Source organism: Cryobacterium sp. W22_MBD10_FK3, from assembly GCF_052113745.1.
Lineage (GTDB): Bacteria > Actinomycetota > Actinomycetes > Actinomycetales > Microbacteriaceae > Cryobacterium.
Window position 1 is genome coordinate 56,994 of the sequence record NZ_JBGQOH010000010.1, and the last position, 56,881, is coordinate 113,874.

The window sequence follows — 56,881 nt, forward strand, 5'->3', positions numbered from 1 at the left end:
GCTCGTGACCCTGGAGAACGACCCGGTGTCGGCGAACTCGCTGGTGCCGTACTCGGAGTCGTCATCGCTGTTGCGGCCCGCTGATCCGGTGGCCCGGGTGCGGGGAGTGTCCTTGAGCATCGACTCGACATCGGAGACGCTGAGGATCGGCCCGGTATCGGGGGAGAGCGAGTTCATGGTGTGGCTGTGCACATTGTCGACGAGGCCGTCGAGCATCGACACGGCGTCCTCGACGATGGCCTCGTCGTGGGTGTCAACACCGTGCAGCAGCCAACGGGCCAGTTCCAGCTCGGCGTAGAGCATCGCCCGCTGGGTGATCAGCGGGTCGTTGCCCTGCCGGGCGGCGGTGTAGGTGGCCACCGCGGTCTCGGCGGCGTCACCGCGGGCGGCGAGCAGCCAGTTGAGGTCGCGGGCGGGATCGCCGACGCTCAGGGCCGACCAGCCGAGCACGGCGCACACGGCGTCGTCGCTGATCAGAAAGGACTCCGCCGCGAGCGAGCCGTGGATCACGGTCGGCGCGAACTGCCAGAGCGAATCGTCGTCGGTGGCCAATTCCCAGCGGCGCAGCAGCGCCGCGGGCAGCTTGCCCGTGTTCGCGGCCCGGTCGATCAGGTCGATGGTGGACGTGCGGCAGTCCTGCGCGCTCTGCTGCACCAGGCCGGCGTCGCCGATGAACGCCGACGGCAGGCCGTGGATGGCGGCGATGGCGCGGCCGATCGAGCCGGACACGCCCTCGTGGCCGGTCAGCGCATCCGCATCGTAGGAGGCGCCGGGCAGGCGCTCGTAGACCACGGCCCTGGTGCCCTCGAACGGAGCCTGGCCCACAAAAACCGGCACGTCGAACGGCAGCCGGCTGCGGTTTCCGGTGGTGAGGGCGCGGAGCGCGACGAGGTCGGCGGACTGCTCGGTCTCGGCCGCCTGCGACGTGGGAACCCGGATGATCAGCTCCTTCTCATCGCGGGTGACCAGCAGTGCGGAGTCGAACGACCCGTTGCCGGCGAGACTGTGATTTCGGGCGTGGGCGACGTCGAGCTCTGGAACTGCATTGGTGGCCAACGCGGCTAGAGTGAGGTGGGATCTGGCCATGCCTTCTAGGTTAGGTCGAGTTCCTCCCGGCGGGGCCATTCGCCACGCCTGCAGTCAACTTCGGCACGTGTTGCCCGATCTTTGAGGGGTTTCATGTCGTTCAGCTTCACGGCCACACTGCCGCTTTCCCGGCACGCCGTTGATCGCGACAACGACGCCCGCGCCGAACCTGACCTGTTCGAACGGCTGTGGGCGGATGCCGGCACCCGCGCCCTGCCGCTCTGGCACGGCAAGGTGCTGCTCGCCGAGCCCTCCGACGGCACTCCCCGGCTGCGGCTGCTCGCTCCGGGCGACCTGCCCACCGCCGTGGCGTCCGCCGTGCGGGTGTACCTGGGTCGCTCGCTCGACACCGCCGCCGCCGAGCCCGTGGGCACCCCGCTCGTGGCCGTGCCGCTCAGCGACGAGCAGGCCACCCTGCTCGAACCTGACGAATCACAATGGGTCGGGCTCCGCGACTACGCCACCGTGCTCTCCGACCGGGACACCGGCATCCTCACCGAATCCCTCGGCATCCTGCACTGGCATGACTCGCACCCGCACTGCCCGCGCTGCGGCGCCGCGACGAACGTCACCACCGGCGGCTGGGTGCGCCACTGCCCCGTCGACGGCAGCCAAGTGTTCCCGCGCACCGACGCGGCCGTGATCGTGCTGATCACCGACGACCGCGACAGGGTGCTGCTCGGCTCCAACGCCATGTGGGAGGCCAACCGGTATTCGCTGTTGGCCGGGTTCGTCGAACCCGGCGAATCGTTCGAATCGGCCGTGGTGCGGGAGGTGTTCGAAGAGTCCGGCATGCGAGTCGCCGACCCGGTTTACCGGGGGTCGCAGCCGTGGCCGTTCCCGGCGTCGATCATGGTCGGCTTCACCGCCCGCCTGGCCGACGGTCAGCTCTCCGATGGTCTGGTGCCCGACGGCACCGAGATCCTCGACCTGCGCTGGTTCAGCCGGGCGGAACTCGCCGACCCCGACAACGGCATCATGCTGCCGGGGCCCTCCTCGATCGCCCGCGCCCTGATCGACGACTGGTTGGCCCGGCCGGAGCTGCCGGGTGTCTGACCGGCTGGCCCCCACCGCCGAGTCGCTGCTCACCGGACTCGACGAGCAGCAGCGCGTCGCCGCCGAAGCCCTGATCGGCCCGGTCTGCATGCTGGCCGGCGCCGGCACGGGCAAGACCAGGGCCATCACCCACCGCATCGCGTACGGCGTGATGAGCGGCGCCTACTCGCCGAACCGGGTGATGGCGCTCACCTTCACCGCCCGGTCCGCCGCCGAGCTGCGCGGGCGTCTGCGGCAGCTCGGCGCCGGCGGGGTCGCCGCGCGCACCTTCCACGCGGCGGCGCTGAGCCAGCTCAACTATTTCTGGCCGCACGTCGTCGGCGGCCAGGCGCCGCGCATCCTCGAGGGCAAGGGCCGGCTGCTCGGCCACGCCGCCGAGGTGCTCAAGCTCAAGCTCGACACGGCCACCCTGCGTGACCTGGCCGGGGAAATCGAATGGCGCAAGACCTCCGGGCTCAGCCTCGACCAGTACGCCACCGCCGGACGGGCGCTGCCGGGCCGGCTCGACATCGACCAGACCCTGGACATGCAGGCCGGCTACGAGCGGCTGAAAGACGACCGCAAGCAGATCGACTTCGAAGACGTGCTGCTGGCCATGGCCGGCATGATCGAGGCCGAACCGTCCGTGGCGCTGCAGGTGCGCGAGCAGTACAGGTTCTTCGTCGTCGACGAGTTCCAGGACGTCTCCCCGCTGCAGTACGACCTGCTCAAGCTGTGGCTCGGCGACCGGCGGGACCTCTGCGTGGTCGGCGATGCCAGCCAGACCATCTACTCGTTCGCGGGCGCCCGCAGTGACTACCTGCTCGACTTTCCCAAACACTACGAGGACGCCACCGTGGTGCGCCTGGAACAGAACTACAGGTCCACCGCCGCGATCGTCGCCACTGCCAACCAGCTGATGCGCGGCCGGCCCGGTGCGCTGTCGTTGCACGCCGCCGTCGCCGAGACCGGGGTGGAGCCCGCCGTGCGGGAGTACCCCAATGACATGGCCGAGGCCCGCGGGGTGGCGCAGAGCATCTTCGAGCTCATCGAATCCGGCATGGCCCCGGAGAACATCGCGGTGCTGTACCGGGTGAACGTGCAGGCCGCGCTGCTCGAGACCGCGCTCGGGGATGCCGGGGTGAGCTTCCAGATCCGCGGCTCCAAGCGGTTCTTCGACCTGCCCGAGGTGAAGCAGGCGGTGATGTCGCTGCGCGCGGCATCCGTCTCGATCATGGGCGAGCCGCTGTTCAAATCGGTCAGCGACGTGCTGCGGGGCCTGGGCTGGAGCCAGACCGCTCCGGACACCCGCGGGGCCGTGCGGGACCGGTGGGAGGCGCTCAACGCGATCATGGGCCTCGTCGACCAGGCGGCGCCCGGCACCACCTTCCGCCAGTTCACCGATGAACTCATGGAACGCCAGGCCGGCCAGCACGAACCCACCGTCGCGGCAGTGACCCTGGCCACACTGCACTCGGCCAAGGGCCTGGAATGGGACGCCGTGTTCGTGGTGGGCCTGTCCGAGGGGCTCGTGCCGATCAGCTACGCCGGAACCTTCGAGCAGGTCGACGAGGAACGCCGGCTGCTCTACGTTGGCGTCACCCGCGCCCGCAAACGGCTGGCGCTCAGCTGGTCCGCGGCCGGAAACCAGCAACGTTCCCCGCGCGAACGATCACGCTTTCTGGCAGAAATCGGCATCCGCACCGCTCGTGCGGCCGGTGCGCGCGGCGCCTGAGCGTCACAGACTTAGCGTCGATCGCCAGCGACACGGCCGCGTATTCGTGCGAGGCCGCGAACACCCGTTCGTGCGCGATGCCGGCCGCCGTGGCGGCCACCGCGATGCCCAGCCGGGGTGTTTCGGTGGGTGCCGTGCGGTGCAGCAGCTGGCTGGCGATCGCGGGCCAGGCCGGGTCAGCGTCGACGTGGTCGAGTTCCAGGCAGGTCAGGCACGGGCCGGCGCCGGGCTCGACGAGCGGACCGAGACGCGCCTCGGTGTCGCTGAACAATACCGGCAGGTGCGGCACATCACGCCGCAACCAGCGGCCGTGCCGTTGGGGCGCGAGCACGAAGTGGTCCACGATCACGGCCAGATCGGGCAGCTGGGACGCCCCGGGCGCGCGGTCCTCCGGCGTCAGCACGGTGAGTTCCAGTTCGGCGAGCAGGCCCCGGATGCGGTCGGCCGTGGGCCCGTGACCGTCAACACAGACGACGGGGCGCTCCACGGGGTGGTCAACGGGGTGCACCGGGGCTGCCGATCTGCCGGCGAACGGGAGGACCGCGCGAGGCTCTGTGCCGGGTGGCGTCTGCTCGGGGTCGAGGCCGACCAGCGCGGGGCCCAGCGCGTCGAGCAAGGCGATGGTCGCCGCATCCGTGGCACCGGACTGCCGCCCGAGCATCAACGCACCCGACCTGGGGACCCCCACCCGGAGCGCCGCGATCACGTTCTCCAGCGGCGCCGTCACACCCGGCACTATCGCCAGCGGTCGGTCGATGCCGAGCTGGATGGTGTCGGGAGTGCGCCAGACGAGGGGATAACGAGGGTCGAGTCGTAGGATCATCCGGCGATCTTCCCCCAGGTTGAGCGGCGCCGCCGGATTCATCCACAGGCAGAGGGCGGTCGCGCATGCGGCCGGCGGTGAATCCGCAGGTCCAGCCCAGACTCCGGCCCTAGGCTGACGCAATGATTGAGAAGACAGCACGTCGCGTCCTGGTCACCGGAGCCACCGGCTACATCGGAGGCCGACTGGTTCCCAAGCTCCTCGAGGCCGGCCACACGGTGCGGGTGCTGGTGCGTTCGCCCCAGAAACTCACCGACGTCCCGTGGGCCGATGACGTGGAGATCGTCGAGGGCGACCTCGGCGACCGGGCATCTGTGGCCAGGGCGAGTGCCGACATCGACGTGTTCTACTACCTGGTGCACTCGATGGGAGCCAAGGGCGACTTCGAGCAGACCGAACGGGTGGCGGCGGGCAACGTCGCCGCGGCCGCGGCCGACGCACGGGTCTCGCGCATCGTCTACCTGGGCGGTCTGCACCCCGACAGTGACACCCTCTCGCCGCACCTGCGGTCCCGCGCCGAGGTCGGGCGCATCCTGCTCGATTCCGGGGTGCCGACGGTGGCCTTCCAGGCCGGGGTGGTGATCGGGTCGGGTTCCACGTCGTTCGAGATGATCCGGCACCTGACCGACGTGTTGCCGTACATGCCCGCGCCCCGGTGGGTGCGCAACTTCATCCAGCCGATCGCGGTGCGCGACGTGCTCTACTACCTCGTGGCGGCCGCGGACGTGCCGGCGGAGGTCAACCGCACCTTCGACATCGGCGGCCCGGATGTGCTGCGCTACGGCCAGATGATGAACGGCTACGCCGTCGAAGCGGGCCTGCACCAGCGCCCGATCGCGCCACTGCCGGTGCTCACCCCGTGGCTGGCCTCGCAGTGGGTCAACCTGGTCACGCCCATTCCGCGCAGCCTCGCGGTGCCGATCATCGCCTCGCTGCAGTACGACTGCGTCATGCACGAGCACGACATCGATGCCGTGATCCCACCGCCGGTGGGCGGACTCACCACCTACCGCCGCGCCGTGCGCCTGGCGCTGGGCCGGATGCGCGACGGCGACGTCGAGACCAGCTGGCAGAACGCCGCCACCGAGGGGGCGTCGAGCAACCCGTTGCCCAGCGACCCCGACTGGGCGGGCCACCTCGTGTACACCGACCTCAAGGAGAAGCGCACCGCGGCCAAGCCGGCCGACCTGTGGCGGGTCATCGAGAGCATCGGCGGCGAGAACGGCTGGTATTCGTTCCCGTTGGCCTGGGCCGTGCGCGGCTGGATGGACAAGATCGTCGGCGGAGTGGGCCTGCGCCGCGGGCGCCGGCATCCGGACCGGCTGCAGACCGGCGACGTGCTCGACTTCTGGCGCGTCGAACGCATCGACAGGGGCAGTTTCCTGCGGTTGCGTGCCGAGATGCGGGTGCCAGGGCGGGCCTGGCTCGAAATGCGGGCCGAACCCACGGATGACGGTGGCTCGGTTTACCGGCAGCGCGCGGTGTTCTTTCCACGCGGGTTGGGCGGCCGGCTGTACTGGTTCTCGATCCTGCCGTTCCACGGTGTGATCTTCAGCGGGATGGCCAACCGCATCACCGCCGCCGCCGAGTCCGAGGCCGCCGTGCTGGACGCCGTTGCCGAGACCCCTGCCGACACCCCTGCGGACACTCCTGTCGCCGCCCCCGAGACACCCGAGACCGAGAACGCCACCGTCGCCTGACCATCCGCCCTGGCCCGACACCGGGGCCAGCTGACGGGAGCTTGCCAGCTTCGACCCTAGCCAGAGCCCCCCGAGCGGCGCATTATGGTTAGCGAGCGTTGAGGAGTCGAGATGTCCCAGTTAGTGGTGTTCGTCGGCGATGGCCTCAGCGCCGGAGCACGCTGGGAAGAACGGTTTCCCGAGCTGGAGGTGCAGAACCTCGGTGTGAACGGAGACACGACCGACGAGGTGATCGGCCGGCTCGACCAGGTCGTCCACGCCGACCCCGACGCCATCGTGCTGCAGGTAGGCACAAACGATGTGGGCTGGAACCGGTCGGACGAATACATCGTGCGCAACATCGAAACCATCCTCTGCACCCTGCGCAAACGGCTTCCCGGCGCCCGGTTGCTCGTGCAGTCGGTGCCACCGCGGGAGAGAGACTTCGTGCACGTGATCCGCTCCGTGAACAGGCACCTGAGGCAGTTCGCACCGACAGTCAAGGCTCGCTACCTGGATCTGTGGCCCGCGTTGGCCGACAGCGAGGGCATGCTCAGCACCGAATGGTCCACCGACCGCCTGCACCTCTCCGAGGCCGGTTACGTGGTGTGGCTCTCCGAGCTTCGCCCCGCGATCACCGACCTGCTCGAACAGCCGTTGGAAACCACATCCATCAGCAGAACCCCCGCCTGATTGACGCTGATGCCGCGCGGAGCGGCACTGGATCCCGCTCGTTTCACTGGGCGTGGCTACCATGAGAGCATGCGCCGATCGTTACGTTCCCTGTCCTGCCTGGCGTTCGCAGCGGCTGTGTTCGTCGGCCTGTCGGGATTGGCCGCCACCTCGGCGCTTGCGGCGACCCCCGAGGCTGCGGGCGGAACCGCCCACGCCGCGGTTCAGCCGGCGACCGAGTCGCTCCGGCACGGGGTCGACGACTTCAGCTTCGCGTCCATGCACGCCGACTATCAGCTCGGCCGCGATGACGAGGGCCACTCCACCCTGACCACCGCTGAGACCCTCGTGGCGCGGTTTCCCGAGACCGACCAGAACCACGGCATCCGCCGGTACCTGCCCACCCACTATCGCGGCCAGCCCACCGGCGTGTCCATCGTCAGCGTCACCGACGAAACCGGCGCCGACCGGGACTACGAGACCGAGGACTTCTCCGACGACGACGACGCGGACTTCCTCGAGGTGACCATCGCCGACGACGACTTCGTGCACGGCGAGCAGACCTACGTCATCACCTACGAGCAGACCCACGTCATCCTCTTTCCTGATGACACCAGCGATCAGGAGTTCTACTGGGAAGTGAACGGAACCGGCTGGGCGCAGCCGTTCGACACCGTCAGCGCAACAGTGCACGTGGCGCCGGAGCTGGTATCCGATCTGACCGGCCGCACCGCCTGCTACCAGGGCGGGTCCGCCTCCGGCGCGGCCTGCGACTCGCTCGACGAAGCGGCAGACGGCGACGGATGGGTCGTCGAAGCCACTGCCAACGATCTGGGCAGAGGGGAGGGACTGACCCTCGCCGTGGGCTTCGCCGATGGCACCTTCGTGCCCAGGGACGACTCGTTCACCGCCAACCCGTTCCCCACCATCGCCCTGCTCGCGGCGCTGGCCGCGCTGGTGGCCGGTCTCGTGGCGGTCTTCGCGCGCGCGACCCGGTGGCGGGACCAGCCCGGCCGACCCACCATCATCGCCGAGTACCTGCCGCCGGAGGGCGTCAACCTGCTGCAGGCCGGCGGTGTGCTCGGCGGCAAGGCCGCCGGCAAGGCCCTCACCGCCCAGTTCCTGCAGTTCGCGGTGCGCGGCAACGTGCGTGTGCTCGAGGGCGACGGCAAGAACCACTACCTGCTCGAACTACGCACCCGCGCGGGCCTCGACCCCACCGAACGGGCGGTCCTCGACGCGTTGTTCCCGGCAAGCAAGAAGATCGGCACGGTGCGGGACTTCACGAAGAAGAGCACCAAGCTGGGGCCCGCCCTGCAGAAGGTGGTCGCCGCGTCCCGCAAGGAGCTGCTCACCGACGGCCTCCGCGAGAAGAAAGGCGGCTCGCTGCGCCGCTGGCTCCTCGGTGCGGCCCTCTTCGCCGGCATCTTCGCTCTCGTGGCGAGCATCATCGCCTTGGCGACGGAGGTGGCCGGCGCGTGGCCGGCGCTGTTCCTCGTCGTGGGTCTGGCCGCCGCGATCCTTACGATCGTGGTGACAGCCGATGTGCGGCCGCTCACCGCTCGCGGCGCCGAACTCCGCGACTACCTGAAGGGTGTCACCGTGTACATCTCGCTGGCCGAAGCCGACAGACTGCGCGTGCTGCAGAGCCCCCAGGGCGCGCTGCGCACGCCGTACCGGCCCGACTCCGCCGGCGGAACGGTGACAACCGAACCCGTGCAGGTGCTGAAACTCTATGAACGGCTCCTGCCGATCGCGGTGCTCACCGGCCAGGAGAAGGAGTGGTCCAGAGTGCTCGGAGACTACTACGCCAGCGCCCACGAGCAGCCCGACTGGTTCGTCGGCACCGCGCCGTTCAACGCCGCGTACTTCGCCACCGGCGTCGCCGCGTTCAGCACGGCCGCGGCCTCGGGCGTCGCAGCGAGCTCGGCCAGCTCAGGGTCCAGCGGCGGTGGCTCCGTCGGCGGCGGAGGCGGCGGCGGCGGGGGAGGGGGCGTCTGATGGGCACCCCGGCCGAACCCACGTACACCCGCTCCGCGCTGGCTCCGGGCCTGCTCGGAGCCATCGCCCTGCTCGCCGGGCTGGCGCTGCTCGATGTCGGCAGCTTCGTCATCATTCGCTACATCGTCAGCATCCTGGCCCTGATCATCTGCGTCTTCGTCATCCAGGCGAAGGCATGGTGGTGGCTGATCGCCCTGGTGCCCATCGCCGTGCTCTGGAACCCGATCGTGGTCATCGAATTGCACGGCCAGGGTTGGGTGTCGGCGCAGTTCATCGCGGCCCTGGTTTTCATCGTCGTCGGGATCCGGACGAAGGTCCCGGTGCCGATGCACCGCTGAATCCGGGGGCGGGCATAGACTAAGGGTGCGTCTGGAGCCGGTCTCGACCGTGGCCCCGCAGCCATCAGTGCAGTCGGGGCTGAGGAAGCGGCGCCTCGCCCCTCGATCATGGGGTTCGACGTATCGATCGCACAGGCATCCTGCGGATGCGCAACACGACGAGCGCGCATTGAGTGCTGCGCTGGTGTGAAGTGGAGAAAAATGGCACACACCCGCCCCAACCCAGCGGGCCGCGCTGGGGCCGGCAGCGGTCGGACACGTCAACGCCCGCGCTCGCGCGACGACGACGCTCCGATCATTCCGATCCTGGCCCGCAAGGTGCGCGAGGTCGAAGCCAAGGCCCAGAGCGGCACCAAGCTCGGGCCCACCAACCGCACCAAGTACCAGGTCATCGCGCTGCTGATGCGCGAAGAACGCGCTCGCGTGAAGACCGACCACGAACTGACCGACGCCAACCGCGCCGAACTCCTCAAACGTCTCGACGGCATCGCCCAGATCCTCGCGAAGACCGCCGCCCGCGACACCAGCCTGATCACCCTGCTCGAACCGGATGCCGGCGTCTCCACCGTCGCGCAGCGCTTCCGCCGCGACTGGCTGCTCGAATCCGGCGCGGAACTCAGCCCGGACGAGCTCATCATCACCCGCGAACCCGAGGTCAAGCCCGAGGTGCCGCAGAATCAGGTCGTTCCGCAGTCTGTGCGGGCCCGCCAGCTGGCCAACCCGTTCCTGGCCCCCGACTTCAGTGCCGTGCAGGCCGCGCCGGTGTCGTCCGCCCGTCGCCTGGCCAACTGGGAACTGCTCGGCCCGCTCTTCAAAGCGTTCGAATACGGCTCAGGCGGCCAGGCAGCCAGCATGGACCTGCCCGAGGCCCCCAATGTCGACAGGTTCTCCCCGCGCGGCATGGAGCTCATGCGGCACCAGGCCCGCTTCATCGAGAGCGCCCGCCTCGGCCACCGCAGCTACCTCCTCGCCGACGAACCTGGCCTCGGCAAGACGGCCCAGAGCCTGCTCGCCGCCTCCGTCGCCGGTGCCTACCCGCTGCTGGCGATCGTGCCCAACGTCGTGAAGATGAACTGGGTGCGCGAGGTCGAACTGTGGACGCCGCACCGCCGCGCCACGGTCATCCACGGCGACGGCGACACCCTCGACGCCTTCGCCGACGTCGTCGTGGTCAACTACGACGTGCTCGACCGCCACCTGGCCTGGCTCGGCACCCTGGGCTTCAAGGGCATGGTCGTCGACGAGGCCCACTTCATCAAGAACCTGCAGTCACAGCGGTCCAAGCACGTGCTCAGCCTCGCCGAGCAGATCCGCCGCCGCACCCCGGGCAACAACCCGTTGCTGATGGCGCTCACCGGCACCCCGCTGATCAACGATGTCGACGACTTCCGCGCCATCTGGCAGTTCCTCGGCTGGATCGACGGCGACAAGCCCACCGCCAAGCTGATGGCCCGCCTGGAAGAGACCGGGCTCACCCCCGCGGACGCCGGCTTCTACACCGCCGCGCGTGCCGCTGTCATCGACATGGGCATCGTGCGCCGCCGCAAGGTCGACGTCGCCGCCGACCTGCCCGCCAAGCGCATCGCCGACCTCCCGGTGGAGCTGGACAGCGAACTCGGCCGGTCCATCCAGAAGGCCGAACGCGAGCTCGGTGCCCGCCTGGTCAAGCGCTACAACGCCCTCGTGGCCGCGCGCCACCCCGGCGTCAAGGCTCCGGCCCTCACCGACGAGGAACGCGCCGCGTACATTCGCGCCGTCGCCCACGCCGACCTCGAGGAGTCGAAGGGCACGAGCACCGGTGAGAACGTGTTCACCATGGTGCGCAAGATCGGCCAGGCCAAGGCCGGGCTCGCCGCGGACTACGCGGCCCAGCTGGCCCACTCGGTGGGCAAGGTGGTGTTCTTCGCCAAGCACATCGATGTGATGGATGCCGCGGAGGAGATCTTCGCCAAGCGGGGCCTGCGCACGGTCTCTTTGCGGGGAGACCAGAGCGCCCTGGCCCGCCAGGCCGCGATCGACTCCTTCAACACCGACCCAGAGGTCGCCATCGTGGTGTGTTCGCTCACCGCGGCCGGCGTCGGCGTGAACCTGCAGGCGGCATCCAACGTGGTGCTGGCCGAACTGAGTTGGACGGCGGCGGAGCAGACCCAGGCCATCGACCGGGTGCACCGGATCGGCCAGGCCGAACCGGTCACCGCGTGGCGGATCATCGCCGCACACACAATTGACGCGCGCATCGCCGAGCTCATCGGCAGCAAGCAGGGCCTCGCGGCGCGCGCGCTCGACGGGGCAGACGAAGACGTCTCACCGGCAGATTCCGTGCAGGCCAGTGCGTTGGTCTACGTGCTCACGCAGGCGCTTGACGGAGAGCTGTAACACCGGGCCGGAAGTCCCTACCCCAGAGCAGCGCCGCCGGTGTTGACTTGATCCAGGCCAGAACCCGCCACCATGATGGTGGACGGGCAATCTGCCGAAATACAACATGCATGTAATAAGGAGTAGCCAGATATGAAGATCGGTATCCTCACCAGCGGTGGAGACTGCCCAGGCCTCAACGCAGTGATTCGGGGTGCTGTCCTCAAGGGAGGTCGCGCGTACGACTCCGAATTCGTGGGCATCCGCAACGGCTGGCGCGGGCTGGTTCAGGGCGAGTTCATGAAGCTCGACCGGCACAGCGTCCGTGGCCTCTCCCGCCAGGGCGGCACCATCCTCGGCAGCTCGCGGACCAACCCGTTCGAAGGCGAGAACGCAGGACCCGAGAACATTCAGAAGACCATGGATGCCGAGGGCATCGACGCGATCATCGCGATCGGCGGCGAGGGCACCCTCACCGCTGCCCGCCGCCTCACCGACGCCGGCATCAAGATCGTCGGCGTGCCGAAGACCATCGACAACGACCTCGCCGCCACCGACTACTCCTTCGGCTTCAACACCGCCGTCGAGATCGCCACCGAAGCGATCGACCGGCTCCGCACCACGGCCGACTCGCACGGCCGCTGCATGATCGTCGAGGTCATGGGCCGCCACGTGGGCTGGATCGCCCTGCACTCCGGCATGGCCGGCGGCGCACACGCCATCCTGATCCCCGAACAGCCCCAGACCATCGAGCAGATCTGCGCCTGGGTCGAGAGCGTCCGCGACCGCGGCCGCGCACCGGTCCTCGTCGTCTCCGAGGGCTTCCAGCTCGCCGAGATGGGCGAAGCCCACTCGCACAAGGGCCTGGACGCGTTCAACCGTCCCCGCCTCGGCGGCATCAGCGAGATCATCGCCCCGATGGTCGAAGAGCGCACCGGCATCGAGTCCCGCGCGACAGTTCTCGGCCACACCCAGCGCGGTGGCGCCCCGTCGGCCTACGACCGGGTGCTGGCCACCCGCCTCGGCATGGCAGCGGTCGACGCCGTCATGGAAGGCAAGTGGGGTTCGATGGTCTCCCTCAAGGGCACCGACATCGCCAACGTCAGCATCGCCGACGCCACCATGGACCTCAACCGGGTCACCCAGGCGCGCTACGACGAAGCGGCGGTGCTCTTCGGCTAAACCCGAATCCTGGCACTGACAAGCCCGGGCGGCTCAGGCCGCCCGGGCATTGTGCTGCGGGATGTGCGGTGGGAAAGCCGGAGAGTGGCGTCAGGCCGCGGGAGCGAGCTTGGCCTGCACCTGGGCGAGCGACGGATTGGTCGCTGCCGAGCCATCCGGGAACAGCACGGTGGGAACCGTCTGGTTGCCGCCGTTCAGGCTCATGACGAGCTCAGGGGTACCCTCGACCTCTTCGATGTTCACCTCGGTGTAACCGATGCCGTTCTTGTCGAGCTGCGTCTTCAGACGCGAGCAGTAGCCGCACCACGTGGTGGTGAACATCGTGATAGTTCCGGTCTCAGGCACAAAATTCATGCATCCAGCGTAACCGAGATTCCCGTGAAATCGCTTGCAGTCACGGCGTCCGGCCGCTCGCTACGATTGTCACCATGACCGACCTGCCCCAGGTGTGCGTGTGCTACCTCACCCGCTTCTCCGACGCCGGCGAGCCGCAGGTGCTGCTCGGCCGTAAGAAGAAGGGGCTGGGCCTGGGCAACATCGTCGGGCTCGGCGGCAAGCTCGAGCCAGGGGAGTCCGCGCTTGATGCCGCCGTGCGCGAGGTCGAGGAGGAGTCCGGTCTCACCGTCACGGCCGGCGCTCTCATCCCGATGGGCGTGCTCACCTACCTCTTTCCGCACAGGCCGGCCTGGAGCCAGCAGTCGAGCGTTTTTGTCACCGACAGGTTCAGCGGCATCCCCAGGGAGTCGGACGAGCTGAACCCGCAGTGGTTCACCATCGCCGACCTGCCCGTGGATGAGATGTGGGACGACGCCAGGCAGTGGTTGCCCGGAGTGCTGGCCGGCCGACCGGTTGAGGCCACGTTCACCTTCGGTGCGGATCTCGCGACCGTCGTGGCTCGCGACTGACCTGGCCGCGACCTGAACGCCCGGTAAACGGCGGATGTACGCCTCCTGAATTGACCTGCCCGCCTGAGGCTGTCAGGATCAACGAGGCCCGGTTTCGAGCCAGCCATCTCTGTTGCGTGCCCGGGTCTGTGCCCGAACCGCGCCACGGTGTGAAACACAAGGAAAGACGCCGGTGGATTTCACCCTTATCGTCGCGCTGGTCATTGCACTGGCACTCATCTTCGACTTCACCAACGGATTCCACGACACGGCCAACGCCATGGCCACGCCGATCGCCACCGGGGCCATGAAGCCCAAGGTCGCCGTCGGCGTCGCTGCGGTGCTCAACCTCGTGGGTGCGTTCCTCTCCACGGAGGTCGCCAAGACGGTCTCCGGCGGCATCATCAAGGAGGGCGACGGCGGCATCCAGATCAGCCCTGAGATGATCTTCGCCGGCCTGATCGGTGCGATCGTCTGGAACCTGATCACCTGGCTGCGGGGGCTCCCGTCCAGCTCCAGCCACGCCCTCTTCGGCGGCCTGATCGGTGCCACCATCATCGGTGTGGGTGCGCAGGCGGTGGCGTTCGATGTGGTCCTGGCCAAGGTGATCCTGCCGGCGCTGATCGCACCGATCACGGTGGGCATCGTCGCGTTCCTCGCCACCCGCCTCGCCTACGCCATCACCCGACGCGATCCGGGCAAGCCGGATGGCCGCGGCGGCTTCCGCTACGCGCAGATCTTCTCCTCGTCGCTGGTGGCCCTCTCGCACGGTACCAACGATGCACAGAAGACCATGGGCGTGATCACGCTCACCCTGATCGCCGGCGGCTATCAGGCTGTGGGCTCCGGGCCCCAGTTCTGGGTCATCGCCTGCTGCGCCCTGGCCATCGCGATCGGCACCTACACCGGTGGCTGGCGCATCATCCTCACCATGGGCCGTGGGCTGACCGAGATCAAGCCGGCCCAGGGCTTCGCCGCCGAGACCAGCACGGCCGCCACGATCCTCGCGTCCAGTCACCTGGGCTTCGCCCTCTCCACCACCCAGGTCGCCTCCGGATCGGTCATCGGCTCCGGCCTCGGCCGCCGTGGCTCCACCGTGCGGTGGGGCATGGCCGGCCAGATCGCGCTCGGTTGGCTGCTCACCCTGCCGGCCTCGGCCATCATGGGCGCGTTCGCCGCCGGCCTGGCCCTGCTCGGACCCATCGGCATCCTGCTCGACATCGTCATCGGCACTGTCGTCGTCTACGTGCTCTTCCAGTGGTCCAAGCGCGACCGGGTCTCGCACGACAACCTGCACGACATCGACGATGCCGGCCACGTTGTGAAGATCAAGAAAACGCCCCGCAAACCGTCCCGCAAAGACCGACAGAAGGTTGCACTGTGATCGACTGGTCCGCATTCTTCGTTGTCGCCGCCGCGGCGCTGGTCTCATCGGCCATCGTCGTCTCGCTCTACTCGCTGGGCCTGCGCCTGCTCACCACGGCCGGCCGCATCCCGGACGTGGAACCTGCCGAGTTCACCGGCGCGATCACCGTGCTCACCCCGGCCAGGGCCGCTAAGAACGCCAAACGGGCCCGCAAGGCCCGCAAGGCCAACCCGCTCACGGCCAACCAGAAGCGGCTGGCCCAGTACGCCGGTTACCTCTGCTTCGCCGTGTGCGGTCTGATCGTGCTCTACGGCGTCTACCTGATCGTGCCGGCCCTGCACGACTAGCCTGCAGCGGAAACAACGCGAGCCGTGAGCCGCACACCATCCCGACCGGGACGGTATGCGGCTCACGGCTCGCTGGCGTTGGAGGCTACGCTGTGCGGCGCACCCGCGCCACCCAGGTCATCAGGTGGTAGATCACGATGGCGGCGACAGTGCCCAACGCGATGCCGTTGAACGTGAGGGTGCCGGCACTGAAGGTGTAGTCGGCGATACCGATGATCAGCGCGGTCGCGGCGGTGAACTGGTTGACCGGCTTGGAGAAGTCCACCTTGTTGTCGAGCCAGATCTTCACACCGATGATGCCGATCAGACCGTAGAGGGCCGTTGTGACGCCGCCGAGCACGCCCTCGGGAATGGTGCTGATGACGGCGCCGATCTTGGGGGAGAGGCCGAGCAGCACGGCCGTGATGCCGGCCACCCAGTAAGCGGCCGTGGAGTAGATGCGGGTGGCGGCCATCACGCCGATGTTCTCGCCGTAGGTGGTGGTGCCCGAGCCGCCGCCGAAGCCGGCCAGCACCGTGGCCAGGCCGTCGGCGAGCAGCGCCCGGCCGGTGAGTCTGTTGACCGAGCTGTCGGTCATCTGCGCGACACCGCGGATGTGGCCCACGTTCTCGGCGATGAGCACCAGCACCACGGGCAGGAAGGCGGGCAGGATGGACCACACTTCGGGGTTCTGGAACGGGTTGGACGGCAGGGTCAACGGTGGCAGGCCGATCCAGGCGGCCTCGCCGACGGCGCTGAAGTCGACCTCACCCTGAATGACGGCGGCGACGTAGCCGACGATGACACCCAGGAAGATCGACAACCGGCCCAGGATGCCCCTGAAGAGCACGGTGCTCAGGATGACCGCCGCGAGGGTGATCACGGCGGTGAGCGGAGCCAGGGTGAAGTTTGCCTTGGCCACCGGTGCCAGGTTGAAGCCGATCAGCGCCACGATCGCGCCGGACACCACCGGTGGCATGAGCGCGTCGATCCAGCCGGCGCCGGTGACCTGCACGATGGCTCCGACGACGGCCAGCAGCACGCCGACGGCCAGGATGCCGAACAGGGCGCTGCCCATTCCGGCGGTGGCCGTGGCTGCGGTGATCGGGGCGATGAACGCGAACGACGAACCCAGGTAGGAGGGCAGCTTGTTCCGCGTGATCAGCAGGAACAGGATCGTGCCGATTCCGGAGAAGAGGATCGTGGTGCTCGGCGGGAAGTCGGTGATCAGCGGCACGAGGAACGTGGCGCCGAACATGGCGACCACGTGCTGGGCGCCGATGCCGATCGTGATCGGCCAGTTCAGGCGTTCGCCTGGGGCCACGACGTCGGTCGGGCCGACGGTCTTACCGTCGCCGTGCAGGGTCCAGGGCAGTGCCATTGGTGTCTCGTTTCTGTGGGAGCCGGCGGGCCGGATGCCTCTGGCGGCCCATTTGAGCGTAGTGCTCCGCCGGGCGGGCACCGAGTTTGCCCCGGCGTCAGCGGAGCGGATTAGGATCACCCCCATGACTTCGCACGCCGGCGCCCGCACCCTTGACCCGCTCGAGGTCCGGGTGTCCGGTGGGCTGGTGCGCGGCGTCAGCGAACGCGGAATCCGCGCCTGGCGTGGCATTCCCTACGCGGCGGCGCCGGTGGGTGCGCTCCGTTTCCGCGCCCCTGCCGCTGCCCCGCCTTGGCCGGGGGTGCGCGACGCTACCGAGTTCGGCCCCGTGGCCATCCAGAGCCATCGCGGCCAGTTCATCGGTGCCCATCCGCGGATCCCGCAGAGCGAAGACTGCCTGAACCTCAACGTGATCGCCCCGGATGCGCCCATCGACGACGCGGCACTCCGACCGGTGATGGTCTTCGTGCACGGCGGCGCGTACAGCGTGGGGTCGTCCAGGGAGAATCCTCGCCAGGGCGAGGGGCTCGTGCGCCGCGGCGGCATTCTCTACGTGGGCATCAACTACCGGCTGGGCGCGCTCGGCTACCTCGACTTCAGCCGCTACTCCACAGCGGAGCGACCATTCGAGAGCAACCTGGGGCTCCGCGACCAGGTGGCGGCGCTCGCCTGGGTGCGCGCCAACATCCGCGCGTTCGGCGGCGACCCGGATGCCGTGACCCTGTTCGGTGAATCGGCCGGCGGCAACGCCGTGACCACCCTGATGACGGTGCCGGCGGCCGCGGGCCTGTTCCAGCGGGCCATCGCCCAGAGCGCCCCGCCGAACGCCGTGTACCCGCCCGCGCTGACCGCCGAGTGGGCGGCGACGTTCGTGGGCATCCTCGCCGAACAGACGCTGGGTGCTCCGGAGACCGGTGCCACTGCCGTGCATCCCGCGGCGCAGCGCGCGAACCCGGCGGCGGAGCCGCCGGTGGACGCGGAGTCGCCGGTGCGGCTTGGCCTCACCGACGCCGAGGCGGTTCGTCTGCTGCTGGAGGCCGCTCCGGCCCGCCTCGCCGGGGCGACCACCACGCTCACGGTGCGCTCACCCGACCAGTACCCCGGCACGATCCCGCTCTGCCCGGTCATCGACGGGGACTTCCTGCCCGAACGGCCGCTCGACGCGTTCCGCGACGGCCGGGCGCACCGCGTGCCGCTGATCATCGGCACCAACCAGCGTGAGGGCTCACTGTTCAGCGGTCGCATCGACATTCTCGCGTCAACGCCGCCGCGGATGCGGGCGGTCTTCGCGAACACCAAGAAGAAGGCGAAGAAAAAGCTCAAGGCCCAGTACCCGGGCATGCCAGCGTCGCGGGCCGCCCTGGACTTCGGCGGCGACTACTCGTTCTGGTACCCGAGCGTGAAGGTGGGGGAGCGGCACTCCAGGTACGCGCCCGTGCACTTCTACAGATTCGACGCGGCGCCCCGGCTGCTGCGCCGGATGGGCCTGGACGCCACCCACGGGCTCGAACTGTTCCCGCTGTTCGACAGGCTCGACGGCTGGTTCGGCCGCGGCATGACGGTGCTCGGCGGCCGCCGCGCTTTCAAGGCGATCGGCGCACGCATGCAGGGCTGGTGGCTGAGCTTCGCCGCCACCGGCGTTCCGGATGCCGCCTGGCCGGCCTACACGGAGGTCGACAGGCTGACCCTCGTCATCAACACCCACGACAGTGTGGAGTCGGATCCGCAGGCCGAACGCCGGATCGCCTGGGGTGCCTTCGTGCCGCACGTTTGATCAGCCCGCTTGGATTGATTTCCACGACCGCGGGCCGCGTCGTAGACTAAGGCGTTTGGCGCGCCGCCGAACGTCGACCTGGAGAGCATCATTTCCACATCAGAGCACGAGTCCACCGCCGCTGCAGGCGCCCCCACCGGAACCGTTCCCGCGCCCGCGGCCGGACCCGAACCGACAGGCCGCGGCACCAAGTCGGCGCTCGACCGCTACTTCGAGATCACCCGGCGCGGTTCCACCTGGAGCCGGGAGGTGCGCGGCGGCCTGGTGACCTTCGTCACCATGGCCTACATCGTCATCCTCAACCCGCTCATCCTCGGCGGCTTCAGCGCCGATCAGGCTGCAGTGGATGTCGCCGGTAACTGGCTGCCCAACGGCCAGGTCGCGGCCGTCACCGCGCTCACCGCCGGTGTCATGACGATCCTCTTCGGTGTCATCGCCCGCCTGCCGTTCGGTTTCGCCGCCGGGCTCGGCATCAACTCCTTCCTGGCCGTGAGCGTCGTCGGCCAGGTGACCTGGCCCGAGGCCATGGGACTGGTCGTCATCAACGGCCTCATCATCGTGCTCCTGGCCTCAACCGGCCTCCGCGAAATGATCTTCACCGCCGTGCCCCGCCAGCTCAAGATCGCCATCACGGTGGGCATCGGCCTGTTCATCGCGTTCATCGGCCTGGTCGACTCCGGCTTCGTGCGCTCCAGCGGCGTCGCCTCGCCGCCCGTGCAGCTCGGCGAATCCGGCTCCGTCGCCAGCCTGCCCACCGCGGTGTTCGTGATCGGGCTCCTGCTGATCGGCGTGCTCGTGGCCCGCAAGGTCAAGGGCGCCCTGCTCATCGGCATCGTCGGCACTACGGTGCTCGCCGTCATCCTCGAGGCCATCTTCAAGGTGGGCCCATCGCTGGGAACCAACCCGGCGGGCTGGAACCTCAACGCGCCCGTGCTGCCGTCGACCTTCGTCGCCCTGCCCGACCTGTCCCTGGTGGGCCAGGTCAGCTTCGGCGCCTTCGAGCGCATCGGCATCCTCGCTGCCGTGATGCTGGTCTTCACCCTGGTCTTCACGAACTTCTTCGACGCCATGGGCACCATGACCGGGCTCTCCAACGAGGCCGGCGTCTCCGACAAGAACGGCAACTTCCCCCGGCTCAAGTCTGCGCTGATCGTCGAGGGCGTCGGCGCCGTCGTCGGCGGGGCCACGTCCTCCTCGTCGAACACGGTGTTCATCGAGTCCGGTGCCGGAATCGGCGAGGGTGCCCGCACGGGCTTCGCCAACGTGGTCACCGGTCTGCTCTTCCTGGCCGCGATGTTCTTCACGCCGCTCACCCAGATCGTGCCGCTCGAGGTGGCCGCCGCTGCGCTCGTCATCGTGGGCGCCATGATGGTGTCGCAGATCCGGTTCATCGACTTCAGCGAGTTCTCCATCGTGCTGCCGGTGTTCCTCACCATTATCGTGATGCCGCTGAGCTACTCGATCGCCAACGGCATCGGCGCGGGGTTCATCAGCTGGGTCATCGTGCGCTCGCTCTCCGGCAAGGCCCGCGAGATCAGCCCGCTGCTCTGGGTCGTCGCCTTCGGCTTCCTGGTGTTCTTCGTGCGCGGACCCATCGAGGTGCTCTTCGGCGTGTAGCCGGATGCGGCCGGTGCCCGCTGAGGCAGTCGGCCACGACATGACAGTTGAGGCCCCCTCGAAGCTTTCCAGGGGGCCTCAACTGTCGTTTCGGTGGAAGCGGCGCCACCAGAGGGCTTGCCGGGACTGCCGTTTTTATGCACCATCCGGTCGGGAAGCGCTGCTTCCCTGCGTGGAGCGGACGAAATGTGCGGCTCCGGTGCCGGATGGTGCGGTCGCGATAGAGTGAATCGGTCATGAGCCACAAGCTCGTCCCCGACGGCAATGGAGCCAGCGTGCACACCACACCCAGCATGTCCGCAGACACTGAGACGATGAACACCGACGTGACCATAGAGACAACCGGCACAGCCATACCTGCCACTGGCGACCTGGGCGCCGACATCCCAGCGGCCACCCCGGGCTTCCGCATCGAGCGTGACTCGCTCGGTCGCGTCGAGGTTCCCGCCGACGCCTACTGGGGCGTGCACACCAAGCGGGCGCTGGAGAACTTTCCCATCGCCAAACGCCCGATTTCGGTGTACCCGGACTTCGTGGTGGCGCTGGCATCGGTGAAGCAGGCCTGCGCCCGCGCGAACGCCGAGGTCGGAGCGCTGAGCCAGGAACGGGCCGACTGGATCGACGCCGCCTGCCAGGAGATCATCGAGGGCAGACACCACGACCAGTTCGTCGTCGGCGTCATGCAGGGCGGCGCCGGAACCTCCACCAACATGAACGCCAACGAGGTCATCTGCAACCTCGCCCTGGAAAACGCGGGCTACGGTCGCGGCCGCTACGACATCCTCAGCCCGATCGACCACGTCAACCGCAGCCAGTCCACCAACGACACCTACCCCACCGCGATCAAGATCGCCCTGGCCTTCTTCCTCAAGCACCTGCTGCGCGAGCTGAAGGCGTTGCAGGGCTCCTTCTCGGTCAAGGCCGACGAGTTCGAGCAGATCCTCAAGGTGGGCCGCACCCAGATGCAGGATGCCGTGCCGATGACCCTCGGCCAGGAATTCCACGGTTTCGCCACCACCCTCGGCGAAGACTACGACAGGCTCACCGAGACGATCTGGTTGCTCGCCGAGGTCAACCTGGGCGCCACCGCGATCGGCACCGGCATCACCGCCGATCCCGGCTACGCGGCCGCGGCCATCCGCCACCTCAACAGGATCACCGGGCTCAACCTCGAGGCGGCGCCCGACCTGATCGAGTCGACCAGCGACGCCGGCAGTTTCATGTCGTTCAGCGGCAACCTCAAACGCAGCGCCATCAAGCTTTCCAAGATCTGCAACGACCTGCGCCTGCTGTCCTCCGGCCCGCAGGCCGGATTCGGCGAAATCAACCTGCCGCCCCGCCAGGCCGGCTCGAGCATCATGCCCGGCAAGGTCAACCCGGTCATTCCCGAGGTCGTGAACCAGGTGGCGTTCGCCGTCGCCGGGGCGGATGTGACGGTGACGATGGCCGCGGAAGGCGGGCAACTGCAGCTCAACGCTTTCGAGCCCGTCATCGCGCACTACCTGTTTCAGAGCCTGACCTGGATGACCCAGGCCATGTGGACCCTGCGGGTGAACTGCATCGACGGCATCACGGCCAACGAAGACCGGCTCGCGGCCATGGTCGGCTCGAGCGTGGGCGTGATCACCGCGCTGATCCCGCACATCGGCTATGCGGCCGCCGCCGCGCTCGCGCAGACGGCGCTGCTCACCGGGCGCAATGTGGCCGACCTGGTGGTGGAGGCGAACCTGATGACGAGGGAAGATGTCATGCGCGAGCTCGAACCGGCCCGGTTGTCCGGCATGCTTCCGGACACCGGCACCTCCTCCATCCCCATCATCGAATAGTCCGGTCTGCCCGCCGGCCGGGCTGGGCCCCGCACAGGCGGGAACCCGGCGCTACTCTGGTGCCGTGTCACTGCGTACGAGGCAGCCCAGCCGCCGGTACGGGCCGATCGAACACGATCGGCCCGCGATGCTCGACGCCGCCCTGCCCGACGTCGACTGGACGGTGCTGCCGCCGGACACCGAGAGCTATGGATTCCCGGCGCCGAGCGGCCGGCTCGCTGCCATCGCCCTGGGGCGGCGCGGCGACCCGCGGGTGGTGCTCGTGCCAGGGGCGACGGGGTCGAAGGAGGACTTCGTGCTGCTGGCACCGCTCCTCGCCGACGCCGGCTACCGGGTGGAGAGCTTCGACCTGGCCGGCCAGTACGAGTCCGCGTCTGCCGGACCCGGGCCAGGCCGACGCCTTGATTTCGACCTCTTCGTGGCCGACCTCGTGGCCGTGCTGGAGTCGGGGGAGGCCCCGGTGCACGTGCTCGGCTACTCGTTCGCCGGCCTGGTCGCCGAGCTGACCCTGGCCAGCCGGCCGGAGCTGTTCGCCTCCCTGGTGTTACTCACCACGCCGCCGGGCCGGGGACAGACCTTCCGCGGCGTGCGCTGGCTCGGGCCGATCAGCGGTCTGGTACCCGCGCGCAGCATCGCGTCGCTGATGGTGTGGGGCATCGTCACCAACCGCAACCACACCCGACCTGGCCGGCTCGCCCTGGCGCGGATGCGATTCGGCTACACCCGGCGGAGCAGCCTGGACGAGATCATCGCTCTGATGAAGCACACCCCCGATGTGCGCCGCGCTCTGGCCGGCAGCCCGGTGCCCAAGCTCATCGCCGTGGGCGATCACGACCTGTGGCGGGTACGGCTGCACCGCAGGTTCGCCCGCCGCATCGGCGCTGACCTGCGGATCTATCCGACCGGGCACAGTCCGTGCGAGACCACCCCGCACCAGCTGGCCCGCGACATGCTCGCTCTCTACGCGCGCGGCCGGTGACGGCAGCACGGCAGCGCAGCATCCGGGCGCGGGTTGCTGCAGATTGCCCCTTCAGCGCTCGCGAAGGGGGCTTCTGCCGCGACTCGCGGAGCGGTGGCGGATGCGCCACGGTGAGTAGTCCGGCCAGCCGGAGAACAGCGTGCGACCGGCCCAGGCCACCCGGCGTCCGAGACCGGCCGGAGTCTGGAACGGGCGGGCGGAAATACCCACCCGCAGGGACCTGTCGAGAGTGACGGGTTCGTCCGGGCCCAGGTGCATGCTGAAGTCGAGGTCGTCGTGCACATCATTGCGGGTGCGGCGCACCCGCTCGCGGTTCGCGGCCCAGACCTGCCGGCGCATCGCGAAATTCGATCCGAACAGCGGCGGATGGCCGAGCCAGAACCCCATCCAGCGGAAGTAACCGCCGATATACAACCGATCACCCAGCCAGGCCGTCACCTGGCCACAGTTGTAGAAGTCGCCGGGGCCGGTGTACACAGTGGTGCCCGGTTCGGCCGTGAACCTCGCCTCGATCCGCTCCAGCCAGTCCACCGGCGGCACGGAGTCGGAGTCGAGCCGCGCGATCACGTCGCCGGTGGCCGCGTCATACCCCGCCGACGTGGCGGGCCAGATGCCCCGCAACGGCTCGGTGACCAGGCGCACGCGAGCGGCGACAGCGATGGCCGCCGTCGCATCCGTGCTCGCATTGTCGACCACGATGATCTCGTCGGCGGGCCGGCGCTGCTGGGAGAGCGCGCGCAGGCAGGTGCGCAGAAAATCGGCGTCGTTGTAGACCGGTATGACCACCGAGATGGTGAGGACATTCGCGGTGCCGGGCACGCTGGGCATCCCAGGTCAGATCTCACGGCAATGGGTTGTGAGCAGTCCGATCTTGTCGATCGAGACGGTGACGGTGGACCCGTCCTTGAGGAACACCTGCGGTTTGCGGCTGTAGCCGGCGCCGCCCGGGCTGCCCGTGGAGATCAGCGTGCCGGGCATCAGGGTGGAGGTCAGCGACAGGTAGGAGATGATCTCGGCGACGGTGCGCACCATGTCGCCGCTCGACGCGTCCTGCAGGATGCGCCCGTCGACATGGGTGGTCAGCCACAGGTTCTGCGGGTCGGTGATCTCCTCGGCGGTGACCACCAGCGGGCCCGTCGGTGTGAAGCCGTCGAACGACTTGCACCTGGACCACTGCGCCTCGGAGAACTGCAGGTCGCGGGCGGTGATGTCGTTCACGACCGTGTAACCGAAGACGTAGTCGAGGGCGTTGCGCACCGACACGTTGCGGGCCGGTCGGCCGATGATCACACCGAGCTCAGCCTCGTAGTCCACCTGGCTGGTCAGGTCGCTCGGCCAGGTGATGATCGACTCGTGCCCGGTCAGCGAATTCGGCCACAACGAGAACACCGTGGTGGCGGTCTCGCTGCGCAGCTTGAGCTCGGACGAATGGGCGGCGTAGTTGGCGCCGATGGCGATGATCTGCGGGGGGCGCAGGACCGCAGAGGAGTGCCGCAGGTCGTCGATCGGGGTGAGGCTGGCCCCGTGGGTCAACGCGTTCGCGGTGAGGGCCCGCACCCTGTCGAATTCGGGAGCGCCCTTCTCGATGAGGTCCTGAAGATCGCGCGGGGCGTCGTCGATCACCTCGTCGAGGAAGAGCGCTGCGTCGTCCACCACGAGGGCGAGACGGGGGACGGACTGGCCTTCGACTCTGAGATGCGCAAACTTCACTTCTTCAGCGTAACCGGCCAGAACCGTTCTTGTCGGGAACCGTCGGCGCGGCCGGTCGCCCGCCGCCGGCCGCCCGCCAGAGGTGCATGCCCGCGTAGCTGCGCCACGGCGCCCACCAGGCGCCGCGCGCGGCGAGGTCCCTGGCCGTGGCCGGCAGGCCCAGGGCGTCGGCGCCCTGGCGCAGGGCGAGGTCGCTGGTGAGCAGGATGTCTGGACTGCCCAGAACCCGCATGGCCACGTAGCCGGCGGTCCACGGTCCGATTCCCGGCATGGCGATGAGCCGGGCTTCCAGGTCGGCGCGGGCTTCCCCCACGTCGAGCGCGAGCTCGCCGACCGCCAGCGCCTCGGCGACGCGGACGATCGAGTCGATGCGGGCGGCCGGGCCACGCAGCACCTCCCGGCCGTGTTCGGCGATGCGGGCGGCGGTGGGGAAGAGCAGGTGCGGCTCGGCGTCGGCGGTGTTCCGGTCATGGTGTCCCGGCACCGGCTCGCCCAGGGCGGCGCTGAGCCGGCCGAGTGCAGTGCGGGCGGACGCCACCGACACCTGTTGGCCGAGCAGCGCCCTGAACAGGGTCTCCTCGGGGTCGAGACTGCCCGGCACCCGGATGCCGGGAGTCCGGCGCACAGACCCGGCCAGCGCCGGGTCGTCGGCCAGGGCCCGGTCGATGGCCTGGGCATCCGCGTCGAGGTCGAACAGGCGGCGCACCCGGCTGACGAGAGGTGCGAGGTCGGCGAGGCTACTCACCCGCACCGTGCAGGCCACAGCCGGCGCGTCGACGGTACCCGCCAGTGCCAGGTGCAGGTGCGCCCAACCGTGCGGGAGCCGCAGGGTGCGTTCGTACCCCGCGGGGGTGGAGCGTTCGACGCCGGCGACGGCTCGCACGCCCAGGAAAGCGAGTAGGCCGGACCCGTCGAACGGCGCCCGGGCGGGCAGGACGAGGCTGATTCTCGAGCCGGCCCCGTCGCCGACGGCGCCGGCTCCCAGGGCGTCGTGGGCCGGGCCTGGCCGTGCTGTCGACGACCGGGAACCGGCCCGCAGTGCCGAGGGGGTGCGCTCGTAGACGGCGGTGATGGTGTCGTTGAATTGCCGAACGCTGCCGAAACCGGCGGCGAACGCCACGTCGGTGACCGGCAGGTCGGTGCTCGTGAGCAGCACCCTGGCGGTCTGCGCGCGGTGAGCGCGGGCCAGGGCGAGGGGGCCGGCTCCCACCTCGGCGACGAGCACCCTGGTGAGGTGACGGGGGGTGTAACCGAGCCGCTGCGCCAGACCGGGCACGCCCTCACGTTCGACGGTGCCGTCGCCGATCAGGCGCATCGCCCTGGCGGCCAGGTCGTCCCGCACGTTCCAGGCCGGCGAGCCCGGCACGGCGTCGGGCAGGCACCGCTTGCAGGCCCGCAGACCCGCTTCGTGCGCCGCGGCGGCGGTGAGGAAGAACGACACATTGCCGGGCTTGGGAGTCACGGCCGGGCAGCTCGGCCGGCAGTAGATGCCGGTGGAGTGCACACCGGTGATGAACTGCCCGTCGAAGCGGGCGTCCCGCGACGACATGGCGCGGTAGCGTTCGGCGAAGACCGGGTCGTCGACGTTGCCCCGGGCCGAAACGCCGGCCGAAACGCCGGCCGAGACGCCGGCCGAGGTGGGGCGGGGTCCGGGCGCGCGGGCACCGGCCTGGTCGGGGGAGGAGGTCGCGGTGGTCACCCCTCCAGACTGGCACGGTCGCCTTCAGTGCGGTAGCGGGAATCGGACACCGCCCCCGCCGTGATGGAGGCGGGAAAACACGCTTCGAACCGGTGTGATCCCCGTAAACTGGCGGGCATGACCCTCGACCCGACCGGCCGACCTCTCGCCGTGCCCACGCAGGCCACCCCCATCGAGACGCCGGTGTGGACCACGCCGGTGCGGCGCACGAACTCGAGCACTGTGGTGTGGGCCAGCATCGGGATCGCGGTGGCGGCGCTCGCGCTGATGCTGGTGCTCGTGTACCTGTCGACGTTCCTCGGTGCGGGCGCCCTCCTGGTCTGCCTGCTGCTCGCGCTGGTGCCGCTCACCCTGGTGATTCTGGCGGTGCGTTGGATCGACCGGTGGGAGCCCGAACCCCGGCCGGCCCTCTGGTTCGCCTTCCTGTGGGGTGCCGGCGTTTCGATCGTGACGGCACTGGTGTTCGACCTCGGTGTGCAGATCGTCGTCGCGACCAGCGGTGTGGCCCGACCAGCGGGAGACTTCACGGCCGCCGTCATCCAGGCGCCGCTCGTGGAGGAGACCGCGAAGGGCTTCGGGATCCTGCTGCTGTTCTGGGTGATCCGCGGTCAGTTCAACGGTCCGATCGACGGCGTCGTCTACGCCGCCGTGATCGCGGCAGGTTTCGCGTTCTCGGAGAACATCCAGTACTTCGGTGTGGCGATGCTCGACGGCGGAATCGCCGATCTCGGGGTGACCTTCCTGTTGCGCGGTGTGATCTCCCCGTTCGCGCACGTTTTGTTCACAGCCTGCACCGGCCTGGCCATCGGCTTGGCCGCCCGGCGGGCGCACGGATCGAGTTACCTCGGTACGGTGTTGGTCGGCCTCGCTGCGGCCGTCGTGCTGCACGCTGTGTGGAACGGCGCTTTCTTCTTCTTCACCGACGACGCGTCGCTGGTGGGTTACTACTTCCTCGTGCAGGTGCCGCTGTTCATCGGCGCGATCCTGGCAGTGGTGATGCTGCGACGCACCGAGGAGAAGCTCACGGTGCAACGCCTCGGCGACTACGCGGCGGTCGGCTGGTTCACCCCGGCCGAGGTGGCCATGCTGGCCACTCCCCGGGGCAGGCGCCAGGCGCGCGCCTGGGCGCACGGGCAACCGTCGGCGCGCCGTCTGGCCATGAACCGCTTCATCATCGATGCCACCCGGCTGGCTTCGGTGCGACAGCGTCTGGTCAGCGCCGAGCTGCATCCGTCCAAGCGCGCCGCGTCAGCCCGGCCCGGCGCGACCCCCGACCAGGTCGAGGAGGCCCGGCTGCTGGGCCTGCTGATGAGCGATCGCGCCCAGGTCATCGGCTGAAACGCATCGGCCGGCCGCGCCCGGCCATCCGGGAACGAGAAAACTCGTCGTCCGGTGGTGTGGCACTGCCGACAACTCTCCCGGGCGACGAGTTTTGTGAAATAAGAATGCACCCCAGGGCGGCGTTCGCGCAAGGGGGAATTTCTCGGTGTGCGTCCGGACCCGGAATCCGATTGGATGGACTCATGACTGATTTGAATTCCAAGCCCGAACTCGACTTCCCGGAGGGCCCCGCGCCCGAACAGCTCGACATCGTCGACATCGTGGTGGGTGACGGTGCTGAAGCCACCGCCGGCGCCACCGTCGACGTGCACTACCTCGGTGTCGAATACGACACCGGCGAAGAGTTCGACTCCTCGTGGAACCGCGGCCAGTCGATCAACTTCCCGCTTGGCTCCCTCATCGCCGGTTGGCAGCAGGGCATCCCCGGCATGAAGGTCGGCGGCCGCCGCAAGCTCACCGTGCCCGCACACCTGGCCTACGGCCCGGCCGGAAGCGGCCACCGTCTGTCGGGCAAGACCCTGATCTTCGTGATCGACCTGCTCGGCGTCAGCTAAGGAGCTGGATCCGCACCTGCTTCATTCGGCAGGGCTGGCCCCGGAGAACACCGACGGCGCTCCGGGGCCTTTTCGCCTGATGGGCGGGTGTGAGTGCAGCAGTGGCCCTCGCGTTCTGCGGTGCGGCCACCGATAATGGGGCATGATCACAATCGACTGTGCCCGTGCGTTGCAGCAGGCCGGATTGTCCTGGCGTCCGGTCTCCGGCGACGCGTTCCGGATCGAACGGCCCGGTTTCGATTCCGAGGTTTTCACCGTCAGCGAGATGACCATCGAGGCTCACGAGTTCGATACCGGCACCATCCTCGGTTTCAACGGCACGACGGAGTGGGCGCTGGACTCGCTCGCCCTCGAGGACGCCCTGTGGCTGCCGCGCGAGGATCAGCTGCGCGCCCTGCTCCGCGGCACCTTCCGCTCGCTGCACCGGCTCGGTGACGAGCGCTACCGGGTGAGCGTGCACCTGCGCGGCGTGGACGAGGTTTTCGAGGCGGCCACCCCGGCGGATGCCTATGGAACTGCGGTGCTGATGCTCATCGGGCTCTCCGGAGAGGGCACCGTGACCCCGGCCGCGGCGAGCGACTAGCCGACGCGGCCACCTGCTTTCGTCCCGCTAGTACCGTTCAGGCTCCGGTTCCAGGGCGAACCGGCGCCCGCTCAGCTCGGTGGGCGTGATCTCGACCCAGATGTACTTGAGGGTGGGAACCAGCGGCCGCAGCGGGAGCGCGTTGGCGGCATCGATCTCGGCCTGGGTGTCCAGGATTCTGGCGATGCCCTTCACAACGACACTCCAGGCGTCGGCTCGGCCGATGTCATCGGTCTCCAGCACCACCTTGTTGTTCACGGTGAGGGCCAGCAGCTTGGTGCCCTCAGCGGTGCGGAACAGCAGCTTGTTGTCGGCCGCGACGAAGTTGAGTGGGAAGATCTCGATGTCATCCGCCACGGCGGCCGCGAGACGGCCGAAGCTCGACGAGAGCAGCAACTCCCAGCACTCGTCCTCGCTGAGAATGCGCACCGGATCAGGGTCGTTGATGTCCATACCTCATAGTCCCACTTTGCGGTCCGCTCGGCGAGTACCGCCGGTCAGCCGGCGGCGTGTTGCCCTAACGGATGTTCACGGCCTTCTTGCCCCACAGTCGGGTCGTGGCCAGCTCGGCTCCGGCGACGAGCGAGTCCAGCTTCGCCCAGGCGATCTGCGGATGGATTCGGCCGCCCAGGCCGCAGTCGGTGGATGCGACCACGTTGTCCCGGCCGACGGCACCGGCGTACCGTTCGATCCGGTCGGCGACGAGTTCGGGGTGCTCCACCACATTCGTGGCGTGGCCGATGACGCCGGGAACTATGCTCTTGCCCTCTGGCAGGGTCACGTCTTCCCAGATTCGCCACTCGTGTTCGTGGCGGGCATTGGCGCCCTCGAAGGAATACGAGCCGGCGTTGATGTCGAGCATGGTGTCGACCAGGTAGCGGAACTCCAGGTCGGTGGTGTGCGGTCCGTGCCAGCTTCCCCAACAGAGGTGGAACCGGATCTGTTCCTCCGGCAGTCCGCGGAGGGCGTGGTTGAGCGCTTCGACCCGGATACGCGTGAATGCGAGGTAGTCCTCGACACTCGGCGCCGGGTTGATCTGGTCCCAGTTCTCGGCGATGGAGGGGTCGTCGATCTGCAGGATCAGGCCGGCGTCGATCACGGCGCGGTATTCCTCGCGCAGGGCGTCGGCCATCGCCCAGACGAATTCTTCCTCGGTGGCGTAGAACTCGTTGCCGATGCGCGACGCACTGCCGGGGGACAGCGCCGTGATGAAACCCTGCTCCAGACCGGCCGCGGCCAGACCGGTCTTCAGGTTCGCGATGTCGTGCGCGATCGCATCCTGGCCCGTGTAGGTGACCGGGCCGGTGGCGGTGGGGAAGGCCGGGGCACGATCGCCGACGGAGATGCCGCTCTTCGGGTCGCCGTAGGCATCCGCGAACAGGGTCCAGTCCCGCCGGTCGGGGAACGTGGTCAGCCGCACGTGGCCGGGGCTGGATCGCACCGGGGCGCCGGCGAACGGACCGCCGGGAACGAGTTCCAGGCCGCTGAGCCGCTGGAAGGAGTACGACCACCAGGCGCCGTAGTCGACGGCGCTGGACATGGCCTTGCCGAATTCGCCATCGCCGGGGAGGGTGAGGCCCACGTCGGCCTGACGCTGCACCAGATCGACGACGGCGCCCTCGAGTAGCGGTAGGAAGCCGTCCGGGCTGTCGAGCGTCAGCCCTCCAGCGGCAGCGTCCTGGCGGGCGTCGTTGGCCGCGAGCAACGCGTCGGTGCGGGGGAGGCTGCCGGCATGGGTGGTGGGAATCTGCTTCGCGGAGGTCATCCCGTCAGTATCCCAAGCACGGCGTCGTCCACGCCGGTTTGTTACGCGGCTTTGCTGGCCGCCGGGTCTACCGTTCGCTGGCGGCCCTGACCCTGTCGATCAGGTCTTTCCAGGCGCCGTGCACCTGGGGTTCGGCGAGCACCACCTCGTGCGGTGCGCACCGGATGCGGTACACGTAGCGGTCGGGCGCCGGCGCGGTGTCCTCGGCCTCGTCCCAGGGCAGCCCTTCGAGGAACTGCATCCACGCCGCCGCATCCGGTTGCTCGTCGACCTGCAGGTCCCAGGTGACCCGGAGCCCGGCGAGCCCTCCGCTACGTGAGACGACGACCTTCATGGCCCCATGCTACGTCCGGCTGCTTACCGATCGGGGAGGTTGGCGTGATCGGCGGTTGCTTCCCAGCGAACGCCGGACGGTGCCCGCCAGGTCAGGAGGCCGCCTGCAGCGGATCGAACCCCAGGCCCACCCCGTCCCACCCGGCCAGAACGGCGTCGTGCTCGGTGGAGCCAGCACCGTAGCGGATGGCCGCGACCGTCGCCGTTGCCGCGGCGAATGACGCGAAGTCGGCGTTCGCCCGGAGGTTTCCCCCGGTGAGCGTGTCGTACCAGATCTGCCCGGGGGCCTCCCAGGCGTTGCCGCCCACGGCCTCGGCGACCAGGTAGAAGGCCCGGTTCGGGATACCGGAGTTGAGGTGCACTCCGCCGTAATCGTCTTCGGTCTCGATGTAGCCGTCCATCGACGCCGGCTGTGGGTCTGTGCCGAGCACGTCGTCGTCGTAGGCGGTGCCCGGAGCCTTCATCGACCGCAGCGCCTGGCCCTGCACCTGGTCGGTGAAGAGCCCTTCGCCGATCAACCAGCTCGCCGCCTGGGTGTTCTGGCCCGCGGCGTACTGTTCGACGAGAGCCCCGAACACATCCGACACCGATTCGTTGAGCGCCCCCGATTGGCCCTGGTAGGCGAGGTTTGCGCTGTACTGGGTGACCCCGTGGGTGAGCTCGTGCGCGATCACGCTCAGCGACACCGTGAACCTGTTGAAGACCTCGCCGTCGCCGTCGCCGAACACCATGCGCTCGCCGTCCCAGAACGCGTTGTCGTAGTCGCGCCCGTAGTGCACGGTCGCGTCCAGCGGCAGGCCGCGACCGTCGATGGAGTCACGCTGGTACTGGCTCCAGTACAGCCCGTGGGTGTCGCCGAGCCCCGTGTAGGCCTCGTTGACGGCCACGTCGGCGACCGGCGGTTGGCCCTCGGTGCGCACCACCCGGCCGGGCAGCGTCTGCAGGTGACCGGCATCGCTGATGGTGCGGGTGGTGACACCGGGCACGGCCCGGGCGGGCGGTGTGGGCAGGGCGCTCGTGCGGCGGTCGCCGAAGCGCAGGCTGCGGATGGGGTCGTCAACGCGCAGGGACCGTCTGGCGGCCTCGGCCGCCGCCTCGAAGCGTGGGTCCTCGACCGCGGCCAGGCGCTCGAGGAGGTAGGGCGGCACGACGCCGCAGCGGACGGGATGGGTGGCACGGCCGTGCGAGTGGCCGGGGAAGGGGACGGGGCTCTGGGTCTGGTCTGTGCCTGTCATGCGGTGAGTCTGCCAGCACCGTCCGACATCCGCATCCCTGATCGCACGGCCGGGGCCGGTGCCCGGGATCACATCGCCGACCAGCCGCCGTCCGACGCCAGCACGATGCCGGTCACGTTCGCCGAATCCGTGCTGGCCAGCCAGGTGATGGCGGCGGCCAGCTGCTCGGAGGTGGCCACGGGCGGCAGCACGTGCTGGAACACCGGGCCGAGCACCGAACCGGCCAGGGGCGAGAGCATCGGAGCCTCGATATTGGTCTGCACCCCGCCGGGCGCCACGGCGTTGCAGCGGATGCCCTGGCCCGAATACATGACCGAGGTGTTGCGGGTCAGTCCGATCACGGCGTGTTTGGAGGCCGTGTACGCGACCCCGGCGGCCCCGCCGCGGAGCCCAGCCTCCGACGTGACGTTGACGATCGACCCGCCGCGGCCGGCCAGCATCACCGGCAGGGCGCCGCGGATCAGACGCATCATCCCGGTCACGTTGATGCCGAACACCCGCTCCCAGGTGGCATCGTCGACCTCGGCGGCCGGCAGGAAGCCATCCATGACCCCCGCGACGTTGGCGACCACGTCGATGCGGCCGTTCGCCGCGGCGACCAGCCGGGTGGTGGTGTCCTCGTGGCTGATATCGCCGTCCACGGTGACGATGTCCAGGTCGGCGTACTGGTCGACGAGTTCCTGCAACCGGGCGGGAATCACGTCACCGGCAATGACCCTGGCGCCCTCCTGGGCCAGTCGCACGGCGCTCGCCTTCCCGATCCCGGAGCCCGCTCCGGTGACGATGGCGGTCTGGCCGGCGAATCGGCCCGGGGTCACGGCTGTGCTCATCGGATGCTCCTTTGCAGTCCTCGGCTTCGGTCGGGTACGGATGCTGCCGACACCAGTCATAGCACCGTCCGGCCGGTTTGTAGACTGCGGGTATGCGCCATGGAATCGTCATCCTGCCCCAGTCCGAGTGGCCGGAGGCCCGCCGCAAATGGCAGGCCGCCGAGCACTACGGTTTCGATCACGCCTGGACCTACGACCACCTGTCCTGGCGCAGCCTGGCCGACCAGCCCTGGCACGCCACCATCCCCACGCTGGCCGCCGCCGCCGCGGTCACCGACCGGATCCGGCTGGGCACCTTCGTCGCCTCCCCGAATTTTCGGCATCCGGTGCCGTTCGCCAAGGAACTCGCGACCGTCGACGACATCTCCGGCGGGCGGATGCTGCTCGGGGTGGGTTCGGGCGGCACCGGTTTTGATGCCTTCGTGCTCGGCCAGCCGCCGTACACGCCGCGTCAGCGGCACGAGAGGTTCGCCGAGTTCGTGACCGACCTCGACCTGCTCCTGCGGCACGAGGAATCCGGCGCCGGAGGCTTCAGCTTCACGGGCGACTGGTACACGGCGGTGGACGCCCGGATGGTGGGCCGGCCGGCGCAGACCCCCCGGGTTCCGTTCGTGATCGCCGCCAACGGGCCCAAGGGTCTGCGCCTCGTCGCCGAGCACGCGGCCGGGTGGGTGACCACCGGGGCCGACGGCGCCGTGGGCGAAGCCTGGTGGGACGCGGTGACAGCGCTGGGGCGCCGGCTGGACGACACCCTCGCCGCGGCGGATCGAGAGCCGGGCACGCTGGACCGCTACCTGTCGCTGGATAGCGGCGGCGCCTACTCGCTGCAGAGCGTCGGCGCCTTCGACGACGCCGTCGGCCGGGCGGCCGAGCTCGGCTTCACCGACGTGATCAGCCACTGGCCCCGGCCCGACGGCATCTACGCCGGTTCCGAGTCGGTGCTCGACGAGGTCGCTGGCCGGTTCAGTTAGCCCGCCCGGGCATCCGTCGACCGGGCGCGGCGCCGCTCGGCGAATTGCGGCAGAACACCCCTTCAGGGCGCCCCAAGGGGAAAGCTGCCGCGACTCGCTGCCCTGGGGGCGGCGCGCTCAGCGGTGGCGGAACGGGCGGCGGGATTGTGGCCGGGCTAGACGTCGATGCGGTAGCCGCGCTTGATGACGGTGGCCACCAGGGCGGGCGCCGGCAGCGCCTGGCGCAACCGGCTGATCGCCACATCCACGGCGTGATCGTCCTGGATCTCGGGCAACGCCCTGGTGAGGTCCGCCCTGGACAGCACCGACCCGCGTGCGGCGAGCAGCGCCCGCAGCAGGGTCAGCGAAGTGGGCGGCAGCAGGGCGGATGCGCCGGCCACGCTCACCTTGCGGCCACGCAACTCCACCTGGCCGTGCCGGCTGTCCAGGCGCAGCACCCGCTCATCGGCGAGGTAATCGCAGACGAGCTTGATGAGCGCGCCCATCCGGAAGCGCTCAGGCACGATCGGGGTGATGCCGGCGGCAACCAGGGGAGCGGCCGTGACATGGCCGACCGCGGCGGCCACGACCGGTCCGCGCAGGGCCTCCTGCAGCGCTTCGAGCCGGCCAACGCCATCCGCCGCGCCGAAGAGCGCTTCGACGGCGGGGGCGCTGGTGAAGGTGACGGCGTCGAGCGAGCCGGTGCAGGCGGCGTCGATGAGCTTGAGCACCCGGCTGGAATCCTCCGGCAGCAGCCACCGGTACGGTGCCACGGTGAGCACTGTGGCGCCGGCCTCGCGCAGCCGGTCGATCTGGGATTCGTCGGTGAAGCCGTGCAACTGCACGGCCACGGTGAGCCCGGTCGCGTCGTCCTGCAGCACCTTGTCCACCAGCGAGCGGGTGGTCTCCTCGTCGCTCATGCCGGAATCGTCGAGGTTGGCCGCCCGGATGGCGCCGCGTGCCTTCGGCCCGCGCACCAGGATGCGGCTGTGCTCGAGGGTCTCGGTGAGGTCGTGGCCGAGCCCGGCCGCATCCGCGGCCTCGAACCAGCGCCGGATGCCGTATGAGGTGGTGGCGAGCAGCACGTCGGGCCGCGCGGCGATGATCGCGGCGGTGTCCGCGGTGATCTGCGCGTCGTCGGCGGCAGCGGCGATGCGGATCGCCGGGGCGTGCAGAACGTCGGCTCCGCGCCTCTCGAACGCGGCGATCAGGTCTTCGCTGCGGCGGTCTGAGGTGACTCCGATGCGAAAGCCGTCGAGCTGGTCCGGGCGGAAGCCGGGCTGGCCCGCTTCGATTCCGATGTCGTTAACTGTGTCTCCGATGGTTCTGGTGGCAGGTGTGTGGCTTCGGTTACCTCTGGCCTGAGAGTGTAGCGGCGTTTGCGAGCACCGCCACCGCGGTGGCGTCATCCTGCTGGGCCAGGCGCACGACGTCGCCGATCACGAGCACGGCGGGGGAGCGCGCGCCGACCTCGCCGGCGACCCGCACGACGGTGTCGATCGCGGCCACCGTGGTGCGTTGGTGGGCGGAGAAGCCGCGTTCGATGATGGCGACGGGCATGTCGGCGCGCATGCCGTGCCTGGCCAGGCCGCTGGCCAGGTGCGGCAGGGTGCCCACCCCCATCAACACCACGATGGTGCCGCCCAGGCCCACCAGGTGGGCGAGTTCCTCTTCGCTGAGCGGCACGTGGCCGGAGAGCACGGTGAACAGTTTGGAGAGTTCGCGGTGGGTGACGGGGATGCCCGCCAGCGCCGGTACGGCGATGGCGCTGGTGACCCCGGAGATCACGGTGACGGGCACGCCTGCGGCGCGGCAGGCGGCCATCTCCTCGCCGCCGCGGCCGAACACGAACGGGTCGCCGCCCTTCAGGCGCACCACGGTGAGGCCGGCCAGGGCGCTGGCCACGAGCATCCGTTCGATCTCGACCTGCGGCACGGCGTGGTGGCCGGGGAGCTTGCCCACATTGACCTGTTCGGCGCCCGGCGCCCACTCGTCGAGGCGGTCGTGCGGTCCGAGCCTGTCGTAGTAGACGATGTCGGCGCCGGCCAGCGCGCTGAGCGCGGCGACGGTGAGCAGGTCGTCGTCGCCGGGGCCACCGCCGACCAGCGTGACGTGGCCGGGCCTGGCCACCGGGGCGGCAGCGGCCCGGGTGAGCCAGACCGATTTCTCGGTGCAGGCGGTCTCGAGGGCGGCTGCGGCGGAGGGCGGCACATCGACCGCCACCACCAGGTCGACGGCCGAGACGAGGTCGCGCCAGGCCGCCTGGGACTGTGGCCAGGCGACGGAGCGCACGAGCGGGTTGGGCACCTCGTAGGTGTCGGCGGCCAGGTAGACGATGGCGCCGGCGGCCCGGTAGCGGGCGATCACCCGGCGCGCGGGGCGGCTGCCGCCGAGAACGAGCACCCGGCGGCCGGTCACGTCGAGACTGATGTCGAGGGACGGGTTCGGCATGGTCCTATTCTCCTTCTTCGCGGGCGGCCGCGGTCGACGAGTGCCGCCCGGTGTCTGTGTTCCCGGTGTCGGCGCGGTCGGCGGGTCGCATCGGGATGCGTGCGCCGGAGAGCAGCACCGGTCCGGTGGCCGGGGCCGCATCGTCGTCGGGCTCGTTGACGCTCACCCCGAAGAAGTCGGCGCCGGTCTGCACGGCGCCCGCGGACACGGCGCCGGCGGCGTTCCGGGCGGTCTCGCGCTCGCCGGGCCAGGCCGGCCGCGGCTGGCCGCGCTCGAGCACCTGCACGATCGCCGGGTCGGGGGTGGTGGGCGCGTTCACGAAAGAGCGGAACCGGCGGAGACGTTCCGGGTCCTTGAGCGTCGCTGCCCACTCGTCCTCGTAACTGCCCACGTGCGCAGACATCGCCAGTTCCAGTTCGGCGGCCAGGCCCAGGCTGTCGTTCACCACCACGTCGCGCACGTGCTCGAGCCCGCCGGGCAGCTCCTCCTGCCAGCGCGCGGTGCGCTGCAGCCTGTCGCCGGTGCGGATGTAGTACATCAGGTAGCGGTCGATGTAGGCGATGAGAGTGTCGTCGTCGAGGTCCTGGGCCAGCAGTTGCGCGTGCGCAGGCTGAAAGCCGCCGTTGCCGCCGACGTAGAGATTCCAACCCAGATCGGTGGCGATGATGCCGATGTCCTTGCCGCGGGCCTCCGCGCACTCCCTGGCGCAGCCGGAGACACCGAGCTTGAACTTGTGCGGCGACCGCAGCCCGCGGTAGCGCAGCTCCAGCTGGATGGCCATGGAGACGGCATCCTGCACGCCGAACCGGCACCAGGTGCTGCCGACGCAGCTCTTCACGGTGCGCAGGCTCTTGCCGTACGCCTGCCCGGATTCGAAGCCGGCGTCGACCAGGATCTTCCAGATCTCGGGCAGCTGCTCGAGGCGAGCGCCGAACATGTCGATGCGCTGGCCGCCGGTGATCTTCGTGTACAGCTTGTATTCCTCGGCCACCTCGGCGATCACCTTGAGCTTGGCCGGGGTGATCTCGCCGCCCGGGATGCGGGGCACCACCGAATAGGTGCCGTCCTTCTGCATGTTCGCCAAGGCCCTGTCGTTGGTGTCCTGCAGGCCGCCGCGACCGGCATCCAGCACGTAGCCGTTGGTCTGGCTGGCCAGGATCGACGCGATGGTCGGCTTGCAGATGTCGCAACCGAGGCCGGTGCCGAAGCGCTCCATGATCTCGTCGAAGGAGGCGAGCTGCAGGATGCGCACGCTCTCGAACAGCTCGCTGCGGCTGAGCGCGATGTGCTCACAGAGGGCCTTGGACACCTCGATGCCGGCTTTCTTCAGCTCGGTTTCGAGGATCTTCTTGACCAGTGGAACGCAGGAGCCGCACTGGGTGCCGGCGCGGGTGCAGGCCTTGAGCGGGCCGAGCTCGGTGCAGGCCTCGCCGTGGTCGCCGCGGATGGCTTCGCGCACCGCGCCGACCGACACGTTGTTGCAGGAGCAGAGCTGCACGTCGTCGGGCAGGTCGCTGCCCGCGGGCGGTTCGGCGCCGGCGGCGGAGAGGTAGGCGCCGGGCTCGGCGGGCAGTTCGCGGCCGAGCAGCGGCCGGAGCGACGTGTACGGCGAGGCGTCGCCGACGAAGATGCCGCCGAGCAGGGTCTTGGCGTCCCCGGTGACGACGATCTTTTGGTAGAGGCCGCGGGCCGGGTCGGCGTAGACCACCTCGAGGCAGTGCTCGGTGCGGCCCAGGGCGTCGCCGAAGCTGGCCACCTCGACGCCGGAGAGCTTGAGCTTGGTGGCGTCGTCGATGCCGGGGAAGACGGCTTCGCCGCCGTGCAACCTGTCGGCGGTGACCTCGGCCATGGCATTGGCCGGGGCGACCAGGCCCACACAGACGCCATTGATGCTCGCGACCTCGCCGATGGCCCAGACATCGGCGGCGGAGGTGCGGCAGTCGTCGCCGATCACGATGCCGCCGCGCGGGCCGGTCTCCAGGCCGGCGGCGCGGGCGAGTTCGTCACGCGGGGTGATGCCGATGGAGAAGACCACGAGGTCGGCGTGCAGCTGGCTGCCGTTGGTCAGCGCGACGCCGAGCACCCGGCCGGTGGGGGAGCGCAGGATCTCGGTGGGCCGGGTGCCGAGCGCCAGGGTGATGCCCTGCGCGCCGATCAGCCGGCCGAGCGCCTGGCCGGCGCCCTCGTCGAGCTGCGCGCTCATCAGCCAGTTGCCCGAGTGCACGAGAGTGGATGCGGCGCCGAGCCTGGCGAGTCCGCCGGCGGCTTCGAGGCCGAGCAGTCCGCCGCCGACCACGACGACGTTGGCCGGGCGGCCGAGGCGCTCCCGCAGCCGGGCGATCTCTCCGACGAGGAAGTCGACGTCTTCGAGAGTGCGGTAGACGTGGCCGGCCTCGGCGCCGGGGATCGGCGGCACGGTGGCGGCGGAGCCGGTGGCGAAGACCAGGTCGTCGTAGTCGACCCGTTCGCCGCCGTCGAGGGTGATGGCCTTGACCTCGGCGTCGAGGCCGACGACCTTGCTGCCGCTGCGGTAGCGGATCGTCTCGGATTCCCACAGGGCGGTGTCGCCGAGGGTGAGGTCTTCGGAATCGACGAGGCGGCGGGACAGCGCCACCCTGTCGTAGGGCAGGTGCGGCTCCTCACCGAACACCGTCACGGTGTGCGCGACCGATCCGGCCGTGCTTCCTGCGGCCGCTGTGGCGCGGGCGGCCATCGCCTCGGTGAACCGGTGCGCGGCCGGGCCGCCGCCGATCACCACGACGCGTCGGGGCGTGCCGGAGCGATCCGGGGCTGGGGTGACGTTGTCCATGGGATGGCCTTTCCGAGTCGTGAGCTGTTCCGTCAGCCTAAAAGTCGGCGATTTCTCTGCCGTGTCCCCGACGTAACGGAGTGTGACGGGCGCCTCACGTCGTTTTGGCGGCACTGAGAGGTCTTCGTTACGCGATCGTCACGGCCTCGCACGATGACCGACACGCGGGCTGCCTACCGTTGACACCAGCAACCGCTCACCCCCCCCCGTCTCGCCCACCCACTGGAGGACCCCGTGCACACAACCACCGACTCGCACGACTCCATTGGCACCCCCGCCGAGTGGACCAGCGTGTGCGACCTGGACCGCCTCGAACCGCTCTGGGGTGAGGCCGCCCTGATCGACGGCGTGCAGGTCGCGCTCGTGCTGCTGCCGGACGGCACCCTCTACGCCGTTTCCAATCAGGACCCGGCCACGGGCTCGTTCGTGATGAGCCGCGGCATCGTCGGTTCGCGCGGCGCCCGGCCGACCCTGGCGTCGCCCCTGCACAAGCAGATCTACGACCTCGAAACCGGCGAGTGCTTCACCTCGTCCGACTACGCCCTGCGCACCTTCCCGGTGCGGATCGACCGGGGCACCGTTCAGATCCAGGTGCGCGAGCAGGTCGAGGCTCGTGAGCAGGTCGAGGTGCGTGAGCAGGCCGCTCGGGGCGCCGCCGTGGAGTTCGCGGCCGCATGATCACCGTTCCCACCCGCACGGCCCCGGTGCGCACGCTTTCGACCGGCGTGGCCCCGGTGCTGCTGGCGACCTCGCACGGCACCAGCGACCCGGCCGGCCAGCGCGCCGTGCTGGCCCTCGTCGACGCCGTGGCCGCCGCCGCACCGCAGCTCGCGGTGGTGGGCGGTTACGTCGACGTGCAGAGCCCGGATGTGCCCACCTGCCTCACCGGCATCGCCGACGGCTCTGCGTTGCGCGGCTCCGCTGCCGACGCCGGCCGGCCGGTCGTGATCGTGCCGCTGCTGCTGTCGGCCGGCTACCACGTGCGCGTGGACCTCGCCGAGGCCGCCGCGGAGGCCGGCCAGCCCGTGCGGGTCACCGGCGCGCTCGGCCCCGATCCGCGGCTGGCCCGCATCCTCGCCGACCGGTTGCACGAGATCCACCTGCGACCCGACGACCGGGTGGTGCTCGCCGCCGCCGGTTCCACCGATGCCAACGCCGTCGCCGACTGCCACACGATGGGCGCCCAGCTCGCCGCGGTGCTCGGCCGACCGGTCACTGTGGGATTCATCTCCGCCGCCCGGCCGCGCCTGGCCGACGCCGTGCTCGAGACCCGCGCCGCGCTGACCGCCGGCGCCGCGGCATCCGGCCGAGTGGTGGTGGCCACCTACCTCTTGGCCCCCGGCTACTTCGCCGGCCTGGCCGAGAACTGCGGGGCGGATGCCGTGAGCCGCCCCCTGCTTGTGGACGGCGAGGCCCCGCCGCGGCACCTCGTGGATGTGGTCGTCGACCTGTACACCTCTGCTGCCCGCCTCGAGCACTCCCTGGCCGGCTTGCCCTGGTCGTTCAGCACCCGCTCCTGACCCTCGCGCGTGCCGCCGTCGGCCTGCAGCACGGGAGCGTCGTTCGGCTTCTGGTGCCCAACCGGGAGGAGGCTCGCGCTCATGTGTCCGACATGTAACAGCGGCCTATCAGCGGCCGGTGCCGGGGGTGAGGACACGGTGACCAGAAGGTAACTGGGCCAGCGTTCCGCGGAAACACCGGCTGCGTAGCGTCGGAGACAGGACAACCCCCGCACTCCCGGCACCACATTCTTGAGGAGAACCTGATGACCACCAGCGCCCCACCCGCCCCGCTCTCGACGGACGCCTCGAGCGGAACCTCGACCGCGGCATCCGCCGAACTCGTGCACCGGCCCGGCCGGTGGATCGACAACTGGAACGCCGAGAACCCCACTCAGTGGGCCGGCGGCGGCAAGGCCATCGCCTCCCGCAACCTCAAGTGGTCGATCTTCGCCGAGTTCCTCGGCTTCGTCATCTGGCAGCTCTGGAGCATCGTGGTGGTGCAGCTGCCGAACGCGGGGTTCACCTTCGACACCGGCCAGATCTTCTGGCTCATCTCCATCCCCACGCTCGTGGGTGCCACCATGCGGTTCCCGTACACCTTCCTGGTGCCCAGGTTCGGCGGCCGCAACTGGACCATCATCTCCGCAGGCCTCCTGCTCATCCCCTCGATCGGTCTGGGCATCGCGGTGGGCAACCCCGACACCCCGTTCCCGGTGATGCTGCTCATCGCGGCGCTCGCCGGTCTGGGCGGCGGCAACTTCGCCTCGTCGATGTCGAACATCACCTACTTCTACCCGCAGAGCCAGAAGGGGTACGCGCTCGGCCTGAACGCCGCCGGGGGCAACCTCGGTGCGGCCGTGGCGCAGCTGGTGGTGCCCATCGTGATCACCCTCGGCGCCCTCGGCACGCTCAACCTGCCGCTGGCCGGCTTCTTCTGGGTGCCGTTCATCCTGCTGGCCATGTTCGGGGCGTGGAAGTACATGGACAACCTCTCCAGCGCCAAGGCCGACTTCGCCGGCTCGATCGCCGCGGTGAAGGAACCGCACCTGTGGATCATGGCGTTCCTCTACATCGGCACCTTCGGCTCGTTCATCGGCTTCGCCAGCGTCTTCCCCAAGCTCATCGCCGACCAGTTCCCCGACTACTCCTCGTTCCAGGTCGTCTCGGCGTCGCTGTCGCTCGCGTTCCTCGGCGCCCTCACCGGTTCCCTGGCCCGCCCGTTCGGCGGCCGCCTGGCCGACAGGTTCGGCGGCGCTCTGGTCACCGTGGTCGCCTTCGGCGTGATGGCGTGCGGCGCGGTGCTGGTGAACCTGGTGCTGCCGCTGGGCAGCTTCTGGCTGTTCCTGGTCACGTTCCTGCTGATCTTCGTGGCCACCGGGGTCGGCAACGGCTCCACCTACCGCATGATCCCCAGCGTCTTCGCCGCCAAGAGCGGGGTCACGGATGCCCACACCGAGTCCGGCGACGTCGGCACACAGCGCAAGACCGCCGCGGCCCTCGGCCTGATCTCCGCCATCGGCGCCTACGGCGGGTTCGTCATCCCGCAGGTGCTCGGCTTCTCGAAGACCTCCACGGGCGACTACTCCAGCGCCATCTACGCCTTCGCCGCGGCCTACCTCGTGATGATGGCCGTCACCGCGTTCGTCTACCTCCGCCGCAACTCGTCCGTGGCCGGTCACCGCATCTAACTCCTCGCACCCCGCACCCCGCACCCCGCACCTCGCACCTCGCACCTCGCACCCCGCACCTCGCACCTCGCACCTCGCACCCCGCACCCCGCACATCCCGCGAAAGCGGTCGTGTGGTTGCCTCAGCCAGCTGAAGCAACCACACGGCCGCTCTCGCGAACCGGTATCTCACTTTTGAAGGGCCACACCGTGAATTCCGTCGACACGCACTGCCCGTACTGCGCTCTGCAGTGCGCGATGACGCTCACGCCCACCAACCCGGCTACTGCCGCCCCGGCCCCTATCAACGGCGCACCCACCCGGCCCGCGGATGCCGTCGGCCTGCCGGTCACCATCGCCGGCCGGGCGTTCCCCACCAACCGGGGCGGCCTCTGCAAGAAGGGCTGGACCGCGGCCGAATTGCTCGGCTCGACCGAGCGCATCCGGGAACCCATGCTGCGCCAGCCCGACGGCAGCTTCGCGCCCGTGAGCTGGACCGAGGCGCTCGACCTCGTCGCCGAGAAGCTCCGTACGACCCGGGCCGAGCACGGCGCCGACTCGGTGGGGGTGTTCGGCGGCGGCGGACTGACCAATGAGAAGGCCTACCAGCTGGGCAAGTTCACCCGGCTGGCGCTGGGTTCCTCCCGCATCGACTACAACGGCCGGTTCTGCATGTCGAGCGCCGCCGCGGCCGGCAACCGCGCCTTCGGCCTCGACCGGGGCCTGCCGTTCCGGGTGGAAGATCTCGACGCGGCCGACACCATCCTGATGCTCGGATCGAACGTGGCGCAGACCATGCCGCCGTTCATCGGCCATCTCGACGGCGCCAGGCAGGCCGGCGGGCTGATCGTGGTCGACCCGCGCCGCACCGCGACCGCCCGGCTCACCGACGACGGCGGTGGCATGCACGTGCAGCCGGCGCCCGGCACCGACCTGGTGCTGCTGCTCGGCCTCACCCACCTGGTGATCACCGAGCGCCTCGCCGACACCGAGTACCTCGCCGGCCGCACCACCGGCTTCGACCAGCTGCGCTTCAGCGTGGCCGGCTGGTACCCGCAGCGCGTGCAGGAACACACCGGCGTGCCGGTCTGGCAGCTGCAGGACCTCGCCCGCCGGCTCGCCGCGGGCCGGGGCACGTACATCCTCACCGGCCGCGGTGTCGAACAGCACGTCGACGGCACCGACACCGCCACGGCCGCGATCAATCTGGCGCTGGTGCTCGGCCTGGTCGGCAGCCCCTACTCCGGCTACGGCACCCTTACCGGCCAGGGCAATGGCCAGGGCGGCCGCGAACACGGCCAGAAATGTGACCAGCTGCCCGGGTACCGGAAGATCACCGATCCCGCCGCCCGCGCCCACGTGGCCGGGGTCTGGGGCGTCGACCCCGCGATCATCCCCGGCGCCGGCATCCCCGCCGTCGAACTGCTCGGCGCGCTCGGGCAGCCCGACGGCATCCGCACCCTGCTCGTGCACGGCGCCAACGTGGTGGTGAGCGCGCCCGACGCCGACAGTGTGCGGGCGGGCCTGCTCGGCCTCGACTTCCTCGTGGTGTGCGACTTCTTCTTCTCCGAGACCGCCGCCCTGGCCGACGTGGTGTTGCCGGTCACCCAGTGGGCCGAGGAGGAGGGCACGATGACCTCGCTCGAGGGCCGGGTCATCCGTCGCCGCCGCGCGATCGACCCGCCGGCCGGGGTGCGCAGCGAGCTGTGGATCTTCCGCGAGCTGGCCAGGCGCCTGGCCGCCCCCGGCGTCTACAGCGCCGAGCCCGGCGAGGTCTTCGACGAGCTCTGCCGGGCGTCCGCCGGCGGCATCGCCGACTACTCCGGCCTCGACTACGCGCTGCTGGATGCGGGGGAGCCGGCTTACTGGCCGTACCCGGCCGGATCCGCCGGCACCCCGCGGCTGTTCCTCGACCGGTTCGCGCACCCGGACGGCCGTGCGCGCATCGTCGCCGTCACGGCCCGCGCCGTGCCGGCCCCGGCCCAGACGCACGGAGCGCTCACCCTGATCACCGGCCGGCTGCTCGAGCACTACCAGTCCGGCGCCCAGACCCGGCGGGTGGCGGAGCTGACCGGCGCGCAGCCGGAGGCCCGGATGCAGGTGCACCCCGCCACGGCCGCCGGCCTCGGCCTGGCCGACGGCGGCTGGGCCGAGCTGGCCACCGAGCGCGGCATCGTGCGCTGCCGCGCCCAGCTCAGCGCCGACATCCGGCCAGACACCGTGTTCCTGCCCTTCCATTTTCCCGCCGACCAGCGCGCCAACCTGCTCACCGCCGGCGCCACCGACCCGGTCTCGGGCATGCCCGAGTTCAAGCGCACCGCCGTGCGGGTGCGGGCGATCGCGGCGCCCGACCGGCCGGCCACCGACCACGAGAGGGTGATGGCGGATGCCTGAACTGACCAACCCGGGGCGCACCGCCCCCGAACGCATCGTCGTCGTGGGCTACGGCCCGGTCGGGTCCAGGTTCGTCGACGAAATGCTGCCGCTGGTCGAAGCCGGCCTGGCCGAGCTCACCGTCGTCGGTGCCGAGGCCGTGCACGCCTACAACCGGGTGCTGCTGGCCGACTACGCCGTGGGCCGCACCGACCGCGGTGCCCTCGACCTCACCGACGGCAGCCGGGCCGGCGCGGCCGGCGTGCGCATCCTCACCGGCACCACCGTGACGGAGGTGTTGCGCACCATCCGCACCGTCACCCTCAGTGACGGCAGCACCGTGCCCTACGACAGGCTCGTGCTCGCCACCGGCGCCCGGGCGAACGTGCCCACCCTCGACGGCGTGAAGCGGGTGCGGCGCGGCCTGATGAAACCCGGCGCGGATGCCGCCACCCTCGGCGCCTCTGCCCTGGATTGGGCCGGGGCCCCGCTGCCCCGCGGGGTCAACGCGCTCCGCGACCTCGCCGACGCCGCCATCGTGCTCGCCGCCGTGCAGGCCGGCCGGCGCATCGTAGTGCTCGGCGCCGGGGTGCTCGGCATGGAGATCGCCCTCGCGGCGGCGGCGGCCGGCGCCGAGGTGTGCGTGGTCTATCACGGCGAGATCCCGATGAACCGCAACCTCGACCGCGGCGGCGGCTCGGTGCTCACCCGCGCCGCCCGGCGGGCCGGGGTCACCATGGTCAACCATGCCCGCGCCGAGAGCGTCCTGTTCCGCCACGACGACGACGGTGTGGAACGCTTCGAGGCGCTCATCTGCGCCGACGGCAAGCAGATCAGCGGCGACCTGCTGCTGCTCTCCTGCGGGGTGGGCGCCCGCACCGAACTCGCGCACCTGGCCGGGCTGCCCGTGTCAACCGGCATCCTGGTCGACGAATCGCTGCAGAGCTGGGCGGATGCGGCCGTGCACGCCATCGGGGACTGCGCCCACGTGGCCGCCCGCCCCGCCGACGCCGACCTCGGTGCCGCCTGGAACGGCGCCCGGATGGCCCCGGCCGGCGGGCCGAGTGGCCTGATCGGCCCCGGCTGGCGCCAGGCCGACCGGCTCGCGGCCCGGTTCACGGCCGAGATCACGGCGGGCATTCCCGTCGGCGGCGCCGCAGGCCGGGTGCCCGGGCGCTCGGATGCTGTCACCGCCGGCACCGTTCCCGTGCCCGCGCCTCTGGACGCACCCGCGCTCGTGTCCGCACGGGCCGAGCCGGTGCTCGCGGCCGAGCCCGGCGCATCCGTGGTGATGCTCAAGGCCGAGGGTATCGATGTGATCGCCGCCGGTGACACGTCTGCCGACCCGTTCGACGCTGGCCTGACCGAGAGCGACGAGCACGCCCACGGCTGCGCCTCCGGTCACCCGGCGCCTCTCGCCGTGGCGCAGTGGGCCGACCCCGAGCACGGCCGCTACGTGAAGATGGTCACCCGCGGGGGCATCCTCACCGGCTTCGTCTGCGTGGGCATGCCCCGCACGGGCGCGGAGCTCACGCTCCTGTTCGAGCGCGGCAGCGAACTGCCCGCAGACCGGTCGGTGCTGCTGCGCTTCGACGGCCCAGACTACGACCCGGCCTCCGCGGGTGACGCCTTCGCGCCCGGCGCCACGGTGTGCTGGTGCAACGGCGTGACTGTGGAGGCGATCACGGCGTCGGCGGAGGCCGGCAACGACACCGTGGCGTGCATCGGCGCGTCCACCCGGGCCGGCACCGGCTGCGGCGGCTGCAAGGGCCGCATCGGCGAGGTGCTCGAGCGCCTCGCGGCCCAGAGTGTTGCCTGAGGCCGGGTGCCGCCCGCTGGATCGCCACCCACGCGAGTTGCGGCAGAGTGCCCCATGAGCGCCCGCCAAGGGGCAGAACGCCGCACCTCGGCACGAGCGGCTGTGCCGAAGTGCGCCAGAGTTCCCCTTCGGGGCCCGCCAAGGGGCACAATGCCGCAACTCGGCGAGGGCTCAATGCGGGCGGGCGGGGGCGCATCCGGGAGCCACCGAGCGCGTCGCGGCCCAGAGTGTGCCGTGAGCTTGCCCGCACTCTTGCCGTGAGCCGCGGATGCTGATAGCCCTGAAGGGGTAACTCCAGTGTTCTCCGGGCGACGGCGCGCAGGCGCAGGTCGATCCCGGCCGGCGAAAGGGATGCCCAGGATGACGCCCAAGAAAGTGACCACCAATCCGGCGGCGCGCGAGAAAAGCCCCGTGCACCTGGACTCCACCGACGAGGTCGACGAGTCCACCCTCGAGGTCGGCTCGCCCCAATCGTGGGCGGCGGGCGTACCCGGGGTGCTGCACTCCACCATCCCGGCGCTCGAACAGATGGGCCTCAGCCGCACGCGCAAGACCCTGCTGGCGATGAACCAGAAGGACGGCTTCGACTGCATGAGTTGTGCCTGGCCGGACCCGACCCATCGCAAGACCTTCGAGTTCTGCGAGAACGGCGCCAAGGCCGTCACCTGGGAGGCCACCCCGATCACGATCGGCAGCGAATTCTGGGCGGAGCATCCGGTCAGCGACCTGCTCGGTCGCAGCGAATACTGGCTGGGCATGCAGGGCCGGCTGACCGAGCCGGTCTACAAGGCCGCCGGTGCCGACCACTACCGTCCGGTGAGCTGGGCCGAGGCCTTCAGGCTGCTCGCCGAGAAGCTCAATGGACTGGATTCGCCCGATCAGGCCGCGTTCTACACCAGCGGCCGCACCTCGAATGAGGCCGCGTTCGCCTACCAACTGTTCGTGCGCGCGTTCGGCACCAACAACCTGCCCGACTGCTCCAACATGTGCCACGAATCCTCCGGTTGGGCGATGGGCCAGACCATCGGCATCGGCAAGGCCACCATCACCTACGACGACTTCGGCAAGGCCGACCTGATCATCGTGATGGGGCAGAATCCGGGCACCAACCATCCCCGGATGCTGACCGCCCTGGAAGAGGCCAAGGAGAACGGCGCCGAGATCGTGGCGGTGAACCCCATGCCCGAGGCCGGGCTCAAGCGGTACAAGAACCCCCAGCGGGTGAAGGGAGTGATCGGGCGCGGCACCGACATGGCCGACCAGTTCGTGCAGGTGCGTCTGGGCGGCGACATGGCGCTGCTGCAGGCGGTGTCGAAGCGGGTGCTCGCCGCCGAAGCGGAAGCGCCCGGCTCCGTGCTCGACCACGAGTTCCTCCGTGCGCACGCTCACGGCCTCGAAGAGCTCACCGCTCACCTCGCCCAGGTCGACGAGGCCGCGGTGCTCGCCGCCACCGGTCTGCGCAGCGCCGAGATCGACGAGCTGGCTGCCAGGTACCTGCGGGCCGAGAAGGTGATCATCACCTGGGCGATGGGCATCACCCAGCACCGGAAGGGCGTCGCCACGATCAAGGAGATCATCAACCTGCTGCTGCTCCGCGGCAACATCGGCAAGCCCGGTGCGGGGGCATCCCCGATCCGCGGGCACAGCAACGTGCAGGGTGACCGCACCATGGGCATCTGGGAGCAGATGCCGCCGGCGTTCCTCGACGCCCTCGAAGCCGAGTTCGGTTTCGACCCGCCCCGCGAGCACGGCGTGGACTCCGTCGCCACCATCCGGGGACTGCGGGACGGGCAGATCAAGGTCTTCATGGCCCTGGGCGGCAACCTGGTCGGAGCGATCAGCGACACCCAGGCCGCCGAAGCGGCGATGCACGGGGCCGAGATGACGGTGCAGGTCTCCACCAAGCTCAACCGCTCGCACGCCGTGGTGGGCGATGAGGCGTTGATTCTGCCGACCATGGGCCGCACCGAGATCGACCGGCAGGCCACCGGGGAGCAGTTCGTGTCGGTGGAGGACACGGTCTGCGCCGTGCATCCGTCCTGGGGCAAGGTTCGCCCGGTCGCGCCGGACCTGCTGTCTGAGGTCGCCATCGTGAGCCGGCTGGCCCGCGCCGTGCTGGGCTCGAGGGTGGCCGTGGACTGGGTGGGGTTCGAGCGCGACTATGACCTGATCCGGGAGCACATCTCCCACGTCGTCGCCGGCTGCGAGGACTACAACGCCAAGATCCGCCAGGAGGGCGGCTTCCTGCTGCCGAACGGGCCGCGGGACTCCCGCACGTTCCCCACGCCCACAGGCAAGGCGATGCTCACCGTCAACGACCTCGAGCGCCTGGACCGGCCGGAGGGCACCCTGATCCTGCAGACCCTGCGCTCACACGACCAGTTCAACACCACCATCTACGGGCACGACGACAGGTATCGCGGCATCAAGAAGGGCCGGCACGTGGTGTTCGTCAACCCCAACGACCTCGTCGAGCTCCGCCTGGCCGACGAGCAGCTGGTGGATGTGCATGGCGTGTATGACGACGGTGTCGATCGGGTGCTGCGCGGGTTCCGTGCGGTGGCGTATCCCACTGCCCGGGGATGCGCGGCGGCGTACTACCCGGAGGCCAACGTTCTCGTGCCGCTGGACTTGGTTGCCGAGGGGAGCAACACGCCGGTCTCGAAGGCCGTGATCGTGCGGTTGGAGCCGGCTCGCAGCGTCGAGGAGGTGCTGACCACCTAGGCGCCGCTCCCGGTCGGGACGACGGCTGCCCAGGTGCTCTCTCGCGGGCCGACGACTACTGGGCGGTGTTCGCCCAGCCGTCCTCGATGCCGCCGTCACCGGTCTTGCGGGTGGCCTGACCGGCCACGTCGACGGCGCGCTCAATCGCCTCGGTGACGGCCTGCTTGTCGGAGGTGTTCGTCATGCCGGCCGCGTAGCCCACCAGGAAGGTGCTGATCGGCCCGCCGTCGGGACCCACGGCTCGGGAGGTGTCGGCGGCCAGCCCGAGAAGCAGCGGGTAGTCGATCTCGAGGTCGAGAATCTGCAGCGCCTGGGTCAGACGTCGGCTGAGGTCGTCGAGCTGGCCGTCGTGCCGGCTGTCGTGGCCGTCATGCCGGCCATCGTCGGGTGCGGGGGCGTTCATGGGTCTCCTTCGGGCCGGATGCGGACGTGTTTCAGGAATAGCACCGGACCGGTGCCACGGCAATCGGTCGGGACGAGCGGTCTGTGCCGAACGAGACTCCGGGACAGCGACGTGCGTTGAGAAGGACAACGGTCGGAGAAAAGGTCGTTGCGGCCGATCCCGTCCTTGTGGGCTCCCTTTTTCCATTTCACGTGCTGCTGGTCTGGTCGGCCCAGAGCCGGGCAGGATGACAGCATGCGAAGCATCGAGTTGACCTTCGACCTGACCACCGAGGCCGCATTCCGTGCGGAGTGGACGGCATTGCAGGAGGCCGGGCTGCCCAACCTGGGCCGGCACCAGGGCCAGAGTAACCGGCCGCACCTCACGCTCGCGGCCGGACCGGCGCTCGAGCCCACGGATGCGTTGCGGGCGCTGTTCGACGCCGTGCAATCGGCTGGGGCGCCGACCGACCGGCCCCGCCCGCAGCATCCGGCAGCTCTGCTGCCCGTCGAACTCGGGGTCTCCGGACTGGTGCTCTTCAGGGCGGGATCGGGCCGGTTCGTGCTGGCCCGTCCCGTGGTGATGACCCGTGCCCTGCTGGAGCTGCACCGCACCGTTCTGGAGCTGGCTCCCGGAGCCGTGGAGCTGACCCGGCCCGATCGGTGGACGCCGCACGTCACCCTGGCCCGGCGGATCAGCGCGGAGCAGGTGAGTGCCGCGCTCGCGGTTCTCGGTGAGCCGCCGGCCGTCGGGTCATGCGTGGCCGCCCGGTTCTGGAACGGCGAGACGAAGACCCTCACGGCCCTGGCCGGCTGAGCGGCCGGCCCGATCGAGTCACGCGGAGAGGTGCAGAGCAGCCGGGGCGGTTACCAGGGCAGCGGCAGTGTGGCGACAGGGTCGGGGGCGCACGCACCGCCGGACGGAATGACGGCAACGCCGTCGGCCTCCGCGAGCCCGCGGAGCATGCCGGAGCCCTGCCGTGCCGTGGGCACCGCACCCTCGTCGGTGAGCCGGAACGCCACCAGCCGGGTCGACCCGCTGAGGTTGGCGATGTCGTGGGCGAGGGCCACCCGGCCCAGGGGCTGCAGCGGCCGGCCGAGCAGCCCGTCGACCAGCGGCAGGCCCAGGCTGGCCAGCACCAGCATCGCGGCCAGCGGGTTGCCGGGCAGGCAGAGCATCAGCCGACCGTCGGCCAGACGGGCGAGCATCACGGGGTGCCCTGGGCGCATCCGCACCCCGTCGATGAGCACGGTCGCCCCCAGAGTGGCCAGAGCGGCGCGCACATGATCTGCCGGGCCGCGGGCGCTGCCGCCGGTGCTGATCACCAGCGCAGCGGTGCTCGACCGGATGGCCTCAACGGTCTGGTCGAGGTCGTCGGGCAGCCGACGCAGCGTGCTCAGCCGCACGCCGAGGCCGGTCAGCAGGGCCGGGAACTCGGGGGAGTAGGCGTCCCGCACCTGGCCGGGGCCGGGGACGCCGGCCTCGATCACCTCGGTGCCGAGCAGGAGCAGCTCCACCGTGGGCGACGCCGTGACGGTGAGAGTGTCGTGACCGGTCACGGCGGCCAGCGCCACCCGCGGCGCCGTGAGCAGGCACCCGGGCTCGAGCATCAGCTCGTCGAGGCCGCACTCCTCACCGCGGGCGCGCACATGCTCGCCGGGCGCCGGTCCGTCTGCACCGGTGTGCGGCAACCGGGTGAGGGCGGGCGCGGGGTGGTCGGCATCCGCGCGGGTGACGACACCGTTCTCCGAGCGCAGGATGCCGTGGGTGCCGACCGGCACGCAGGCGCCGGTCGCGATGGGCCGCGCGGTTCCCGGCGCCAGCGGCTGGGCGGGAGGAGGGTCACCCGCCAGGATCGGTTCGCCGAGCAGCCACGGCTCGTCGCCGCAGACCGCCCAGCCGTCCATGGCTGAGGACGCGAAGCTCGGCAGCGCGGTCAACGAGTGCACAGCGGTGGCCAGTGTGCGCCCGACGGCGTCGGCGATGGACACGGTGTCGGTGCTGCGGGGCATCTCCGCGCCGAGCCTGTGCACGGTGGTCCTGGCCTCGAGCCACTCCATCAGAGCACTCCGCCGTCGATGCCGCGTGAACCGAATCGGACCGTTCGGTCGGTGTGGATCGTGCACATAACGACTCCTCGAGGATCATCGGCGACAGGGCCGCCTTCCTCAAGGCTAGCCAGTCACCGCTCTCCCTGCGGCGCCGCCGGCGCGGGAAGCTCAATGCCCAGCCTGGCTGCGTCGGCCGGGGTGTCGACGTCGTCGCTCAGGGCGGCGGGCAGGCGCACCTCCACCAGATCGAGGCCGCCGATCAGGCTGGTCACCGCGAGGTTCTCCGCCGGCCGCGCCGCCGCAGCGCGCAGAAGCGCCGTGCGCAGGTACACGGCGAGCAGCGGCTGGCGCCGACCGTCGCCATCGACGCTGATCAGGCCCTCGACGGGCCGGTCTCCGGATTCGACCGCGCTCGAGGCATGGATCCGGGTGAGCTCGTCGAGCAGGAGGTGCACGGCGTCGTCGGCGCGCACGAGGTCACCGGCCAGCACCACGATCCACTCGGGGTGGGGAAGCGGCGCTTCGGCCAATGCCTCGAGCCCGGCGACCACCGCCGCGGCCGGGCCACCCCAGCGCGGCCGTTCGACGGCGCGCAGCACGGCATCGGGAAGGGGCGCGTCCGACCCGACCACACAGGTGCGCTCCGCAGCGGAGACGGCGGCCAGCACACCGTCGAGCAGGCTTCGGCCGTGCCAGACCAGCGCGGTCTTATCGATGCCGCCGAGCCGCTTGGCCCGGCCGCCGGCCACGACGATCGCGTCCCAGCGCGGCGCGCCGGCGCGCGGCTCGGCGCCGGGGCCGGAAGGCGCCGGCGTGGGCTGGGCGTCAGAGCGGAGCATCAAGCGCGGTCCTTTGCGGTGGGGTCGCGGCGCCGGGCCTGGCGCCCGGAGCCGCAGTCAGGCGACCAGCTCAGGCTACCCGCGCCAGGCGCGACAAACCGGGACCGGGCCGCGTGGTGCCGCCCGATCCCGGTTCTGTCACAGACCGTCTCGGCCCGAGATCAACTCACTCAGTCCTTGAGGTAGCCGTTCGGGTTGAGCACGTACTTGGTCGCCGCGCCCGCATCGAACTCGGCATACCCGCGCGGGGCGTCCTCGAGGCTGATCGGCTGCGCGTGCACGGCCTTGGCGATCTGCACCCTGTCGTGCAGGATCGCCATCATCAGCTGCCGGTTGTACTTCATCACCGGGCACTGACCGGTGGTGAACGACAGCGACTTGGCCCAACCGGTACCCAGGCTGAGCGACAGCGAACCCACCTTGGCGGCTTCGGTCGACGCTCCAGGGTCACCCGTGACGTAGAGCCCCGGAATGCCGAGTGCACCGCCGGCGGCAGTGATCGACATCAGCGAGTTCAGCACCGTTGCCGGCTTCTCGGTTCCCGCGTCCTTGCCGTGCCCGTGTGCCTCGAATCCGACGGCATCCACCGCCGCATCCACTTCGGGCACCCCGAGGATCTGCTCGATCTGGTCCTGCGGCTCGCCCTTGGTGAGGTCCACGGTCTCGCAGCCGAAGCTGCGGGCCTGCGCGAGACGCTCGGGGTTGAGGTCACCCACGATCACCACGGCGGCGCCCAACAGCTGCGCCGAGACGGCGGCCGCGAGGCCCACCGGTCCGGCCCCGGCGATGTACGCCGTGGAGCCCACACCGATCCCGGCCGTGAAGGCACCGTGGAACCCGGTGGGGAAGATGTCCGACAGCATGGTGAGGTCGAGGATCTTCTCCAGCGCCTGCTCCCGGTCCGGGAACTTCAGCAGGTTCCAGTCGGCGTAGGGCACGAGCACGAACTGGGACTGGCCGCCGACCCAACCGCCCATGTCGACGTAGCCGTAGGCGCTACCCGGACGGTCCGGGTTCACGTTCAGGCACACGCCGGTCTTGCGTTCCTTGCAGTTGCGACAGCGACCGCAGGAGATGTTGAACGGGACCGACACGATGTCGCCGACCTTGATGAACTCGACGTCGCGGCCGACTTCAACGACCTCGCCGGTGATCTCGTGGCCGAGCACCAGGCCCGTCGGAGCGGTGGTGCGACCGCGCACCATGTGCTGGTCGGAGCCGCAGATGTTCGTGGTGATGGTTCTCAGGATGACGCCGTGCTGAACCTGCCGACCCACGTTGGCCGGATTGACTCCCGGTCCGTCCTTGAGTTCGAAGGTGGGGTAGTCGATGTCGATGACGTCGACCTTGCCGGGTCCTTCGTAGGCGACTGCTCTGTTTCCTGCCATTTTGTATCCTCCTTGATACCTGTTGTGACGCCTGAACCGATCGGTTCGCGCTGGTGGCGCGCGGCATCCTCAGTGGTGTTTCCGGTGGTTCGCCCGGCCGTCGAACGCTTGCGTCGAGCTCACCGGGGCACTGCCCATGGCACTACAGGAGACTGAGAATTTCAAGGGTGTACAGGCGCGAAAAGGTGTGTATCGTATGTGCGTCGACTCTGTGAGCACGATGAGTTTTCGGATGCCGGTCGGCGGGTTTTCGAGCTATGTCGCGATGGCTTGTCTATGGTGGTCCCATGCGAACTCCCGACAACTCCGGCGCCCGCGTGTCCGGTGCACAAACCACGGCCCCCACCACGCTGCGCACGCTGCTGACCGACAAGCTGGGTTGGCTGGGCCTGCGCAGCGCGCAGATCCTGCTGGCGCTCGCCCTCGTGGCCGTGATCGTGTTCCTGCTCGTGCAGGTGAAGCTCGTGGTGATCCCGGTTCTGATCGCGATCATCCTGGCGTCGGCGCTGAGCCCGGTCATCCGGTGGCTGCGCCGCCGGGGCTTGTCGCCCATTCTGGCCACCTGGGTCACCCTCCTCACCGCCATCATCGTGTTCGGCGGCATCGTGACCCTCATCGTCGTCGCCGTCGAGAATCAGTGGACCGACCTGGCGACGAGTGCCTCCGACGGCATCGACCAGCTCTTCACCTACCTCACCGAGGGCCCGCTGGCCGTCGACGCCGCCCAGCTCGAGGATTTCCGCGACCAGGGCGTCGCCTTCCTCACCAGCAGCCAGTTCGGGTCGGGCGCGCTGGCGGGAGCAGCTGCCGCGGGTGAGTTCTTCACCGGCCTTGTGCTCGTCATCGTGATCCTGTTCTTCTTCCTCAAGGACGGCGACGTCATCTGGGCGTTCTTCCTCAAGCCGTTCCGCGGCGAGCGCCTGCAGCGCGGTCGCCGGATCGGCGCCACCACGGTGCGGGTGCTCGGCGGCTACGTGCGCGGCACGGCCATCGTCGCGTTCGTCGACGCGGCCGCGATCGGCATCGGCCTCGCCATCCTCGGGGTGCCCCTGGCGCTGCCGTTGGCCGTCATCGTGTTCCTCACCGCGTTCATCCCGCTGATCGGTGCGACAGTGGCCGGCATTCTTGCCGCCCTCGTGGCTCTGGTCGCGACCGACTGGATCACCGCCCTGATCGTCGTGGGCATCGTGGTGCTGGTCAACCAGCTCGAGGGCAACTTCCTGCAGCCGGTCGTGATGGCGCAGTCGCTCAAGCTGCACCCGCTGGTGATCCTCGTCGCCCTGACCGCGGGAACCATCCTGGCCGGCATCATCGGCGCTGTGCTGGCCGTGCCGATCGCCGCCGTGGGCTGGGCCATCGCGAAGACCTGGAACGAGCCGGGACTGGCCAAACACCCCCAACTGGCCTAGACGCCGGGCCGGGCAGCGTCAGCTCTCCAGGCGTTTGGGGGAGCCCGCCTTCAGCGCGGACTCCTCCACGTCGATGAAGGCCAGCGCCGAACGGATGGCCGGCTCCTGATACCGCCCCTGCACCCTGGCGTCGAGCACGGCCTCCCGCTCGGCCTCGATCATGGCCCGCCGGAGCCGGGTGTAGGCGGCCGGCAGCGGCTCGGCGTCATCCGGCGCGGGGTTGTCGAGAGCGTCGGCGAGGAACACCGCGTTGGTGCGCAGCCGGCCGATCACCCGCTGCTCGTCGGCGTCGGTCACCTCGGCGTCCAGCCGGGCCAGGCCCGCGGTCTGCGCCTCGGCCAGGAGCATCTGCGCCTCGATCCGCTCCTGTGACCGGTTCGGCGGCGGCAGCCGCAACCGACGGATGACCCAGGGCAACGCCAACCCCTGCAGCAAGGTGCCGACCACCACGACGAACGCCAGCAGTTGCAGGAGTTCCCGCTGGGGAGTCTCCGGCGGCAACAGGAAGACGGCGGCGAGGGTGACCACCCCACGCATCCCGGCGAATGACACGGCCACCCCGGTTTGCCAGCTCCAGCCGCGCTCCCGCAGGCGCCGGGGTCCGTACCGGTAGATCGCGGTGGTGATCGCCATCCACACGAACCGCGACACGAGCAGGGCCGCGAGGATCACCAGCGAGATCCCCACGGTGGCCCAGAACCCGGTGCCGGTGAGCCTGACCCCCTCGAGAATCGACTCCAGGTTGAGGCCGATGAACAGGAACACGGCGTTCTCCAGCAGGAACTGGATGGTGCGCCAGTTGATCGACTCGGCGATCCGGGCCTCCGCCGACTGGATCACCGGCGCCCGGTAGCCCAGGAATAGGCCGGCGATGACCACGGCCAGCACCCCGGAGCCGTGCACGAGTTCGCCGAGGATGAAGGCCAGGTATGGCGTGACGAGCGACAGGCTGGTGTCGAGCACCGGCGCATGCAGCTGTTTGCGGATCACGGCGAGCACATAGCCGACCGCGAGACCCATCCCCACCCCGCCCACCACGGCGAGCGCGAAGTCTCCGGTCACCGACCACGGGCTCACAGTGCTGAGGATCGCCGCGATCGCCGCGTTCAGGGCCACGAGGGCGGTGGCGTCGTTCAGCAGGCTCTCACCCTCGAGTACCGTGACCACCCGCCTGGGCAGGCCCAGCCGCCCGGCGATCGCCGTGATCGCCACGGCATCCGTCGGCGCCACGACCGCCCCGAACGCGAAGGCCGCGGCCAGCGAAATCGCCGGCACCACCAGCCAGGCGGTCAGCCCCACGGTCACAACGGTGAAGGCCACCAGGCCCACCGACAGCAGCAGGATGCCGTCCCGCCGGGCGCGCACATCGACGATCGAGGTGCGGATGGCCGCAGCGAACAGCAACGGG

Annotated in this window: 47 protein-coding genes (2 of these 47 only partly in view); 27 read left to right on the forward strand and 20 right to left on the reverse strand. The window is 69.9% G+C overall.

What is annotated here, in order from left to right; all coding sequences use genetic code 11:
- Positions 1–1,086, reverse strand: the 5' portion of a protein-coding gene (locus ACEN2M_RS11385) for a phosphotransferase (protein ID WP_441648238.1). 126 nt of this gene lie to the left of the window's left edge; 1,086 of the gene's 1,212 nt are visible here — the first part of the coding sequence; the start codon lies at positions 1,084–1,086; its stop codon lies beyond the left edge, outside the window.
- A gap of 93 nt (positions 1,087–1,179) precedes the next feature.
- Between ACEN2M_RS11385 and nudC the strand changes: the two genes are divergently transcribed.
- The gene (nudC, locus tag ACEN2M_RS11390; protein WP_441648239.1) at positions 1,180–2,142 is read left to right on the forward strand and encodes an NAD(+) diphosphatase; all 963 of its coding nucleotides are present in this window, start codon (positions 1,180–1,182) and stop codon (positions 2,140–2,142) included.
- Positions 2,135–3,856: an ATP-dependent helicase gene (locus tag ACEN2M_RS11395; protein WP_441648240.1), complete on the forward strand. Its 1,722-nt coding sequence runs from the start codon at positions 2,135–2,137 to the stop codon at positions 3,854–3,856. Before nudC ends, ACEN2M_RS11395 begins: the two co-directional genes overlap by 8 nt.
- Here ACEN2M_RS11395 and ACEN2M_RS11400 read toward each other — a convergent pair.
- Positions 3,747–4,679, reverse strand: coding sequence for a TOMM precursor leader peptide-binding protein (locus ACEN2M_RS11400; RefSeq protein ID WP_441648241.1), 933 nt, complete (start codon positions 4,677–4,679; stop codon positions 3,747–3,749). The genes ACEN2M_RS11395 and ACEN2M_RS11400 overlap by 110 nt on opposite strands.
- A 122-nt stretch (positions 4,680–4,801) precedes the next feature.
- On the opposite strand from ACEN2M_RS11400, the gene ACEN2M_RS11405 reads away from it, so the two are divergent.
- From ACEN2M_RS11405 to ACEN2M_RS11430, 6 genes are all read left to right on the forward strand, one after another.
- Positions 4,802–6,379: an SDR family oxidoreductase gene (locus ACEN2M_RS11405; RefSeq protein WP_441648242.1), complete on the forward strand. Its 1,578-nt coding sequence runs from the start codon at positions 4,802–4,804 to the stop codon at positions 6,377–6,379.
- Between the two features lie 111 nt (positions 6,380–6,490).
- Positions 6,491–7,051, forward strand: coding sequence for a GDSL-type esterase/lipase family protein (locus ACEN2M_RS11410; protein ID WP_441648243.1), 561 nt, complete (start codon positions 6,491–6,493; stop codon positions 7,049–7,051).
- Positions 7,052–7,120: 69 nt separating this feature from the next.
- Positions 7,121–9,031 carry a DUF2207 domain-containing protein gene (locus tag ACEN2M_RS11415; RefSeq protein ID WP_441648244.1) on the forward strand — a complete coding sequence of 637 codons (1,911 nt, stop codon included), beginning with the start codon at positions 7,121–7,123 and terminating at the stop codon, positions 9,029–9,031.
- Positions 9,031–9,369, forward strand: a complete 339-nt coding sequence (locus tag ACEN2M_RS11420; RefSeq protein ID WP_441648245.1) for a DUF6804 family protein — start codon at positions 9,031–9,033, stop codon at positions 9,367–9,369. Before ACEN2M_RS11415 ends, ACEN2M_RS11420 begins: the two co-directional genes overlap by 1 nt.
- 201 nt (positions 9,370–9,570) lie before the next feature.
- Positions 9,571–11,745, forward strand: a complete 2,175-nt coding sequence (locus ACEN2M_RS11425; protein WP_441648246.1) for a DEAD/DEAH box helicase — start codon at positions 9,571–9,573, stop codon at positions 11,743–11,745.
- A 132-nt stretch (positions 11,746–11,877) separates the two neighbouring features.
- Positions 11,878–12,906 (forward strand): 6-phosphofructokinase, encoded by a 1,029-nt coding sequence (locus ACEN2M_RS11430; RefSeq protein WP_441648247.1) that lies wholly within the window; start codon positions 11,878–11,880, stop codon positions 12,904–12,906.
- A 90-nt stretch (positions 12,907–12,996) separates the two neighbouring features.
- On the opposite strand, the gene ACEN2M_RS11435 is transcribed toward ACEN2M_RS11430, so the two are convergent.
- Positions 12,997–13,260, reverse strand: a complete 264-nt coding sequence (locus ACEN2M_RS11435) for a mycoredoxin (protein ID WP_441648248.1) — start codon at positions 13,258–13,260, stop codon at positions 12,997–12,999.
- 74 nt (positions 13,261–13,334) lie between these two features.
- Here ACEN2M_RS11435 and ACEN2M_RS11440 point away from each other — a divergent pair, with 74 nt between their 5' ends.
- The 3 genes from ACEN2M_RS11440 to ACEN2M_RS11450 all read left to right on the forward strand — a co-directional run bounded on the left by ACEN2M_RS11440 (position 13,335) and on the right by ACEN2M_RS11450 (position 15,503).
- Positions 13,335–13,811 carry an 8-oxo-dGTP diphosphatase gene (locus tag ACEN2M_RS11440; RefSeq protein ID WP_441648249.1) on the forward strand — a complete coding sequence of 159 codons (477 nt, stop codon included), beginning with the start codon at positions 13,335–13,337 and terminating at the stop codon, positions 13,809–13,811.
- A gap of 172 nt (positions 13,812–13,983) precedes the next feature.
- Positions 13,984–15,174, forward strand: coding sequence for an anion permease (locus tag ACEN2M_RS11445; protein ID WP_441648250.1), 1,191 nt, complete (start codon positions 13,984–13,986; stop codon positions 15,172–15,174).
- Positions 15,171–15,503 carry a peptidase gene (locus ACEN2M_RS11450; RefSeq protein ID WP_441648251.1) on the forward strand — a complete coding sequence of 111 codons (333 nt, stop codon included), beginning with the start codon at positions 15,171–15,173 and terminating at the stop codon, positions 15,501–15,503. Before ACEN2M_RS11445 ends, ACEN2M_RS11450 begins: the two co-directional genes overlap by 4 nt.
- 85 nt (positions 15,504–15,588) lie before the next feature.
- Here the strand turns inward: ACEN2M_RS11450 and ACEN2M_RS11455 are convergent, their stop codons facing one another.
- On the reverse strand, positions 15,589–16,863 hold the full coding sequence (locus ACEN2M_RS11455; RefSeq protein WP_441648252.1) for a uracil-xanthine permease family protein: 1,275 nt from the start codon (positions 16,861–16,863) through the stop codon (positions 15,589–15,591).
- 124 nt (positions 16,864–16,987) lie between these two features.
- Here ACEN2M_RS11455 and ACEN2M_RS11460 point away from each other — a divergent pair, with 124 nt between their 5' ends.
- The 4 genes from ACEN2M_RS11460 (at position 16,988) to ACEN2M_RS11475 (ending at position 23,059) form a co-directional block, all read left to right on the forward strand.
- Positions 16,988–18,637: a carboxylesterase/lipase family protein gene (locus ACEN2M_RS11460; RefSeq protein WP_441648253.1), complete on the forward strand. Its 1,650-nt coding sequence runs from the start codon at positions 16,988–16,990 to the stop codon at positions 18,635–18,637.
- Between the two features lie 90 nt (positions 18,638–18,727).
- Positions 18,728–20,254, forward strand: a complete 1,527-nt coding sequence (locus ACEN2M_RS11465; protein WP_441648290.1) for an NCS2 family permease — start codon at positions 18,728–18,730, stop codon at positions 20,252–20,254.
- Positions 20,255–20,490: 236 nt separating this feature from the next.
- Positions 20,491–22,080, forward strand: coding sequence for an aspartate ammonia-lyase (locus tag ACEN2M_RS11470; RefSeq protein ID WP_441648254.1), 1,590 nt, complete (start codon positions 20,491–20,493; stop codon positions 22,078–22,080).
- A gap of 64 nt (positions 22,081–22,144) precedes the next feature.
- Positions 22,145–23,059, forward strand: coding sequence for an alpha/beta fold hydrolase (locus ACEN2M_RS11475; RefSeq protein ID WP_441648255.1), 915 nt, complete (start codon positions 22,145–22,147; stop codon positions 23,057–23,059).
- Between the two features lie 51 nt (positions 23,060–23,110).
- On the opposite strand, the gene ACEN2M_RS11480 is transcribed toward ACEN2M_RS11475, so the two are convergent.
- Genes ACEN2M_RS11480 through ACEN2M_RS11490 form a run of 3 tightly spaced genes read right to left on the reverse strand, consistent with a single transcriptional unit; the run spans position 23,111 to position 26,468 of the window.
- Positions 23,111–23,878: a glycosyltransferase family 2 protein gene (locus ACEN2M_RS11480; protein ID WP_441648256.1), complete on the reverse strand. Its 768-nt coding sequence runs from the start codon at positions 23,876–23,878 to the stop codon at positions 23,111–23,113.
- A gap of 15 nt (positions 23,879–23,893) precedes the next feature.
- Entirely contained in the window at positions 23,894–24,769 is an 876-nt protein-coding gene (locus ACEN2M_RS11485; RefSeq protein ID WP_441648257.1) for a fumarylacetoacetate hydrolase family protein, read from the reverse strand.
- A gap of 4 nt (positions 24,770–24,773) precedes the next feature.
- Positions 24,774–26,468 carry a DNA-3-methyladenine glycosylase 2 family protein gene (locus ACEN2M_RS11490; protein ID WP_441648258.1) on the reverse strand — a complete coding sequence of 565 codons (1,695 nt, stop codon included), beginning with the start codon at positions 26,466–26,468 and terminating at the stop codon, positions 24,774–24,776.
- A gap of 117 nt (positions 26,469–26,585) precedes the next feature.
- On the opposite strand from ACEN2M_RS11490, the gene ACEN2M_RS11495 reads away from it, so the two are divergent.
- The 3 genes from ACEN2M_RS11495 (at position 26,586) to ACEN2M_RS11505 (ending at position 28,946) form a co-directional block, all read left to right on the forward strand.
- Complete coding sequence (locus ACEN2M_RS11495) at positions 26,586–27,806, forward strand: PrsW family intramembrane metalloprotease (protein WP_441648259.1); 1,221 nt, start codon at positions 26,586–26,588, stop codon at positions 27,804–27,806.
- Between the two features lie 185 nt (positions 27,807–27,991).
- The gene (locus ACEN2M_RS11500) at positions 27,992–28,363 is read left to right on the forward strand and encodes an FKBP-type peptidyl-prolyl cis-trans isomerase (RefSeq protein ID WP_441648260.1); all 372 of its coding nucleotides are present in this window, start codon (positions 27,992–27,994) and stop codon (positions 28,361–28,363) included.
- Between the two features lie 142 nt (positions 28,364–28,505).
- Positions 28,506–28,946, forward strand: a complete 441-nt coding sequence (locus ACEN2M_RS11505; RefSeq protein WP_441648261.1) for a hypothetical protein — start codon at positions 28,506–28,508, stop codon at positions 28,944–28,946.
- A 27-nt stretch (positions 28,947–28,973) separates the two neighbouring features.
- On the opposite strand, the gene ACEN2M_RS11510 is transcribed toward ACEN2M_RS11505, so the two are convergent.
- The 5 genes from ACEN2M_RS11510 to ACEN2M_RS11530 form a co-directional block, all read right to left on the reverse strand.
- Positions 28,974–29,399 carry a pyridoxamine 5'-phosphate oxidase family protein gene (locus ACEN2M_RS11510; protein WP_441648262.1) on the reverse strand — a complete coding sequence of 142 codons (426 nt, stop codon included), beginning with the start codon at positions 29,397–29,399 and terminating at the stop codon, positions 28,974–28,976.
- 64 nt (positions 29,400–29,463) lie between these two features.
- A complete protein-coding gene (locus ACEN2M_RS11515; protein WP_441648263.1) occupies positions 29,464–30,711 on the reverse strand; it encodes a cobalamin-independent methionine synthase II family protein in 1,248 nt (415 codons plus the stop codon).
- Between the two features lie 67 nt (positions 30,712–30,778).
- Positions 30,779–31,045, reverse strand: a complete 267-nt coding sequence (locus tag ACEN2M_RS11520; RefSeq protein ID WP_441648264.1) for a protealysin inhibitor emfourin — start codon at positions 31,043–31,045, stop codon at positions 30,779–30,781.
- Positions 31,046–31,136: 91 nt separating this feature from the next.
- Entirely contained in the window at positions 31,137–32,279 is a 1,143-nt protein-coding gene (locus ACEN2M_RS11525) for a M4 family metallopeptidase (protein ID WP_441648265.1), read from the reverse strand.
- 68 nt (positions 32,280–32,347) lie between these two features.
- On the reverse strand, positions 32,348–33,109 hold the full coding sequence (locus ACEN2M_RS11530; RefSeq protein WP_441648266.1) for an SDR family NAD(P)-dependent oxidoreductase: 762 nt from the start codon (positions 33,107–33,109) through the stop codon (positions 32,348–32,350).
- A gap of 92 nt (positions 33,110–33,201) precedes the next feature.
- Here ACEN2M_RS11530 and ACEN2M_RS11535 point away from each other — a divergent pair, with 92 nt between their 5' ends.
- The gene (locus ACEN2M_RS11535) at positions 33,202–34,080 is read left to right on the forward strand and encodes an LLM class flavin-dependent oxidoreductase (protein ID WP_441648267.1); all 879 of its coding nucleotides are present in this window, start codon (positions 33,202–33,204) and stop codon (positions 34,078–34,080) included.
- Between the two features lie 155 nt (positions 34,081–34,235).
- On the opposite strand, the gene ACEN2M_RS11540 is transcribed toward ACEN2M_RS11535, so the two are convergent.
- The 3 genes from ACEN2M_RS11540 to nirB are packed head-to-tail and all read right to left on the reverse strand — an operon-like array spanning position 34,236 to position 39,319.
- Complete coding sequence (locus ACEN2M_RS11540; RefSeq protein WP_441648268.1) at positions 34,236–35,468, reverse strand: uroporphyrinogen-III synthase; 1,233 nt, start codon at positions 35,466–35,468, stop codon at positions 34,236–34,238.
- The gene (cobA, locus tag ACEN2M_RS11545; protein WP_441648269.1) at positions 35,410–36,510 is read right to left on the reverse strand and encodes a uroporphyrinogen-III C-methyltransferase; all 1,101 of its coding nucleotides are present in this window, start codon (positions 36,508–36,510) and stop codon (positions 35,410–35,412) included. The genes ACEN2M_RS11540 and cobA overlap by 59 nt, the downstream gene beginning before the upstream one ends.
- Before the next feature lie 4 nt (positions 36,511–36,514).
- Positions 36,515–39,319: a nitrite reductase large subunit NirB gene (gene nirB / locus ACEN2M_RS11550; RefSeq protein ID WP_441648270.1), complete on the reverse strand. Its 2,805-nt coding sequence runs from the start codon at positions 39,317–39,319 to the stop codon at positions 36,515–36,517.
- A gap of 234 nt (positions 39,320–39,553) precedes the next feature.
- Here nirB and nirD point away from each other — a divergent pair, with 234 nt between their 5' ends.
- The 6 genes from nirD to ACEN2M_RS11580 all read left to right on the forward strand — a co-directional run bounded on the left by nirD (position 39,554) and on the right by ACEN2M_RS11580 (position 49,404).
- The gene (nirD, locus tag ACEN2M_RS11555) at positions 39,554–39,997 is read left to right on the forward strand and encodes a nitrite reductase small subunit NirD (RefSeq protein WP_441648271.1); all 444 of its coding nucleotides are present in this window, start codon (positions 39,554–39,556) and stop codon (positions 39,995–39,997) included.
- Positions 39,994–40,839 (forward strand): sirohydrochlorin chelatase, encoded by an 846-nt coding sequence (locus ACEN2M_RS11560; RefSeq protein WP_441648272.1) that lies wholly within the window; start codon positions 39,994–39,996, stop codon positions 40,837–40,839. The genes nirD and ACEN2M_RS11560 overlap by 4 nt, the downstream gene beginning before the upstream one ends.
- Positions 40,840–41,084: 245 nt before the next feature.
- Entirely contained in the window at positions 41,085–42,509 is a 1,425-nt protein-coding gene (locus ACEN2M_RS11565) for an MFS transporter (protein WP_441648273.1), read from the forward strand.
- Between the two features lie 237 nt (positions 42,510–42,746).
- The gene (locus ACEN2M_RS11570; protein ID WP_441648291.1) at positions 42,747–44,882 is read left to right on the forward strand and encodes a molybdopterin oxidoreductase family protein; all 2,136 of its coding nucleotides are present in this window, start codon (positions 42,747–42,749) and stop codon (positions 44,880–44,882) included.
- Positions 44,875–46,680, forward strand: coding sequence for an FAD-dependent oxidoreductase (locus ACEN2M_RS11575; protein ID WP_441648274.1), 1,806 nt, complete (start codon positions 44,875–44,877; stop codon positions 46,678–46,680). The genes ACEN2M_RS11570 and ACEN2M_RS11575 overlap by 8 nt, the downstream gene beginning before the upstream one ends.
- Positions 46,681–47,040: 360 nt before the next feature.
- A complete protein-coding gene (locus tag ACEN2M_RS11580) occupies positions 47,041–49,404 on the forward strand; it encodes an FdhF/YdeP family oxidoreductase (protein ID WP_441648275.1) in 2,364 nt (787 codons plus the stop codon).
- Between the two features lie 55 nt (positions 49,405–49,459).
- On the opposite strand, the gene ACEN2M_RS11585 is transcribed toward ACEN2M_RS11580, so the two are convergent.
- Positions 49,460–49,807, reverse strand: a complete 348-nt coding sequence (locus ACEN2M_RS11585) for a DUF6457 domain-containing protein (protein ID WP_441648276.1) — start codon at positions 49,805–49,807, stop codon at positions 49,460–49,462.
- A 234-nt stretch (positions 49,808–50,041) separates the two neighbouring features.
- Between ACEN2M_RS11585 and ACEN2M_RS11590 the strand changes: the two genes are divergently transcribed.
- Positions 50,042–50,602: a 2'-5' RNA ligase family protein gene (locus tag ACEN2M_RS11590; RefSeq protein ID WP_441648277.1), complete on the forward strand. Its 561-nt coding sequence runs from the start codon at positions 50,042–50,044 to the stop codon at positions 50,600–50,602.
- A 50-nt stretch (positions 50,603–50,652) separates the two neighbouring features.
- Here ACEN2M_RS11590 and ACEN2M_RS11595 read toward each other — a convergent pair whose 3' ends face one another.
- From ACEN2M_RS11595 to fdhA, 3 genes are all read right to left on the reverse strand, one after another.
- Positions 50,653–51,846, reverse strand: coding sequence for a molybdopterin molybdotransferase MoeA (locus ACEN2M_RS11595; protein WP_441648278.1), 1,194 nt, complete (start codon positions 51,844–51,846; stop codon positions 50,653–50,655).
- Between the two features lie 122 nt (positions 51,847–51,968).
- Entirely contained in the window at positions 51,969–52,676 is a 708-nt protein-coding gene (gene mobA, locus ACEN2M_RS11600) for a molybdenum cofactor guanylyltransferase (protein WP_441648279.1), read from the reverse strand.
- Positions 52,677–52,846: 170 nt separating this feature from the next.
- Complete coding sequence (gene fdhA, locus ACEN2M_RS11605) at positions 52,847–54,064, reverse strand: formaldehyde dehydrogenase, glutathione-independent (protein ID WP_441648280.1); 1,218 nt, start codon at positions 54,062–54,064, stop codon at positions 52,847–52,849.
- Positions 54,065–54,351: 287 nt separating this feature from the next.
- Here fdhA and ACEN2M_RS11610 point away from each other — a divergent pair, with 287 nt between their 5' ends.
- Positions 54,352–55,473 (forward strand): AI-2E family transporter, encoded by a 1,122-nt coding sequence (locus ACEN2M_RS11610; RefSeq protein ID WP_441648281.1) that lies wholly within the window; start codon positions 54,352–54,354, stop codon positions 55,471–55,473.
- A gap of 18 nt (positions 55,474–55,491) precedes the next feature.
- On the opposite strand, the gene ACEN2M_RS11615 is transcribed toward ACEN2M_RS11610, so the two are convergent.
- Positions 55,492–56,881 carry the 3' portion of a Na+/H+ antiporter gene (locus tag ACEN2M_RS11615; RefSeq protein WP_441648282.1) on the reverse strand. It continues 191 nt past the right edge of the window, so 1,390 of the gene's 1,581 nt are visible here — the last part of the coding sequence; the start codon falls outside the window, past its right edge; it ends in the stop codon at positions 55,492–55,494.

What these genes read in the sequence shown, in the direction of transcription:
- nudC (WP_441648239.1), top strand. Translation starts at nt 1,180, where the DNA reads ATGTCGTTCAGCTTCACGGCCACACTGCCGCTTTCCCGGCACGCCGTT.
- ACEN2M_RS11400 (WP_441648241.1), bottom strand. Translation starts at nt 4,679, where the DNA reads ATGATCCTACGACTCGACCCTCGTTATCCCCTCGTCTGGCGCACTCCC.
- ACEN2M_RS11405 (WP_441648242.1), top strand. Translation starts at nt 4,802, where the DNA reads ATGATTGAGAAGACAGCACGTCGCGTCCTGGTCACCGGAGCCACCGGC.
- ACEN2M_RS11410 (WP_441648243.1), top strand. Translation starts at nt 6,491, where the DNA reads ATGTCCCAGTTAGTGGTGTTCGTCGGCGATGGCCTCAGCGCCGGAGCA.
- ACEN2M_RS11415 (WP_441648244.1), top strand. Translation starts at nt 7,121, where the DNA reads ATGCGCCGATCGTTACGTTCCCTGTCCTGCCTGGCGTTCGCAGCGGCT.
- ACEN2M_RS11420 (WP_441648245.1), top strand. Translation starts at nt 9,031, where the DNA reads ATGGGCACCCCGGCCGAACCCACGTACACCCGCTCCGCGCTGGCTCCG.
- ACEN2M_RS11425 (WP_441648246.1), top strand. Translation starts at nt 9,571, where the DNA reads ATGGCACACACCCGCCCCAACCCAGCGGGCCGCGCTGGGGCCGGCAGC.
- ACEN2M_RS11430 (WP_441648247.1), top strand. Translation starts at nt 11,878, where the DNA reads ATGAAGATCGGTATCCTCACCAGCGGTGGAGACTGCCCAGGCCTCAAC.
- ACEN2M_RS11435 (WP_441648248.1), bottom strand. Translation starts at nt 13,260, where the DNA reads ATGAATTTTGTGCCTGAGACCGGAACTATCACGATGTTCACCACCACG.
- ACEN2M_RS11440 (WP_441648249.1), top strand. Translation starts at nt 13,335, where the DNA reads ATGACCGACCTGCCCCAGGTGTGCGTGTGCTACCTCACCCGCTTCTCC.
- ACEN2M_RS11455 (WP_441648252.1), bottom strand. Translation starts at nt 16,863, where the DNA reads ATGGCACTGCCCTGGACCCTGCACGGCGACGGTAAGACCGTCGGCCCG.
- ACEN2M_RS11460 (WP_441648253.1), top strand. Translation starts at nt 16,988, where the DNA reads ATGACTTCGCACGCCGGCGCCCGCACCCTTGACCCGCTCGAGGTCCGG.
- ACEN2M_RS11470 (WP_441648254.1), top strand. Translation starts at nt 20,491, where the DNA reads ATGAGCCACAAGCTCGTCCCCGACGGCAATGGAGCCAGCGTGCACACC.
- ACEN2M_RS11495 (WP_441648259.1), top strand. Translation starts at nt 26,586, where the DNA reads ATGACCCTCGACCCGACCGGCCGACCTCTCGCCGTGCCCACGCAGGCC.
- ACEN2M_RS11500 (WP_441648260.1), top strand. Translation starts at nt 27,992, where the DNA reads ATGACTGATTTGAATTCCAAGCCCGAACTCGACTTCCCGGAGGGCCCC.
- ACEN2M_RS11505 (WP_441648261.1), top strand. Translation starts at nt 28,506, where the DNA reads ATGATCACAATCGACTGTGCCCGTGCGTTGCAGCAGGCCGGATTGTCC.
- ACEN2M_RS11510 (WP_441648262.1), bottom strand. Translation starts at nt 29,399, where the DNA reads ATGGACATCAACGACCCTGATCCGGTGCGCATTCTCAGCGAGGACGAG.
- ACEN2M_RS11515 (WP_441648263.1), bottom strand. Translation starts at nt 30,711, where the DNA reads ATGACCTCCGCGAAGCAGATTCCCACCACCCATGCCGGCAGCCTCCCC.
- ACEN2M_RS11520 (WP_441648264.1), bottom strand. Translation starts at nt 31,045, where the DNA reads ATGAAGGTCGTCGTCTCACGTAGCGGAGGGCTCGCCGGGCTCCGGGTC.
- ACEN2M_RS11525 (WP_441648265.1), bottom strand. Translation starts at nt 32,279, where the DNA reads ATGACAGGCACAGACCAGACCCAGAGCCCCGTCCCCTTCCCCGGCCAC.
- ACEN2M_RS11530 (WP_441648266.1), bottom strand. Translation starts at nt 33,109, where the DNA reads ATGAGCACAGCCGTGACCCCGGGCCGATTCGCCGGCCAGACCGCCATC.
- ACEN2M_RS11535 (WP_441648267.1), top strand. Translation starts at nt 33,202, where the DNA reads ATGCGCCATGGAATCGTCATCCTGCCCCAGTCCGAGTGGCCGGAGGCC.
- ACEN2M_RS11540 (WP_441648268.1), bottom strand. Translation starts at nt 35,468, where the DNA reads ATGACGCCACCGCGGTGGCGGTGCTCGCAAACGCCGCTACACTCTCAG.
- cobA (WP_441648269.1), bottom strand. Translation starts at nt 36,510, where the DNA reads ATGCCGAACCCGTCCCTCGACATCAGTCTCGACGTGACCGGCCGCCGG.
- nirB (WP_441648270.1), bottom strand. Translation starts at nt 39,319, where the DNA reads ATGGACAACGTCACCCCAGCCCCGGATCGCTCCGGCACGCCCCGACGC.
- ACEN2M_RS11560 (WP_441648272.1), top strand. Translation starts at nt 39,994, where the DNA reads ATGATCACCGTTCCCACCCGCACGGCCCCGGTGCGCACGCTTTCGACC.
- ACEN2M_RS11565 (WP_441648273.1), top strand. Translation starts at nt 41,085, where the DNA reads ATGACCACCAGCGCCCCACCCGCCCCGCTCTCGACGGACGCCTCGAGC.
- ACEN2M_RS11570 (WP_441648291.1), top strand. Translation starts at nt 42,747, where the DNA reads ATGACGCTCACGCCCACCAACCCGGCTACTGCCGCCCCGGCCCCTATC.
- ACEN2M_RS11575 (WP_441648274.1), top strand. Translation starts at nt 44,875, where the DNA reads ATGCCTGAACTGACCAACCCGGGGCGCACCGCCCCCGAACGCATCGTC.
- ACEN2M_RS11580 (WP_441648275.1), top strand. Translation starts at nt 47,041, where the DNA reads ATGACGCCCAAGAAAGTGACCACCAATCCGGCGGCGCGCGAGAAAAGC.
- ACEN2M_RS11585 (WP_441648276.1), bottom strand. Translation starts at nt 49,807, where the DNA reads ATGAACGCCCCCGCACCCGACGATGGCCGGCATGACGGCCACGACAGC.
- ACEN2M_RS11590 (WP_441648277.1), top strand. Translation starts at nt 50,042, where the DNA reads ATGCGAAGCATCGAGTTGACCTTCGACCTGACCACCGAGGCCGCATTC.
- ACEN2M_RS11595 (WP_441648278.1), bottom strand. Translation starts at nt 51,846, where the DNA reads ATGGAGTGGCTCGAGGCCAGGACCACCGTGCACAGGCTCGGCGCGGAG.
- mobA (WP_441648279.1), bottom strand. Translation starts at nt 52,676, where the DNA reads ATGCTCCGCTCTGACGCCCAGCCCACGCCGGCGCCTTCCGGCCCCGGC.
- fdhA (WP_441648280.1), bottom strand. Translation starts at nt 54,064, where the DNA reads ATGGCAGGAAACAGAGCAGTCGCCTACGAAGGACCCGGCAAGGTCGAC.
- ACEN2M_RS11610 (WP_441648281.1), top strand. Translation starts at nt 54,352, where the DNA reads ATGCGAACTCCCGACAACTCCGGCGCCCGCGTGTCCGGTGCACAAACC.